Source organism: Pontibacter burrus (assembly GCF_010686685.1).
Classification (GTDB): domain Bacteria; phylum Bacteroidota; class Bacteroidia; order Cytophagales; family Hymenobacteraceae; genus Pontibacter; species Pontibacter burrus.
In genome coordinates this window covers 288,358-346,028 of the sequence record NZ_JAAGWD010000003.1, presented here as the reverse complement: position 1 = coordinate 346,028, position 57,671 = coordinate 288,358, and the positions used below count along the sequence as shown (strand labels likewise).

General features: G+C 44.5%; 48 protein-coding genes and 1 tRNA gene (2 of these 49 only partly in view). 27 read left to right on the top strand and 22 right to left on the bottom strand.

All coding sequences use genetic code 11. The features are described from left to right. From GXP69_RS08875 to GXP69_RS08865, 3 genes are all read left to right on the top strand, one after another. Nucleotides 1–53, top strand: partial view of an aminotransferase class I/II-fold pyridoxal phosphate-dependent enzyme gene (locus GXP69_RS08875; protein WP_163914506.1) — the end only. Its footprint begins 1,075 nt before the window's first position; 53 of the gene's 1,128 nt are visible here — the last part of the coding sequence; its start codon lies beyond the left edge, outside the window; the stop codon is at nucleotides 51–53. A gap of 58 nt (nucleotides 54–111) precedes the next feature. Next, nucleotides 112–1,455 (top strand): MATE family efflux transporter, encoded by a 1,344-nt coding sequence (locus GXP69_RS08870; RefSeq protein ID WP_163914504.1) that lies wholly within the window; start codon nucleotides 112–114, stop codon nucleotides 1,453–1,455. Between the two features lie 68 nt (nucleotides 1,456–1,523). After that, complete coding sequence (locus GXP69_RS08865; protein WP_163914502.1) at nucleotides 1,524–2,084, top strand: DUF922 domain-containing protein; 561 nt, start codon at nucleotides 1,524–1,526, stop codon at nucleotides 2,082–2,084. Between the two features lie 79 nt (nucleotides 2,085–2,163). On the opposite strand, the gene GXP69_RS08860 is transcribed toward GXP69_RS08865, so the two are convergent. Continuing rightward, nucleotides 2,164–3,708 (bottom strand): FAD-dependent oxidoreductase, encoded by a 1,545-nt coding sequence (locus tag GXP69_RS08860; RefSeq protein WP_163914500.1) that lies wholly within the window; start codon nucleotides 3,706–3,708, stop codon nucleotides 2,164–2,166. Between the two features lie 189 nt (nucleotides 3,709–3,897). On the opposite strand from GXP69_RS08860, the gene GXP69_RS08855 reads away from it, so the two are divergent. Further along, nucleotides 3,898–4,254 carry a tRNA-binding protein gene (locus tag GXP69_RS08855; protein WP_163914498.1) on the top strand — a complete coding sequence of 119 codons (357 nt, stop codon included), beginning with the start codon at nucleotides 3,898–3,900 and terminating at the stop codon, nucleotides 4,252–4,254. Nucleotides 4,255–4,259: 5 nt separating this feature from the next. Here GXP69_RS08855 and GXP69_RS08850 read toward each other — a convergent pair whose 3' ends face one another. Further along, nucleotides 4,260–4,727 carry a DUF4296 domain-containing protein gene (locus tag GXP69_RS08850; RefSeq protein ID WP_163914496.1) on the bottom strand — a complete coding sequence of 156 codons (468 nt, stop codon included), beginning with the start codon at nucleotides 4,725–4,727 and terminating at the stop codon, nucleotides 4,260–4,262. A 59-nt stretch (nucleotides 4,728–4,786) separates the two neighbouring features. Here GXP69_RS08850 and GXP69_RS08845 point away from each other — a divergent pair, with 59 nt between their 5' ends. The 7 genes from GXP69_RS08845 (at nucleotide 4,787) to GXP69_RS08815 (ending at nucleotide 9,819) form a co-directional block, all read left to right on the top strand. Then, nucleotides 4,787–5,668: a DUF58 domain-containing protein gene (locus GXP69_RS08845; RefSeq protein ID WP_163914494.1), complete on the top strand. Its 882-nt coding sequence runs from the start codon at nucleotides 4,787–4,789 to the stop codon at nucleotides 5,666–5,668. After that, on the top strand, nucleotides 5,661–6,614 hold the full coding sequence (locus GXP69_RS08840; protein ID WP_163914492.1) for a hypothetical protein: 954 nt from the start codon (nucleotides 5,661–5,663) through the stop codon (nucleotides 6,612–6,614). The genes GXP69_RS08845 and GXP69_RS08840 overlap by 8 nt, the downstream gene beginning before the upstream one ends. Next, nucleotides 6,556–7,608 carry a vWA domain-containing protein gene (locus GXP69_RS08835; protein WP_163914490.1) on the top strand — a complete coding sequence of 351 codons (1,053 nt, stop codon included), beginning with the start codon at nucleotides 6,556–6,558 and terminating at the stop codon, nucleotides 7,606–7,608. Before GXP69_RS08840 ends, GXP69_RS08835 begins: the two co-directional genes overlap by 59 nt. A gap of 214 nt (nucleotides 7,609–7,822) precedes the next feature. Beyond that, the gene (locus GXP69_RS08830) at nucleotides 7,823–8,509 is read left to right on the top strand and encodes a YggS family pyridoxal phosphate-dependent enzyme (protein WP_163914489.1); all 687 of its coding nucleotides are present in this window, start codon (nucleotides 7,823–7,825) and stop codon (nucleotides 8,507–8,509) included. Between the two features lie 20 nt (nucleotides 8,510–8,529). Beyond that, the gene (locus tag GXP69_RS08825; RefSeq protein ID WP_163914487.1) at nucleotides 8,530–8,973 is read left to right on the top strand and encodes a DUF2750 domain-containing protein; all 444 of its coding nucleotides are present in this window, start codon (nucleotides 8,530–8,532) and stop codon (nucleotides 8,971–8,973) included. A gap of 23 nt (nucleotides 8,974–8,996) precedes the next feature. After that, on the top strand, nucleotides 8,997–9,440 hold the full coding sequence (locus GXP69_RS08820) for a hypothetical protein (protein ID WP_163914484.1): 444 nt from the start codon (nucleotides 8,997–8,999) through the stop codon (nucleotides 9,438–9,440). A 1-nt stretch (nucleotide 9,441) separates the two neighbouring features. Next, on the top strand, nucleotides 9,442–9,819 hold the full coding sequence (locus GXP69_RS08815; protein WP_394367360.1) for a DUF423 domain-containing protein: 378 nt from the start codon (nucleotides 9,442–9,444) through the stop codon (nucleotides 9,817–9,819). Nucleotides 9,820–9,902: 83 nt separating this feature from the next. Here GXP69_RS08815 and GXP69_RS08810 read toward each other — a convergent pair whose 3' ends face one another. The 3 genes from GXP69_RS08810 to GXP69_RS08800 form a co-directional block, all read right to left on the bottom strand. Then, complete coding sequence (locus GXP69_RS08810) at nucleotides 9,903–10,340, bottom strand: DUF1573 domain-containing protein (protein WP_163914483.1); 438 nt, start codon at nucleotides 10,338–10,340, stop codon at nucleotides 9,903–9,905. An 82-nt stretch (nucleotides 10,341–10,422) separates the two neighbouring features. Then, a complete protein-coding gene (locus GXP69_RS08805) occupies nucleotides 10,423–11,829 on the bottom strand; it encodes an ATP-dependent DNA helicase (RefSeq protein ID WP_163914481.1) in 1,407 nt (468 codons plus the stop codon). Nucleotides 11,830–12,094: 265 nt separating this feature from the next. Further along, nucleotides 12,095–12,559: a PaaI family thioesterase gene (locus GXP69_RS08800; protein WP_163914479.1), complete on the bottom strand. Its 465-nt coding sequence runs from the start codon at nucleotides 12,557–12,559 to the stop codon at nucleotides 12,095–12,097. Nucleotides 12,560–12,597: 38 nt separating this feature from the next. Between GXP69_RS08800 and GXP69_RS08795 the strand changes: the two genes are divergently transcribed. The 3 genes from GXP69_RS08795 to coaD all read left to right on the top strand — a co-directional run bounded on the left by GXP69_RS08795 (nucleotide 12,598) and on the right by coaD (nucleotide 14,649). After that, a complete protein-coding gene (locus GXP69_RS08795; RefSeq protein ID WP_163914476.1) occupies nucleotides 12,598–13,083 on the top strand; it encodes an NUDIX domain-containing protein in 486 nt (161 codons plus the stop codon). A gap of 64 nt (nucleotides 13,084–13,147) precedes the next feature. After that, the gene (locus GXP69_RS08790) at nucleotides 13,148–14,035 is read left to right on the top strand and encodes a DUF3822 family protein (protein WP_163914474.1); all 888 of its coding nucleotides are present in this window, start codon (nucleotides 13,148–13,150) and stop codon (nucleotides 14,033–14,035) included. A 134-nt stretch (nucleotides 14,036–14,169) separates the two neighbouring features. After that, nucleotides 14,170–14,649: a pantetheine-phosphate adenylyltransferase gene (gene coaD, locus GXP69_RS08785; RefSeq protein ID WP_163914472.1), complete on the top strand. Its 480-nt coding sequence runs from the start codon at nucleotides 14,170–14,172 to the stop codon at nucleotides 14,647–14,649. On the opposite strand, the gene GXP69_RS08780 is transcribed toward coaD, so the two are convergent. After that, nucleotides 14,603–15,283 carry an NUDIX hydrolase gene (locus tag GXP69_RS08780; RefSeq protein WP_163914470.1) on the bottom strand — a complete coding sequence of 227 codons (681 nt, stop codon included), beginning with the start codon at nucleotides 15,281–15,283 and terminating at the stop codon, nucleotides 14,603–14,605. The two genes, coaD and GXP69_RS08780, sit on opposite strands and share 47 nt — an antisense overlap. Nucleotides 15,284–15,388: 105 nt before the next feature. Here GXP69_RS08780 and pyrE point away from each other — a divergent pair, with 105 nt between their 5' ends. Together pyrE and GXP69_RS08770 are read left to right on the top strand one after the other, a co-directional pair. After that, nucleotides 15,389–16,027, top strand: a complete 639-nt coding sequence (gene pyrE, locus GXP69_RS08775; RefSeq protein WP_163914468.1) for an orotate phosphoribosyltransferase — start codon at nucleotides 15,389–15,391, stop codon at nucleotides 16,025–16,027. Between the two features lie 738 nt (nucleotides 16,028–16,765). Continuing rightward, nucleotides 16,766–17,263: a metallophosphoesterase family protein gene (locus GXP69_RS08770; RefSeq protein WP_163914467.1), complete on the top strand. Its 498-nt coding sequence runs from the start codon at nucleotides 16,766–16,768 to the stop codon at nucleotides 17,261–17,263. 107 nt (nucleotides 17,264–17,370) lie between these two features. Here GXP69_RS08770 and GXP69_RS08765 read toward each other — a convergent pair whose 3' ends face one another. Further along, complete coding sequence (locus GXP69_RS08765; protein WP_163914465.1) at nucleotides 17,371–17,553, bottom strand: hypothetical protein; 183 nt, start codon at nucleotides 17,551–17,553, stop codon at nucleotides 17,371–17,373. A gap of 79 nt (nucleotides 17,554–17,632) precedes the next feature. Here GXP69_RS08765 and GXP69_RS08760 point away from each other — a divergent pair, with 79 nt between their 5' ends. The 5 genes from GXP69_RS08760 to GXP69_RS08740 all read left to right on the top strand — a co-directional run bounded on the left by GXP69_RS08760 (nucleotide 17,633) and on the right by GXP69_RS08740 (nucleotide 22,721). Beyond that, nucleotides 17,633–18,652 carry a threonine aldolase family protein gene (locus GXP69_RS08760; RefSeq protein WP_163914463.1) on the top strand — a complete coding sequence of 340 codons (1,020 nt, stop codon included), beginning with the start codon at nucleotides 17,633–17,635 and terminating at the stop codon, nucleotides 18,650–18,652. Between the two features lie 162 nt (nucleotides 18,653–18,814). Continuing rightward, a complete protein-coding gene (locus GXP69_RS08755; RefSeq protein WP_235925632.1) occupies nucleotides 18,815–19,438 on the top strand; it encodes a DNA-3-methyladenine glycosylase family protein in 624 nt (207 codons plus the stop codon). Nucleotides 19,439–19,624: 186 nt separating this feature from the next. After that, the gene (locus GXP69_RS08750; RefSeq protein ID WP_163914461.1) at nucleotides 19,625–20,608 is read left to right on the top strand and encodes a hypothetical protein; all 984 of its coding nucleotides are present in this window, start codon (nucleotides 19,625–19,627) and stop codon (nucleotides 20,606–20,608) included. 69 nt (nucleotides 20,609–20,677) lie between these two features. Further along, the gene (locus tag GXP69_RS08745; protein WP_163914459.1) at nucleotides 20,678–21,061 is read left to right on the top strand and encodes a nuclear transport factor 2 family protein; all 384 of its coding nucleotides are present in this window, start codon (nucleotides 20,678–20,680) and stop codon (nucleotides 21,059–21,061) included. Nucleotides 21,062–21,683: 622 nt separating this feature from the next. Then, nucleotides 21,684–22,721 (top strand): hypothetical protein, encoded by a 1,038-nt coding sequence (locus GXP69_RS08740; protein WP_163914457.1) that lies wholly within the window; start codon nucleotides 21,684–21,686, stop codon nucleotides 22,719–22,721. 63 nt (nucleotides 22,722–22,784) lie between these two features. Here GXP69_RS08740 and GXP69_RS08735 read toward each other — a convergent pair whose 3' ends face one another. Both GXP69_RS08735 and GXP69_RS08730 read right to left on the bottom strand, forming a co-directional pair. Beyond that, nucleotides 22,785–23,696, bottom strand: coding sequence for a DUF58 domain-containing protein (locus tag GXP69_RS08735; protein WP_163914455.1), 912 nt, complete (start codon nucleotides 23,694–23,696; stop codon nucleotides 22,785–22,787). A 9-nt stretch (nucleotides 23,697–23,705) separates the two neighbouring features. After that, the gene (locus GXP69_RS08730; RefSeq protein WP_163914453.1) at nucleotides 23,706–24,122 is read right to left on the bottom strand and encodes a septal ring lytic transglycosylase RlpA family protein; all 417 of its coding nucleotides are present in this window, start codon (nucleotides 24,120–24,122) and stop codon (nucleotides 23,706–23,708) included. A gap of 132 nt (nucleotides 24,123–24,254) precedes the next feature. Here GXP69_RS08730 and GXP69_RS08725 point away from each other — a divergent pair, with 132 nt between their 5' ends. Together GXP69_RS08725 and ychF are read left to right on the top strand one after the other, a co-directional pair. Then, nucleotides 24,255–24,605: a DUF3276 family protein gene (locus GXP69_RS08725; protein ID WP_163914451.1), complete on the top strand. Its 351-nt coding sequence runs from the start codon at nucleotides 24,255–24,257 to the stop codon at nucleotides 24,603–24,605. Nucleotides 24,606–25,601: 996 nt separating this feature from the next. After that, nucleotides 25,602–26,699 carry a redox-regulated ATPase YchF gene (gene ychF, locus GXP69_RS08720; RefSeq protein WP_163914449.1) on the top strand — a complete coding sequence of 366 codons (1,098 nt, stop codon included), beginning with the start codon at nucleotides 25,602–25,604 and terminating at the stop codon, nucleotides 26,697–26,699. A gap of 177 nt (nucleotides 26,700–26,876) precedes the next feature. Here ychF and GXP69_RS08715 read toward each other — a convergent pair whose 3' ends face one another. The 6 genes from GXP69_RS08715 to GXP69_RS08690 all read right to left on the bottom strand — a co-directional run bounded on the left by GXP69_RS08715 (nucleotide 26,877) and on the right by GXP69_RS08690 (nucleotide 33,125). Continuing rightward, complete coding sequence (locus tag GXP69_RS08715) at nucleotides 26,877–27,506, bottom strand: class I SAM-dependent methyltransferase (protein ID WP_163914447.1); 630 nt, start codon at nucleotides 27,504–27,506, stop codon at nucleotides 26,877–26,879. A 102-nt stretch (nucleotides 27,507–27,608) separates the two neighbouring features. Further along, nucleotides 27,609–28,292 carry a hypothetical protein gene (locus GXP69_RS08710; protein ID WP_163914445.1) on the bottom strand — a complete coding sequence of 228 codons (684 nt, stop codon included), beginning with the start codon at nucleotides 28,290–28,292 and terminating at the stop codon, nucleotides 27,609–27,611. 103 nt (nucleotides 28,293–28,395) lie between these two features. Then, nucleotides 28,396–29,703 carry a type IX secretion system plug protein gene (locus GXP69_RS08705; protein WP_163914443.1) on the bottom strand — a complete coding sequence of 436 codons (1,308 nt, stop codon included), beginning with the start codon at nucleotides 29,701–29,703 and terminating at the stop codon, nucleotides 28,396–28,398. A gap of 196 nt (nucleotides 29,704–29,899) precedes the next feature. After that, complete coding sequence (locus GXP69_RS08700) at nucleotides 29,900–30,340, bottom strand: OsmC family protein (RefSeq protein ID WP_163914441.1); 441 nt, start codon at nucleotides 30,338–30,340, stop codon at nucleotides 29,900–29,902. A gap of 54 nt (nucleotides 30,341–30,394) precedes the next feature. After that, nucleotides 30,395–31,750 (bottom strand): sensor histidine kinase, encoded by a 1,356-nt coding sequence (locus tag GXP69_RS08695; RefSeq protein ID WP_163914439.1) that lies wholly within the window; start codon nucleotides 31,748–31,750, stop codon nucleotides 30,395–30,397. After that, nucleotides 31,740–33,125, bottom strand: a complete 1,386-nt coding sequence (locus tag GXP69_RS08690; protein ID WP_163914437.1) for a sigma-54-dependent transcriptional regulator — start codon at nucleotides 33,123–33,125, stop codon at nucleotides 31,740–31,742. The genes GXP69_RS08695 and GXP69_RS08690 overlap by 11 nt, the downstream gene beginning before the upstream one ends. Nucleotides 33,126–33,447: 322 nt before the next feature. On the opposite strand from GXP69_RS08690, the gene GXP69_RS08685 reads away from it, so the two are divergent. After that, a complete protein-coding gene (locus tag GXP69_RS08685; RefSeq protein ID WP_163914435.1) occupies nucleotides 33,448–35,850 on the top strand; it encodes an ABC transporter permease in 2,403 nt (800 codons plus the stop codon). Nucleotides 35,851–36,005: 155 nt separating this feature from the next. Then, nucleotides 36,006–36,077, top strand: a tRNA-Glu gene (locus tag GXP69_RS08680). A gap of 203 nt (nucleotides 36,078–36,280) precedes the next feature. Here GXP69_RS08680 and GXP69_RS08675 read toward each other — a convergent pair. After that, nucleotides 36,281–36,988: a LytR/AlgR family response regulator transcription factor gene (locus GXP69_RS08675; protein WP_163914433.1), complete on the bottom strand. Its 708-nt coding sequence runs from the start codon at nucleotides 36,986–36,988 to the stop codon at nucleotides 36,281–36,283. Nucleotides 36,989–36,994: 6 nt separating this feature from the next. Then, entirely contained in the window at nucleotides 36,995–37,702 is a 708-nt protein-coding gene (locus GXP69_RS08670) for a sensor histidine kinase (protein WP_163914431.1), read from the bottom strand. A gap of 593 nt (nucleotides 37,703–38,295) precedes the next feature. Between GXP69_RS08670 and GXP69_RS08665 the strand changes: the two genes are divergently transcribed. Further along, on the top strand, nucleotides 38,296–39,612 hold the full coding sequence (locus GXP69_RS08665) for a S41 family peptidase (protein ID WP_163914429.1): 1,317 nt from the start codon (nucleotides 38,296–38,298) through the stop codon (nucleotides 39,610–39,612). 399 nt (nucleotides 39,613–40,011) lie between these two features. On the opposite strand, the gene GXP69_RS08660 is transcribed toward GXP69_RS08665, so the two are convergent. Next, nucleotides 40,012–45,480, bottom strand: coding sequence for a beta strand repeat-containing protein (locus tag GXP69_RS08660; protein ID WP_163914427.1), 5,469 nt, complete (start codon nucleotides 45,478–45,480; stop codon nucleotides 40,012–40,014). Beyond that, nucleotides 45,452–46,096 (bottom strand): T9SS type A sorting domain-containing protein, encoded by a 645-nt coding sequence (locus tag GXP69_RS08655; protein ID WP_163914424.1) that lies wholly within the window; start codon nucleotides 46,094–46,096, stop codon nucleotides 45,452–45,454. The genes GXP69_RS08660 and GXP69_RS08655 overlap by 29 nt, the downstream gene beginning before the upstream one ends. 925 nt (nucleotides 46,097–47,021) lie before the next feature. On the opposite strand from GXP69_RS08655, the gene GXP69_RS08650 reads away from it, so the two are divergent. Continuing rightward, nucleotides 47,022–50,297: a S41 family peptidase gene (locus GXP69_RS08650; RefSeq protein WP_163914422.1), complete on the top strand. Its 3,276-nt coding sequence runs from the start codon at nucleotides 47,022–47,024 to the stop codon at nucleotides 50,295–50,297. A 731-nt stretch (nucleotides 50,298–51,028) separates the two neighbouring features. Here GXP69_RS08650 and GXP69_RS08645 read toward each other — a convergent pair. The 3 genes from GXP69_RS08645 to GXP69_RS08635 all read right to left on the bottom strand — a co-directional run. Next, complete coding sequence (locus GXP69_RS08645) at nucleotides 51,029–54,331, bottom strand: N,N-dimethylformamidase beta subunit family domain-containing protein (RefSeq protein ID WP_163914420.1); 3,303 nt, start codon at nucleotides 54,329–54,331, stop codon at nucleotides 51,029–51,031. Nucleotides 54,332–54,510: 179 nt separating this feature from the next. Then, a complete protein-coding gene (locus GXP69_RS08640; RefSeq protein WP_163914418.1) occupies nucleotides 54,511–54,852 on the bottom strand; it encodes a hypothetical protein in 342 nt (113 codons plus the stop codon). Nucleotides 54,853–54,918: 66 nt separating this feature from the next. Then, nucleotides 54,919–57,671: the 3' portion of an Ig-like domain-containing protein gene (locus GXP69_RS08635; protein WP_163914416.1), read on the bottom strand. It continues 2,305 nt past the right edge of the window; the window shows 2,753 of its 5,058 coding nt (coding positions 2,306–5,058); its start codon lies beyond the right edge, outside the window; its stop codon occupies nucleotides 54,919–54,921.

Sequence of the window (57,671 nt, the reverse complement as noted above, 5' to 3'; positions counted from 1 at the left end):
TAAGAAATGCTCTCCAACAGCTCAAACCTGCCCTTAGTACCAACAACAAGTAATTATAAACTATAGCTTCCGGTAAAAAACTGCTATTTTTGCAGCCCATTCCCGATTGCTATGGATACTGCCACTTACAGAGAACACTTTTCAAAAACATTTTTTCTTGCTTACCCGGTGGTACTTAGCCAGTTGGGCCACATTATGGTAAGTGTGTTCGATAGTTTAATGATCGGGCAAATCGGTACCATTCCGCTTGCTGCGGCGTCGTTGGGCAACAGTATCTTTATGATCGTGATGGTTTTTGGCCTTGGGGTGTCCTATAGTCTTACGCCGCTGATTGCCGGTGCCGAGGGCCGCGGAAACTATACCCGCATCTCGTTGCTGTTGTTAAACGGCCTGGTTTCCAACCTGCTATTGGGCATCCTGCTGTTTGTGGCAGGTTATTTTCTGTCGCCTTATATTACGCTGCTAAACCAACCTGAAGATGTAGTGAAGCTGGCTATCCCTTACCTCAACATCCTGTTCCTGTCCATGGTACCGCTTATGCTGTTCCAGGCGTTCAAGCAGTTTGCTGAAGGGCTGTCGTTTACCAAGCAGTCGATGTACATCATCATTTTTGCCAATACGGTCAATATTTTCCTGAACTATGTGCTGATATGGGGTAAACTGGGTTTCCCGGAAATGGGTATGCTGGGTGCAGCCTGGGCAACGCTTATATCCAGGGTACTTATGGCACTTATGATGGGTGGATGGGTACTTTATGCCCGCAGGTTTAAGGTTTTCCGCCATTTCTTACGCTGGCGTCATCTGTCTTTCCTGCACACCTACCGCATCTTTAAGCTCGGCATTCCTATTTCCGGGCAGATGATATTTGAAATGGGCGCCTTCAGTTTTTCTGCCATTATGATTGGATGGCTCGGCGCAAAACAACTGGCTGCACACCAGATTGCTATCAACGTGGCTTCGGTTACTTACATGATGGCCAGCGGAATTGCGGCCGCCGCAACTATACGGGTAGGTAACTTAAAAGGCCTTGGCAAGTATAGTTCCATGCAGAAAGCTGGTAACATCAGCTTCGCTATGGGTGCACTCTTCATGCTGGCAAGCGGACTCCTGATGGTGGCCGGCAACACGCTCATCCCGATCCTGTATATCGATGATGTTGAGGTGATTAAGATAGCTTCTACACTGCTTCTGTTCGCTGCACTTTTCCAGATCTCGGATGGCGTGCAGGTAGTAGGGCTTGGTGCACTGCGTGGCTTAGAAGATGTACGCATTCCGGGCCTGATCTCACTTGTTGCTTATTGGGTGATCGGTTTACCTGTTGGCTACCTGCTCGCTTTTAAACTCGGATTTGGAGTAAGCGGAGTGTGGATGGGTTTAGTGATAGGTTTGAGTATTGCTGCTTTATTGCTATTTTTAAGATTTAAAAAACTTAGCAATCAGTTAGTTACACGTTAAAGTGCAATAGGCCGGCACTTTATAAACAACACTGCTGTTAGGTGGTAAATATAAATCTTTTAGCCAAGATGAATTTTCTTTCCCTCTTTCTGTCGCTGTTGGCGGGCTTGTTTGCGCCTGCGCTAGCACCTGGCATTATCGCCTCTGAAGAATCCAAAAAAGCCACCACGCACATTGCCTGGTCTGCCGACCGCCCGTTAACCTGGGGTGATTTTAAAGCGCAGCCCGACTCCCTGAACCCGCACCATGCCCTTACTGCTGCTAACCTGGCAGTAGATGCGAAATGCAATGCTAATAAACTTGAGTACGATGTAAAATGCGTGTTCCTTGCAAACGAGTCCTGGACCAAAAACATTAAATCGGACAAATTACTGCAACACGAGCAACTGCATTTCGACCTGACGGAAGTACATGCCCGCCAGCTTCGCAAAGAACTTAAGGCGCTTGGCACAGTTTGTCCTGATGCAAGACCAAAACTGGCAGCTACCGTAAATGCTGCCTTTGCCAGATGGAAAGCCGAGCAGGATAAATTTGATGCACAATCAAAACACGGCCTGGATGCCACAGTATCTGCTGAGTGGGAACAAACCATTGCAGCCCGCCTGAAACAGCTCGAAAACTATAAATAACAGCTTGCCATAAACTATAAGCAGGCCTCGGCTATAGTTATCAAACAACTATAGCCGAGGCCTGCTTTGTTAATATCGCTTAAGCTTTAGGTTTATCCAGATCTTTAACGGCTGGTCCTGTAATTACTTTCCCGAACGGGTCGAAGCGGGAACCATGGCACGGGCAATCCCACGATTTTTCTACGCTGTTCCAGTGCACTACACAACCCAAGTGGGTACAAATTGCTGAACACTCATGCTTGGCACCATCTTCATCGCAGTACACGGCAATCTTGCTTTTTCCTCTGCCTATTACACGGCCAGTGCCGGGCTGTACTTCGTTCGCATCCTTTACTTCGCCGCCCTGCACAAGGTCTGTATATTGTGCTGCCACATTCAGGTTCTCTTTCAGAAACTCCCCTGTTGTTTTAATACTCACCCTGGCTGGGTCGTAAATAGTTGCCCACTCGTTGGTGCGTCCCATAATCAGGTCTGTGATCAGGATACCGGCTATAGTTCCGTGGGTCATGCCATGGCCTGAGTCGCCGGTGGCAATGTATACATTCTCGGCATCGCCGGGGTTCCTGCCAATAAATGCCAGCGAATCCACAGGCTCCAGCACCTGGCCCGACCAGCGGTACACCACCTCTCCTGCCATCGGGAAGTGGAGTCGCATCCAATGTTCCAGTTGCTGAAAACGCAGCTCGGGGTAATTATCCTGGCCGGTTTTATGATCTTCCCCACCAACTATCAGGATATCATCCGCCCCCTCACCTGCATCTTTATCTGCCTCCTGTATGCGGATGTAGTGATAAGGGTCCTGCATGTCCCAATAGAGCGCGTCCGGCACAGATCCTTTTGGCACCCGTGCTCCTATTACATAGGTGCGATAAGGGGCCTGTTTGGTATGCATGGTTACCATGTCGTTTACCGGCGAATTGCTGGTAACTACAACGTGGTTGGCCGTTACGGTGTGGCCGCTTTGGGTAGTAACAACAGCCACAGCACCCGATTTAAAATCTACAGCTTTGCTTGAAGTGTATATTCTTACATCTTTGTTTAATAACGCATTAGCAAGACTAGATAAATATTTCAGCACATGAAAACGCCCCTGGTTCGGGAAGTGCAGACAAGGAAGCGAAGTAAGTGATTCCAGCGGACAGGATTTACGTAATACCACATCGCGCCATCCTAATTGATGAACCGCTTCCAGTTCCTTTACAAGCTGCTCTTCCTGCTCGGTGTTGTTGGCAAACATGTAGCCATCCACCCGTTTAAAATCACAGGCAATCTTTTCGTCGTGTATGATCTGCTCTATCTTATCTATGGCTGCCATGTGGCTCTGTATGGCCAGCCGCGCACCATTTGCACCAAACAGTCGGATAAGTTCCGGAAACCCATCATCAAGCGCACTGGCAAGGTGGGCAGTCGTACGGCCGGTTTCGCCTCCGCATATCTCATCTTTGGCTTCCAGTATCATGACCGATTTGCCTTCCTTCATAAGGTTGTAAGCTGTAGTTAAACCGGCTATACCGGCGCCAACTATACAAACATCGCAGGTTACGTTTTGCTGAAGCGAGGGTGTTGCAGGCATAGCAATGCCATCTACCCAAACAGATTTACTTGCTCCGGAATAATTTTTCATAGTTTATGGTGTGTGCGTGTGTAGTTTCGGCAGCTTTTGCAGTGCCGTTTCCTTTATCAGAAAGGCTGAATAGGATTACGGCGTACGGGTGCTTATGTTACCTGTGCAACAGCCGGCAGTTTGTGCTGGCTGCATTGCATTAAGCAGGCAAATAGTATATTTGGGAAATACAGATCTAACAGATAACCGATGTACGCACCTGAGCAACCACAGCCAACTATAGACTGGCAACAATTTGAGCAAACCGATATACGCGTAGGAACTATACTGGAAGTGCAGGAGTTTCCAGAGGCCCGTAAGCCAGCCTATAAACTAACTATAGACCTGGGGCCGCTCGGAATAAAAAGATCAAGCGCGCAAATAACCAAGCATTACACGCCGGATACACTGATCGGGCGCCAGGTGCTGTGCGTGGTAAACCTGGGCAGGAAACAGATAGGCAAGTTTGTTTCTGAAGTACTAGTAACAGGCTTTGAAGACGAGAACCGCGATATTATACTCGCGCAACCAGCAGGCAAAGTTCCCAATGGCAGTAAACTGATTTAATTCCGTTACTCTACAGGTGCAGTCATCAGGATATCAGGCCGCTTTCCGTCGCGTTTTTCGGATTGTACGGGAGGGTCTAGCAGAATCAGCTCGCTGTTCTGCACGGAGTCTGTAGCACTGTCGCCTGTTTTAGCTGCAAGTTTGGCTTCGCGTAACGTCAGGGTATCAAGTACTGCTTCATATAAAAGGTCCATTTCCCGCAGATTATCAGCATAGTACTTATAAGACTCGTGGAATGCTTCTGGCGTAACACCGTGCTTTTCCAATATTTCCTTATGGCGTTTATTATACACCATAACCGCCGAATCAGGATAGCTGATATTGGATTCTATCAGTGCTTCCATTACGTGTACATCTGCCAGAATCTGGATCATTTTCACTTCCGGAACCGGATTATCAGCCGCTGAAGTATTTTTCTGTTGCCCGCAGCCAAACAGCGAAAGGCAAAAAAGTATGGAGAAAAGTCTTTTCACGGATGTAAATTACGGGAATATGTCCTAATTTTAAAATCTTACACCAGTACAACAGCAGTATGAAAGAGCTTGTTCAAAAGCTGCGTAAATACGAGATCAGGATAAGGAAGGCGATTACCACCCAGATGCAGGGCGATTTTCACTCGGTTTTTAAAGGTACCGGGCTGGAATTCGACGATGTGCGCGCCTACCAGTATGGCGATGATGTGCGCACCATTGACTGGAACGTAAGTGCTAAAGGGCACGGCACATTTGTAAAAACATACCGCGAAGAAAAAGAACAGTCGGTATTCCTGATGCTGGATGTAAGTGCTTCGCAAACTATAGGAACAGGCAAGCAACAGAAAATTGATGTCGGTAAAGAGATCTGTGGTGTTTTGGCCATCTCGGCTGCGCGCCAGCAAAGCCAGATCGGCATTATCTGCTTCTCCGACCGAAAAGAAAAGTATATAAAACCAGCCAAAGGGATTGAGCAGGCATACGCCATTATTAAGTCACTGCACGAACTACAGCCTCAGTCGGCAAAAACAAACCTGGGCAGTGGCATTCGCCTGACACTGGATATCATCAAACGCCGCAGTATTGTTCTGCTCATCTCCGATTTTATAGATGTGAACTATGAGAAAGAACTACAGATGCTGGCCCGCAGGCACGACCTGATTGTAATACAGCTCATAGACGTGCGCGAACGGAAAATGCCGGGTATGGGCATAGTTCCAGTGTTGGATAAGGAAACTGGCAAAACTGTTTGGCTGAACACATCGGGAGAAGAATTCCAGAAAAAGTATTTTGTGCAGTACCAGCAAAACCAGGAAAACGTGATCCGCATCTGCCAGAAATACCAGGCCAATTACCTGGCCATTCAGGCAAATGAAGACTATGTACCACAGCTTGTGAACCTGTTCAGGCTCCGCAATAAAACCACCAAAAAAAGTGCATAGGTTACTGCTTTTTATAGTTATCACACTCGTTCCATTGCTGGTATGCGGGCAGCAGGTTACCCGGCCTATAGGTTCCTTCAGTTCCGATTCGGTGAAGATTGGTGTGCCCATTACTTACACGCTGGTGCACCGCCATGCGGATACTCTTGAAATTATACTGCCCGGCTCTAACTATAACTTTGCTCCCTTTGAGCTGGTCCGAAACGATTTTTACCCTACCAATACCCGAAATGGCATCAGCACCGATAGTGCCGTGTATACGCTTCGTACGTTTGACACGGCGCCGCGACAGGCCTTAAGCCTGCCTGTCTTTGTCTTACAGGGGAAAGATACCATCCGTGTAGAGGGCGACAGCAGCCAGGTAATACTGCAACAACTGGTTAATAAAATAGATACTCCTTTAAGACTTAAATCACAGACGGAGCTGATGCCTGTTGCCGAGCGCTTTAACTGGCCGGTGCTGTTACTATGGGTAGTGGTAGGTACGCTGGTGTCGGGCCTCATCTGGCTCCTATTCGGGCAAACCATCAAAACCAAATACAAACTATACAGGCTCCGAAAGGACCATCTCTACTTTACCTCGCGTTACAATGCCCATGTGGATCGTTTTGTGAAGACCGGGGTTTCGCAGAGTATGGAGAAAGCCGTATCGCTCTGGAAAAATTACCTGACCAAGCTGGAGCGCAGCGCCATTAACTCCTTTACTACCAAAGAGATTGTAGAATATTACGATAATAACGAAGAAGTAAACAACGCCCTGCGCCTGTGCGACAAAGCCATTTATGGCAACGTGAATACCGAAGCTGAAGCCGACACCAAAGATGCACTGCAACTGTTGCGCCGCTTTGCTAAAACCCGCTATAAGGCACAACGCGAAATAACCAAAAATGCTAAGAATAACAGACGACATGCTGGATTGGCTGAGCCTGGAGTGGTTCAGTCTTAACACGCTCCGTTCTTTTGACTGGGTATTTCCGCTGGTGTTGTATGCACTGCCGGTAGTGCCGTTGTTGTTTGTATTAAAGTGGCTATTCACGCTGAATTCACGCAACAAGCTGAATGTAGCTATGTTCGATGGAAAGCTGCCATGGCAATGGAGCAGCCTGCTCCGCTTTATCCCGGATACGTTATTCATCCTGTTCATCATGCTGGTACTGGTTGCCCTGGCTCGCCCGCAGCAGATAAATGAGCAGGTAGAGCAAACCGCAGAAGGTATCGACATCATACTGGCCCTTGACGTTTCCGGGTCGATGGAGTTGCAGGACATTAAACCAAACCGGCTGGATGCGGCCAAGGAAGTAGCGCTGGAATTTATTAACGGCCGTGTGCAGGACAGAATTGGCCTGGTGGTATTTGCCGGCGATGCGTACTCGCTGGCCCCGCTCACCACCGATTACCAGATGCTGCGCGAGAGCATCAGCTCTATTGGCTTCAAAATGATCGAGAACGATGGAACGGCCATCGGCAGTGCCCTGGCTGTAGCCACCAACCGTATGCGCGATTCGGAAGCTAAAAGTAAAGTGGTTATCCTGATCAGTGATGGGGAGAATACCGCAGGCAGCTTAGACCCACAGATGGCCGCACAATTGGCGAAAGGTTTCGATATAAAACTTTATAGTATCGGCATCGGAAAAGACGGACAAGTACCTTATGCTTTGGATGAGGAAGGTAAGACACTTTTTGTAGAAACCAAGCTGGATGAAAGCAGCCTACGCGATGTGGCAACTATAGGCAACGGGCAGTTCTTCCGGGCAGATACCAAAGATGCGCTCCAGTCAGTTTTCAAGAGCATAAACCAACTGGAGAAAACCGAAGTTAGCGAGAAGCGCTTCCGGGATACCAAAGATTATTATCAGGTTTATCTGAAATGGGCTCTGCTCCTGCTCCTTAGCTGGATGCTGCTAAAAAACACCTTTGTAACCAACGTGCTGGAAGACTGAGGCCAGTTAGAGAGTCTGTGAGTTAAAAAGTTAGAAAGGTATAAGTTAGAAAGGTGATTTATAGTTTGTAAGTTTTTTCCTGGTTGCATTTTGTCATCCTAGAGAGATCCTGGTTGAGATTGATAAACTTTAGCTATTGAGCAAGATTAAACTATAGTTGATTGAATCAGTTTAAAATCGGACATTCACTCAATTACACATTCAATATTAAACTATGAGCTTGATTGCAGATAATATACGCTACTTTGATGAGCAACTGAAAGATACACCGGCACGCCTGGTGGCAGTTACCAAAACACATCCTGTAGAAACTATAAAGGAGGCCTACGATGCCGGCCACCGCCTGTTCGGTGAAAACAAAGTGCAGGAACTCGTTGAGAAATACGAACTGCTGCCGCACGACATAGAATGGCACCTGATAGGGCATCTGCAGACAAATAAAGTAAAGTACATTGCCGGTTTTATAAACACCATCCAGTCAGTAGACAGCCTGAAGCTGCTAGCTGAAATTAATAAGCGGGCTGAGCAGCGCAACCGCACCATGCCGATTAACTGCCTGCTACAATTCTCTATTGCCGACGAGGAAACCAAACACGGCATGGCCTACGAGGAAGCAGTGGCGCTGCTGCAATCCGAGGAGTACCGCAACATGCATTACATCCGTATTACAGGCGTAATGGGCATTGCTACCAATACCGAAGACCAGGAAAAATTACGACAAGAGTTCAGGCAGCTTCGCTCCTATTTTGAACAACTTAAAGAAACATTCTTTTTCGCTAACCCGGACTTTAAGGAGATTTCGATGGGTATGACTTCGGATTGGCAACTGGCACTAAAAGAGGGCAGCACCATGATTCGTGTTGGAAGCGGCATTTTCGGGTCGCGCAACTATAACAAATAGCAACCAAAACTAACTACAAGATGCAAGAGCAAAACGAAGCCAACTACCGAAAGTTCATACAGCAGGTTGCCGACACCGAAAAGGTTTGGGGACTATCTCAGGGCGATATCTGGGCCACCTCCAGCTCCAACGAGTACGAAGAAACCGAAGTTATCCTTTTCTGGTCGGATGAAGAAGGCGCTAAAGCCTGTGCTACAGATGAATGGATGGATTATAAGCCTGAATCTTTACCGGTTGCAGAGTTTCTGGAAAACTGGTGTGTAGGCATGTACGACGACGGCCTGCTGGTAGGCACCGACTGGACCATCGAACTACAGGGCCGCGAAGTTGATCCACTGGTGGTGGCGCTGGATGTTGTGCAGGAACTGAAACATCGCAAAAAGGAGATCGAACTACAGCAGTACGAAAGCCTGAGCGAGCTGGAAGAGCAGATTATTGATGCCCTGGAAGGCGAAGAGGAATAAAATCCATAGCTTCGGGGTTACTCATGCTAAAGCTTCCTACTAAGATTGATAATAAGATCATTCTGATCGCGCCTTTACTACTTGGCGTGTATCTGGCAGTTATGTACCCATTGCACATAGTTTTATTAGCTTTTATATCTGCAAAATTTGGGGATAGTACAACTAACTACTATCCTATGCTAACTGCATTCATTTTATTTATTGCCTCTATTGTATTGGCTGTTTTTCTAAACAAGTTATTGCTCAAGAGACATCTAACTTACGACGAGAAACTTACCGCTAGTCTAACTTCTAATGTTGCCTTTAATTTTACATTAGCGCTGCTAATCTATCTTATAGGTGAGAGTCTGCTTACTTCTTTTCTATCGCTTATAATTTTATCTTTTTCTGGATTTTTCGTTGCAGCTCTTGCTACAGTAGTAATTGAGTATCTTGAAGCCAAGTACTTACAATTTAAATCAAACTAACGTGACTCAAAAAACCATTCTTCTTATTGCCAGCGCATTTGGCGCATTATCTGTTATGATCGGGGCGTTTGGCGCCCATGCCCTTGCTCCTATCTTACAGGCCAGTAACCGCACTGATACTTTTGAGACTGCCGTGAAATACCAGATGTACCATACCCTGGCGCTTCTGGCTGTTGGTCTATTGTTGTTCAGAGTAGAGCACCCTGCACTACAGGTGGCAGCCTGGGCATTCTTTATTGGCATTCTTATTTTCTCGGGTTCGCTGTATACCCTTTGCTTAACCGGTATTACCTGGCTGGGCGCTATTACGCCAATTGGTGGCACAGCACTTATAGTTGGCTGGGCAGCTTTGTTCTACGCTATAGTTAAAGCATTGTAATATCTGAACGCCAGAAGGCTATAGTATAAAATAACAAAAGCCATCCCGTTCGGATGGCTTTTGTTATTTAGAAAGAAGGTAGCTCAGTTTTTTGCGCTTGCCTGCTTTTCTTTGATATTGGTTTTGATGTACACATGCACCGGCTCACCAGTGTTAGAGTGTACTGTAATAGCTTTGCTCTGCTGGCCCAGTCTTCCGGCGCTGTTGTACTTGGCAGTAACAAAACCAGTTTTACCTGGCATAACCGGCTCTTTTGTCCAGGCTGGCGATGTACAGCCACAGGTTACATCTACACGCTCAATTACAAGCGGCTGCGTACCCGTGTTTTTAAATTTAAAGGTATGCTCTACCACATCGCCCTGTGTAATGTCTCCGAAGTTGTGCTCCGTTTCTTCGAAAGCGATTACAGGACCTGCCTTAGCCTGTGCCTGAGGTGCAGTAGGTTGTTTTGTAGGCTGCTGTGCCACAGCACCACCTGCAGCCAATGCTGCAATAGCGAATGATAGGAGAATTTTTTTCATGATGATGTTATAGATTATACGGTTCGTACGGCGAGCGTATCCGATTTGTTGTTACAACGAAGCAAGATAAGATTTTAGTTCGTTAGTTAGCTAATAATTGCGCATTAAAATTGAGCAGATACAGCTCTTCAGAAGACCTTGTAAGTGCAGTATAAAGCCAGCGGGCAAATTCCTGATTCACCATCTCATCGTTCAGGTAACCCTGCTCAACAAACACCGCCTGCCATTGCCCGCCCTGTGCTTTATGGCATGTTAAGGCATAGGCAAACTTTACCTGCAGCGCATTCAGGTACGGGTTTTTCTTCAGTTCTTTAGCTCGCTCACGCTTATTGGCAATGTCCATGTAGTCCTGCAGCACCTCTTCGTATAGTTTCTTATTCTGGTCGGCAGGTAGAGCCGGCGAGTCGCTGTGCAGTGTGTCGAGCATGATCTTGGTTTCCAGCTCTTCTGCATCGGGGTAATCCACAAAGCGTACGCGCACGTCTGCAAACCTGAAACCGTACATTTCTTCCAGTTTGATGATCTTGGTGATCTCTACAAAATCACCGTTAGCCATAAAGCCTATCTCTGAATCCTTTGGCAGCCAAAAGTAGTTGTTGCGAACGATCATCAGGTAATCGCCAACGCCGATTTCGTCTTCTGAGAAAAAGATGCTGCGCCGGATGTGCTGATTATACATATTGGCTACTTTGTTGGAGCGGCAAATAACGATGGCATTTTCGATCCCGAACTTGTCATAAGCATAGCGCAGGCCATCTTCCAGCTTCTCGCCGCTCATTTTGTAGATGTCACGCCAGCCTTTGGTGTGCAATTTAATTTCGGGTTGCTCGGCACTTAACTGCGAGCGCAGGTTAGTTGCATTCATCAAGATTCCCGATGCTTCTGCCTGACGCATCACCTGTTTCAGTTCAATTTCCTGCACGGCGCACCGGAATGTATGCTTCATGTAAGTAGCATCCAACGACGGGCTGAGCACCTGTCCTACCGGCGGCAACTGGGCAGTATCGCCAATCAAGAGCAGTTTGTTGTTCTTCTTTTCGAACACGTAATTCATCAGGTCCTGCAGCAGACCGTTCTGCCCAAAGCCACTGTCATCCGAGATCATAGAAGCCTCATCCACTATAAAAAATGTGTTCTCCAGCTTGTTTGGCATACGCGTAAAAGCAAGTCCTTCTGAGTAAGGGTTGGCCGTTTGCCGGTAGATCTTTTTATGAATGGTAAAAGCCTTTTTGCCGCTATAAGTACTCATTACCTTTGCCGCCCGACCAGTTGGTGCCAGCAGTACATACTTGTAGCCAAACTTATTTAGGATCTTTACCAGCGAGGTAACCACGGTAGATTTACCTGTACCGGCGTATCCCTTCAGCATAAACACCGAACGCTCATCTGTACTGGAAAGAATAAACTCATCCAGCTTGGCAAACAGCTTCGCCTGGTCCTCGGTGGGCTCAAACGGAAAATTCTGACGCAGTACTTCTACCGGACGCATTTTGGTTAATTATGAATGATGAATTATTAATTATGAATTGGGCTTAAGTGCTCGATTCGAATTTATAGTTCTATAGTTGCTGCTGGTCTCCCCTATTGCTAAAAGTTTAATTCCCTTCCTCGGAGAGGTTAGGGGTGGGCTTACTTCAGCTTGACTTTGCAACCTACAGCCACTTTACAACACCTGAAACTATAGCTATAGTTTAACTTTCAGCATATTAAGACGCAACGTATTGCGTCTCTACAAACCAACAACTTACTAACTTTTAACCTTCTAACTTTCTACCTTTCAGGTCTTCGGGTGTTATAGTGGCCATGCTGGTGGTAGCTTTCGCTATCAGAAGCGGCTCGGATTCTCCCTTTACAACATATACTTCCGCTTCGCAGAAATTCAGCTTGCGGCCCTGCTTTAATACGTATCCTTTGGCCAGCAACTTATCTCCCACTCCTGGGTGAAAATAAGATACCTTTATTTCAGCTGTAACTACGTGGTGGTCTTTAGGCACTAAGCTTACTGCTGCGAAACCAGCAACTATATCGGCGAGTGTGGCAATAACGCCGCCGTGTGTAAACCCTTTATGCTGTTTGTGGCGCTGCTCCAGTTTTAGCTCCCCTTCTATTCTTCCTGCTTCTATTTTTGTAACTTCGAAGCCCATGAGTTTCATAAACTCCTGTCGTTCCAGCTTTTCGCGAATGTCGGCTTCGAAATCGGGATTGTACGTTTGAATCATACTACAAAAATACCACCAATACCACGCGCAACCAAACTATGATAGAGATTAACCCTAACGCTGCCATGTACGCCGATAAGGTCCGGATCAGGGTGTGCGGTATTTGCATCCAGGATAATAAACTACTGTTGGTCAGGCACCAGGCAACTATAAAAAACCAGGTTTTCTGGGCGCCACCCGGCGGTGGGCTGCAATTTGGGGAAACGATTGAAGCTTGCCTGAAACGCGAAATGCTGGAAGAAACTGGCCTGATTGTGGACGTTACGCGTTTCCTGTTTGTAAATGAGTTTCTGCAGGCGCCTTTACATGCGCTTGAGCTTTTTTTTGAAGTTAAGCCCGTTAGTGGAACTATAGCCACAGGCACAGACCCTGAAGCGGCACCCGACATGCAGCTGATTGAAGAAGTAGCCTGGAAAACGAAACAGGAAGTAAATGCCATACCTTTAACAGACAAACACAGCATACTGCATCACCTTTACTCTTTCAACGACCTGCTGAGCCTGCCACATCATTTCCTGAAGTAAAATGCCATCTTTTTAGTATACTTGCATAGCACTATAAACAGGCACTCAATCACGGATTTATACTTTGAACACGATCAGCACCAACTTCCGGCTTTCGCACAAAATTCACGACGAAGGTTTTTCGCTTTCTAATGCAGACAACTGTAATTTATACTTATCGCTGGCACAGAAAAGTATACGACTGGCGGTAGCTGACCTGGAGCGAAACAAGTTTGTAGTGCTGGAAGATTATGAGCTGATTACGGTGTTTACACCTGCGCAGATAGCCGAGCAACTGCGCCTTATAGCCAGCGAGAATCCGCTATTAAAGGAGCAAAACTGGAAAACGATACGGGTGTCGGTAAGCAACCAGCATTTTACGCTGGTGCCTGAAACGCTCTACGACCCGGCTCACCAGCAGGATTACCTGCGCCTGCACAGCAACCTGAATCCGCTCCTTGACGATGTGCTCTCGTACCGCCACAGTAACCTGGAAGCCGTAAACATTTTTGCCATAGAACGTGTACTGCGCGAAACCATTCAGGATCTGTTTCCGGATCGGCAAATACAATTTGTGCACCAGACCAGCTCCCTTATCAAAAGCATATTGCACATGGCTGGACGCAGCATTCCGCGCAGCATGTATGTGTTTGTAGAGCGCGGCCTGGCAACCATATTGGTAGCCGATGAGCATGGCCTGCAGTTCTGTAACATCTTCCAGTACCACAGCCCCGAGGATTTCATCTACTATGTGATTTTTGTGATGCAGGAGCAGAAGATGAACCCGGAACAGGAAACGATAACCGTTTGGGGCGACATTACACACGATGCTTCGCTGTTCACCATTCTGCAGAAGTACATCCGCCAGGTAAAATTTGGTAAGAAGCCTCAGAACATGGGCTACTCTTATAAGTTCGACGACCTGTTCGAGCACCGCTATTTCGAGCTCTATAGTTTACACTTATGCGAATGAGTAATCACGAATGATTAATGAATGATCACTAATATTTTGTCATTTCGACGTAAGGAGAAATCTGAAAGAACTATAGCTGGCAAACTATAAGCCCTGTTATTTCAAACAACAATCAGCAATACAACAATTTAACAATGCGCAGAATAGCTCTCTTCCCCGGCTCTTTTGACCCTTTTACAAATGGACACCTGGATGTGGTAATGCGTGGTACCGGTCTTTTTGATGAGATCATCATAGCCATTGGGAATAACAGCAGCAAGCAGCGCTATATCCCGGTAGAGCGCATGGTGGAAATTATAGAGGAGATTTTTAAAGATGTGCCGAATGTGAAAGTGGCGGCTTATAAAGGCCTGACAGCAGAATATGCACGCGAGGTAGATGCCCGCTTTTTGCTACGCGGCCTCCGTAATACAACAGATTTTGAGTACGAGAACACTATAGCCCAGGCAAACCGTCACGTAAACACAGACCTGGAAACCGTATTCCTGATCACATCGCCACCGCTGGCTGCTATCAGCTCTTCTATTATCCGCGAAATACACCGCTTTGGAGGCGATGTAAGTGACTTTATACCTTTCCCGACTTCAGCGATTGCAGGTAGTGCCGAACTATAAATGCGATGGAGGTATACGCCTTCGGTAGCACTTCCATGGCTTCTTCCGGGGTCATCCAGCGTACTTCTTCAATAAACTCCTCGGCTTGCGGCTTCATCAGGCTATCGTCGGTGCAGTTCATCACATACCACGACGTTTTCTTGAGTATCTTTTTGCCTTTGTAGGCATACGAGTGCCAGGTTTTCGGTAGCTTTTCTACCAGTTCCACCTGTATGTTGCATTCTTCTTCCACTTCGCGCAGGGCACCATCCTTCGCGTTTTCCTTTTTGTTCAGTTTCCCTTTGGGCAGGTCCCAAACACCCAGGCGATAGATCATCAGGATCTTACCATCCTTCACTACCAAGCCACCAGCTGCTTTCACGATCTTAAACTGATCTTTCAGGTGCTCGATCAGGCGCTTCTTTTTATTGGTTACCAGCGTAAGTGAATTAAGCTTTTTCAGCTTTTTTACTTCCATCAGGCGTACCAACCGGTCGATCAGCATCATGTCCACATCTTTGATGAGAACATCTCCCACCAGGTCTTTTGATGTGAAATGGTCGTCTGCATCCAGCACCAGGTCGTAATGGTGACGGTATACCTTTTCGTTGGATCTTTTTAGAATAAGCGGAATATCGTTTATGAAAACGTTCATGTAGTAGTTGCTCTGATTGAGCGTAATTTTATGCAAATAAGAAATAAATCGTTTTATAGAAAATACAGCGCCAAAAAAAGACAAATATTTCTGTAATTTCGGCGCATGGATACTACGACGACAGCACATCAGGTTGCTTCGTTTCTGCTGGAAACCGAAGCCGTAAAGTTAAGCCCGGACAAGCCCTTTAAGTGGAGCTCCGGCTGGAACTCGCCCATTTACTGCGACAACCGTGTTACCCTTTCTTTTCCGCATATACGCAGCTTTATTAAGCAACAGTTGGCAGAACTGGTTAAAAAGCATTACCCGGAGGCAGAAGCCATAGCCGGTGTAGCTACTGCCGGTATTGCGCAGGGTGCCCTTGTTGCAGACCTTTTAGAAATGCCGTTTCTGTATGTTCGTCCTGAGCCAAAGAAGCACGGCATGGGCAACCAGATAGAAGGCAAACTGCTTGAAGGACAGAAAGTAGTGCTGGTAGAAGACCTGATCTCAACAGGTGGAAGCTCCCTGAAAGCAGCCGAAGCTGTACGCGCAGCCGGTGCCGAAGTAGTAGGTATGGCCGCCATCTTTACTTATGGTTTCGCACAGGCTGATAGAAATTTTGAAAATGCGGGCATCACACTGCACTGCCTCAGCAACTATAGCGCCCTTACAGAAGCTGCCGTTGCCAATGGCTATATTCCAGAGTCTGCGATGTCTGCTTTAGCCGAATGGCGTAAGTCTCCGGAAACGTGGGGAGTTTAATTGAATTATGAATTATAAATTCTGAATTATAAATGAAGGAGATGGGGCTTTGGCTCTGTCTCCTTTTTTTGTCTGAATCGGGATTTTCAGGATTAATGGATTTACAGGATCCGGGCTTTGCTATAGTTGTAACTATAGTTCTATAGTTGCTGCGGTCCAACCACCTCTACCCCTCCTTATCCAAGGCAGGGAATATTCTGTTACTGGTATAGTTTGAGCTATAGTTCTATAGTTAGCGTTCTACCCCACCCCTGCCCCTCCCGAGAGGGGAATTGCGGCTATAGTTATAGTTGAGACTATAGTTCTATTGTTATAAACCATAAACAGGGCAGGTTTACCTGTCCCTAAGGAACTACAACCATGAAAAGGCTACAGAACTATAGCTCTTTAATAAACTATAGGTTAGCTATCGAAAGATTTCAGTCTTTGGGTTGAGCGCCTTTGACTTGTTGCGGTGCCGTCAGGCAATCCGAGCGCAGCGAGGGTAGCAAGAAGGCAGCAGCGCGATGCCCGAAGACGAGGCCTCGCGGCCGTGAGCGCACCAATTCAACTATAACACGATAGGCTGGTAAAGCTCCTAGGATCAGAAGAAACTATAGCATAGACTGCTTGTGGCATGTAGTAACTATAGTTAGCTATAGGACATATAAGATGTCTCGACTACGCTCGACATGACAAAAGAACTATAGTACTTTCTAAAATCAATTCGTAAACCTTAATTTCACAAAAAGATCAAATATGAAAATAGGCCTCCTCTCCGATACCCACTCCTACCTCGACGACCAGATCATCAGATTATTAACAGGCTGTGACGAAATATGGCATGCGGGCGACTTTGGAACTATAGAAGTATCAGACAGGCTGAACGAGATCGCGCCGTTGCGGGGCGTGTATGGCAATATTGATGATGCAACTATAAGACAGGTGCACCCTAAGGTGAACCGGTTCATAGTGGAAGGCTTGGATATAATGATGACGCATATCGGAGGCTACCCGGGCAAATATCACCCTGATGTGCGCAATGAAATAAAAGCAAAACCGCCGCAACTATACATCACAGGGCACTCGCACATCCTGAAAGTGATGACGGATAAAAGCCTGAACAACCTGTTGCACCTGAATCCGGGCGCTGCCGGCAAACACGGTTTCCATACCATGCGCACCATGATGCGGTTTGATATCAATAACGGTAAACTGGAAAACCTGCAGGTAATTGAGCTGGGCAAGCGGGCATAAAAAAAGTGTGTCTGCTGGTGCAAACACACTCTGAAGTCTTTCGAAAACCCGCCACCCGAAGCTTTCACAGCGTTGGCAGGCAGATGGTTTTACTTTGCCGTATAAGACTACTCAGCTGAAGTTTCTTCTGCTTTTTTGTTTTTTGGAGCCTCACCGAACTGAGCGCGCAGCTCGTCCATGTCAACATTCTTGATAACTGGTGTTAACAATAATTGCTTAATTCTAGCAACCTTGTTGTTTGCTCTTGCCTTATTTTTACGGTCTTTTCTTTTAAGTCTAGTAACTCCCATCGTTGCAAAGTTTTAATTTGAAGGGCAAAAGTAAAACATTATTTTTGAATTGTAAAGTATTTCCTGAATCAAAATTGATATGTTTATAACAGACCTCCGTTCCGATACCGTTACAAAACCCACTCCCGAGATGCTGCAGGCCATGTTTGCAGCCCAGGTTGGCGACGATGTATACGAAGAAGACCCTACTATTAATGCCTTAGAAGCCAAAGCAGCCGCTATGTTTGGTATGGAAGCCGGCCTTTTCTGCCCATCTGGCACCATGACAAACCAGATCGCTATTAAAGTTCATACAGGCCCGCTAACCGAAGTTATTTGTGATGTAACAGCGCACATTTACCAGTACGAAGGCGGTGGCATTGCCTCAAACTCGTATGCATCGGTAGCCCTGGTGAACGGCCTACGTGGCAAAATGACCCCTGAGCAGATTGAGGGCAACATACGCCCGGACAACCTGCACCACCCAATTACAAAGCTGGTTGCCCTGGAAAATACCTGCAACAAAGGCGGCGGCTCTTATTATACCATTGATGAAATTGCCGCCATTTCTAAGTTGTGTAAACGCGAGAACTTGGCGCTGCACTTAGATGGCGCCCGTGTGTTTAACGCGCTGGTGGCCTCCAGCGAAGACGCAAAGAACTATGGCTTATACTTCGACAGCATTTCGGTTTGCCTGAGCAAAGGGTTGGGTGCACCGGTCGGCTCTGTTCTGTTAGGTAGTAAAGACTTTATTAAGAAGAGCCGCAGAGTACGTAAAGTGTTTGGTGGCGGTATGCGCCAAGCCGGTTACCTGGCAGCAGCCTGTATTTATGCCTTGGATAACCATATCGATCGCCTGGCAGAAGATCAACGCAAAGCTAAACAGATGGAAGAAGTACTCCTGCAGACGGATTATGTAGAAAGCGTACTGCCTGTAGAGACCAACATCGTTATCTTTAAACTAAACAGTAAATACACTGATAACAGCTTCCTGGAAGCACTTGCCAAACATAACATAAGGGCATCCGGCTTCGGACCAGGCATGATACGTTTTGTAACACACCTGGACATAACCGATGAGATGCAGGAGCATACTTTGAAGGTGCTGAAGTCGCTGTAAATTCCACTAAACTATAGGTGAAGGCGCTACCATACTTGTTCATCCTCAGTCGCATTTCTTTTATCATTTAGAACAAAGTGAGAAATCTATTTGGGATTACAAATAACATCTTAAATAGATCTCTCCTTTCGTCGAGATGACAATAATCCAAACTATAAAACTATGAATAACTCCATACCTGCTCCCGAAGTAATGGCTGTACTTGGCAAAGACCCCGTTCTTGCTGCCATCATTGCACAAGGGCGGCCCCTTCAATCGTCCAGATCAGAAGACCTGTACTATAAACTCCTGAGTGCTATCGTTTCGCAGCAACTCTCTACTAAAGTGGCGGCAACTATATTCAGGCGTTTTACAGAGCTGTTTCCGGATGATTACCCGCACCCTGAACTTGTGTTGGCAGCTACCGATGAAATGCTTCGTAGTGTCGGCTTATCCTTTCAGAAAATTGGCTATGTGCGCAATGTGGCAACTTTTGCAGCAGCTGGTAACCTGGACCACGCAACTATAGATGCGATGGAAGACGAGGCACTGATTCTGCACCTGACACAGATTAAAGGCGTTGGCCGTTGGACCGTAGAAATGCTGCTGATGTTTGCCTTAGAGCGTCCAGATGTTTTTCCGGCAGATGACCTGGGCATACAAAATGCCATGAAACGCCACTATAGTTTAGATGAGACTGGCAAGGTACTTCGCCTGCGCATGCAGCAGCTAGCCGAAAGCTGGCGCCCCTACCGAACTATAGCCAGCAAGTACCTCTGGCAGTCGCTGGATAATATGCCGAAGTAAGGGAGTTTTAGTAACATTACGCCACATATAGTACCTCTAAACGTATGTTGAGTTATTCCTTTAGATAAAGCATCTTTTTAAGATATCAGATTTAAGCATATGAGAAAGTTGGTTTTTAAAACACTCTGCTGCATATGCGTTACCTGTGTTAGTTATAGCTGTAAATCTGTTTCCCCGCTTGTTGATATGGGAAAGAAAGATTTATATAATGATGGTTTGGTTCTTAAAATAGATGAGGCTTACTTTCAATTATTTTTACTAGACATAAAGCCAATTCAATTCCACAAGGATAGCCTCTACCGAAAAATAAGCTCAAGAGCATTTGATGGCAAAATGAATGCAGTAGGTTCTATTATAACTGGTGAGTTTGCAATTTACCCGGGCGCTAATTGGGATGCTGAATTAAATGAAGATGGATACATTGTAACCAAAACAACCTTTTCATCTGGCGTTAATGACACTTTGGATTTATATTCCTATAGTTATTCATTCAGCAACGACTTGCTTACAGAGGTGGTAATAAGGACAAAAAGAAAGAACCAGGATGTTGATTTAGCTAGCAATGTTTATCTGATAGAATATTTCCCGAACAGCTTTATAAAACAGATTACTATTAAAAGTAATCTTGACAAGGTACTTATTCAGAGGAGATACCACTACAAAAACAGAGAGCTTACTGTTATTACAACGGATAGTAACAAGGAGGTCATTGAAAAAAGAATTTATCAGTTCAATGCTAGAGGGGAATATATAAGTGACAGTCATTACCAAGCCGCATCGGGGCACACACAAAAAAGTAAAATTAACAAAGAGCCAAATGGAGTTATAGTTAAGTCCTGGCAAGTTCATGATGTACAGAACACGATAATTTCCAATGGGTATCGAAGGTATTTTAACGATTTACTCCTGGAATCCTTTGAAAAGAAAGTAGTTGGAGAGGAGGTACGTCATTCTTTGTATACTTATAACATCAATAATGATTTAGCCATTATAACAGACATGCATAAAGATGTCATGAAAGATGCCACATCTATCACAAAGTATATATATGAATACGACAACATCAGAGGAACTATTAAAACGACAAAAATTTATTACCCTGATGAAGCTATTAATGAAGTTCTGGACAAATCGCCTAATATTAGCATAGTTGTGAAGGAGTATAAATAAAAAAGTACTCCAGAAGCTGTCATAATCCTTGCTTCAATTCTGTCTCATGCAATCCAAACTACTATAAAAATGTCAGCTCTTGCCATCCAGCAAACTATAGAAACCTACATCAACGCCTATAACAACTTTGATGTAGAAGGCATGGTGGCCCAGCTGCACCCTGAGATTGAGTTTGAAAACGTTGCCGACGGAGAAATAACACTAAGCTTAAAAGGGCTGGATGCTTTTAAAGCACAGGCGCAGGACGCAACAAAATACTTCACCAAACGCGAGCAAAAAATAACCCAGCTAACTATAGTTAATAACACCGCAGAAGCGCAGTTAGATTATACAGCTATAGTTGCCATCGACTTGCTAAATGGATTAAAAGCCGGAGATAAGCTGGATCTGAAAGGAAAGTCTGTGTTTACTTTTGAGGACGGAAAGATACTTAAACTGCAGGATTATAGTTAACGTACTTGCAAGGTAGCATTCCACAACTATAGCATAGTTACTATAAGATAACAGATTTAAAAAATACAATCTACCCCATTTAATTTTGCAAACAAAACATTAGACTTTACCGCTTATTATCATCCAATTTTCACACGCAAAAGTCAATCTTTTACCACTCCTTTATAATCCTGCACAAATAATTACGATACATATTATTATTACAACATTTTAACTCGTAGTTTAAAGTAATCGGCATCAGCTGTTTAGCTATTCAAAGATATGATTTATGCAATTGGCTATATAATATAGTTACTGCATTATAAACAAAGCCCTTCCTCGACATCTTACCTATATGTAAGTTGCTGAAACTGCTTCTTTGCTTTTGTACTTTTTATCACAATCCAATGAAGACAGTCTACATGTCTTACAGCTATACCTGTGTCTTTTTGCGGTGGCAGCGGCTAGTAAGGCCGGCACCATAACTCACACTTCTTCCTGATCAGGCATTCTGCTTACAAAGCACGTCCAGCCATTTAACAATATGTCTATACATATTGGCTGGCCACTGCTATGCCTGATTTTGTCTGCTTAAATTTTATAATCTAGTACATCAACAATCAACACTAATTAATTAATGCTTATGAAAACCAGAAAAATTTATTCACTTATAATGTCCCTGGCACTCTTGGCAGCTGGCGCCTTCATTCATGCTTGTACACCGGATAAGGAGATAGATACTATCGCACCACGGGATCTGGCAAAAAATTCTGTTAGCGTATGTGAAACCTGCGATTACCAATACCTATATAAAACTGTTGGAAATAATACTGAAGTCGTAGGGTCTGTCGCAATATGTCAGGACGCTGAAAATATAACCTTAACCTATACTGTATCAGCTGATAGAGAGGAAGCATGGTTTCAACAATCAGGCTGTGGTGTTTTTAAATCGCAACCAACTAAACTGAATCCTTCTCCAGGATATCTTATTGAGAAAGATTCACATCATGGGGATAAAATCAGGAGTGTTACATACACAATTCCACTTGCTGATTTAGGAGAGTACGGTGATCCGGGAGATGTCATTTATCTGGCTTCCTATGCTGTAGTGCCAGGACCAGATGGTGCAGGTGGTATGGTTTGGGCTGGTGATCTATTAGCCTCTAAAGGCAATCCTAATTCTCGCTACTATGCATACACAATAAAAGACTGTGAAACTCCAGAACCACCAACCGAAAACTGTACTTTCACTCAAGGTTACTGGTTTGCTAAACCTAACGGGTCACAATGGCCAGGAAATACCAACATCACCGGAATTACATTTGGTGGAGAAAATTATACCTACGCTGAAGCCAGGGCTATCTTCTTTGGTTCTAATGCTAAAACAGGAAAAACAATAGCGAAGCAAGCATTTTTACAAGGGCTAGCACTTAAACTAAGCATTGCAGGCGGAGCCGATTTAAGTAACGGCACAGGTGCATGTTATGGCATATTAGATGAATTAGCTAAAATTGAGGCTTACTTTGATGCTATCAACATTGAAGCAACCCCAAACAATATTAACACAAACACTTTTAATAGAGCATCTTCCGGAGGTGTAACGATTCAGGAATTGAATACAGCAGCTACCAGAATATCTGATTGCTTAAACCAGAACCACTGCGATAATACTCCTTGCTAATTAATTCAAGGTGCTTCAGTTTCCTAATGTAGGTTTAGAAAACTGAAGCACCTAATTAATATTCTAGCGCACCTTTGCCCGCTTTACAAGATAACTATAGAGCACCTTGTCAAAAGTCTCACTGATATCTACGGGAACAAAATCTATCTTATACTGGCCGCACTTCAGGGCAAGTTCACGTTTATAGTTTTCGACGGCCGTTTTGTAATGCTCACGCACCTGCGAGGGTTGTAGTTTAAGCTCCTGCCCTGTTTCCACATCCACAAAAATGTAAGGGCGTTCGGCAAACTCAAATTCTTCTTCTGTTTTGCGATCCATTACATGGAAGATCAGCACTTCATGTTTCTGGTGTTTCAGGTGCTGCAAGGCAGAGAAAGTAGCGTCCATATCTTCATTCCTGCCCAGCATATCGCTGAAAATTATCACCAGCGACCGCTTCGGAATCTGCTGTGCTATCTGGTGAATAACATCCGGAACTTCGGTACCTGAGCGTGCCGGCACAGCATCTAACTGCTGTTGCAGGAGCAGCAACAGCGTGTGCAAATGCGAAGCGGTAGAACGAACCGGCGTTTGCAGTTGAATGCTATCGGCAAATGTAACCAACCCCACCGCATCGCGTTGTTTGCGCAGTAAAGTAGCTATAGCTGCGGCACAAAGTACACTGAATTTGATCTTGCCATGCGTATCAACCGGGTAATACATAGATGGTGATACATCCAGCAGCAGGTGGCAGCGCAGGTTGGTTTCTTCTTCGTAACGCTTTACAAAAAGCTTATCGGTGCGGGCAAAAACTTTCCAGTCGATGTGCCGGGTGCTCTCGCCGCTGTTGTAGAGACGGTGCTCCGAAAACTCTACCGAGAAACCGTGATAAGGGGATTGGTGCAGTCCGGTTATAAAGCCCTCCACCAATTGCTTTGCCAGAAATTCCATGTTCTCGAACTTCTGAACATCGGCAAGGGTGATGGGCTGTTTCATGGCTACATGCTATTTGGTTTTATCAGACGTTGTTTCTGAAACGACAAACGGCACGTCTTGTTGCTTTTCCTGCTCCGGATCTATTTCTTTTATAGTTACTTTGGCAATACCAGCCCGAATCAGGTCAATTTCTTTGGCTGCGGCCCGGGATAAATCAATAATGGTGTGGCGGTTTTTAGGCATGCGGTCGTTGATCTTTACTACCACAGATTTGCCGTTGGCTACATTAGTGACTTCTACCAGCGTGTTAAACGGAAGTGTAGAGTGCGCTGCTGTTAACTGCGTTTTATCGTAGCGTTCGCCGCTGGCGGTTCGTTGGCCGTGCATGCGGTCGGCGTAGTAAGTTGCCTTTCCGTTGGCCGAGTACAGGGTGTTACCCGAAGAGAATGAGAGAAGGAATACTAGTAAAAGTGAACATAAATTCATGATTTACTATTTTGGTCCGGGGTCAAATATAAGACAAAAATTTAACTTCAATTTTAAATTCAAAAATTTTTATATATCAGAACTATATGTTACTTTTAGGTTCATTAAGTTGAATTTAACGTCTAATAAACGGTGGAAGAGAACAACGAAAAAGCAGAAATTTATTCCCAAAGAGTAAGAGCCGGGAAGAGAACGTATTTCTTTGATGTGAAATCAACTCGCTCAAATGACTTTTATGTGACCATCACAGAAAGCAAAAGAAAGTTCAAGGACGAGACCTTCTCTTACGAAAAACACAAGATCTTCCTTTATAAAGAGGACTTCGTGAAATTTATGGAAGCGCTGCAGGGCACGATCGATCACGTTAAATCCGAATTGCTTACAGAAGAAGCACTTGCCGCCCTAGAAGCCGCCGAAAACACAGAACCAACTGCCGAATTAACCGCCGACGCAACTTTTGATGAAGAACTGAAGTGGGAGTAGCCTCCTGCCCTGTTTTATAAACCATAGAAAAGCCTGCAGCTAACCCTGCAGGCTTTTCTATTTTTATATGATTCAGGATTGGGCTCTTGTTTTACCTCACCCCAGCCCTCTCCTTTTATCGAGGGCCCCTACCCCCAAAACAGAAGAGGGAGCTTTTATGCTGTTGCTATAGTTGGAGCTATTGTTAGTAGCCACTGCTTTAACACCCCTGTGAGCTACGCTCGCAAGCTTTGAACTCCCGTTCTGACTTGTCCTCATGGGGACACTTCCTGCAATAGCTATAGTTTGCGCTATCGTGTTATAGTGGACGTTAGTCATCCCCCTACCCCCCTTCAAAGGGGGACTTTGAGCTATTGCTCTAGTTTGTTTAAACTTCTATAGTTGGCAATTAACCCACCCATACTCCTCCGAGAGGGAATTTTAGCCATTGCTATAGTTTAGGTTTATTGTTCTATAGTTACAGATGATGAGCAGGCAGGCGCAGCCTGCCCTAAGGAAATATTACAACGAAAAAGCCAAGCAACTATAGTTTCTCCAACTATATGAACTTCAACTATCGAAGGCTAACAGACTTCGGATTGAGCGCCTTTGGCTTGTTGCGGTGGCGTAGCCAATCCGAGGAACGAGGAGAGCAAGAAGGCAGCAGCGCGATGCCCGAAGACGGGGCCTCGCGGCCGTGAGCGCACCAAAGCTGGATTGAAACAATAGGTCAGTAAAGCTCCCAGGATAAGAGGTAACTATAGCACAAACTGCTTGTAGCAAGTGCTAACCTTAGTTAACTATAGAATGATGACTTCAACTATAGGCTGCGATAGATTTCTCACTTTGTTCGAAATGACAGAAATGAATCTATAAAATTTATAAGACATCTCGATTAACGCTCTACATGATGTATTGGAATGGCAGATCCCCCTTACTCCAACACTTTATCCCTAACTATAAACCAATCAACAAAAAACCTTATCTTTGCAGCCTGAAATTAACTACTAAAGATACATGGGATTAAGATGCGGCATCGTGGGCTTGCCAAACGTAGGTAAGTCAACTTTATTCAACGCTATTTCTAACGCCAAGGCAGAATCTGCCAACTACCCTTTCTGTACCATTGAGCCAAACGTGGGCATCATTACTGTTCCGGATGAGCGTCTTCAGATACTGGAAGAACTGGTGCACCCTGAGCGCGTGCTACCAACGGTTATTGAGTTTGTGGACATCGCTGGCCTGGTAAAAGGTGCCAGCAAAGGTGAAGGCCTGGGCAACAAGTTCCTGGCAAACATCCGTGAAGTAGATGCCATCATTCACGTAGTGCGCTGCTTCGACGACCCGAACATCGTGCACGTTGCCGGTAAAGTAGATCCTGTTTCTGATAAAGAGATCATTGATACAGAACTGCAGCTGAAAGACCTGGAGTCGATTGAGAAGATGATGCTGAAAGTGCAGCGTTCCGCGAAAGCCGGCGATGCCAAAGCGAAGAAAGAACTGGCAACCCTTGAAAAGTATAAGTCACATCTGGAGCAAGGCTTTAACGCCCGTAGTTTGGATGCAACCGACGAGGAGAAGGAAACTGTAAAAGACCTGAATCTGCTGACAGAGAAGCCGGTAGTGTATGCTGCCAACGTAGACGAAGAGTCAATTAATACAGGTAACCAGTTCTCGCAGGCGCTGGAAGAGCACGTGAAGAACGAGAACGCGCAAGTGGTGTTGATCTCAGCATCCATAGAAGCGCAGATTGCAGAGCTGACCGACGAAGAAGAAAAAGAAATGTTCCTGGCTGAGTATGGTCTGAAAGAATCTGGCCTGAGCAAGCTGATAAAAGCATCTTATAGTTTACTGAACCTGATCACGTATTTTACAGCTGGTGTAAAAGAAGTGCGTGCCTGGACGATCGGGAAAGGCTGGAAGGCCCCACAGGCAGCCGGCGTTATTCACACGGATTTTGAGAAAGGCTTTATTCGTGCTGAGGTGATCAAACTGAAAGATTACCAGGAATATAAAACAGAAGCCAAGATAAAAGAAGCCGGTAAAATGGCCGTGGAAGGTAAAGACTACGTAGTTCAGGATGGTGATATTATGCACTTCCGTTTCAACGTATAGTTTATAGTTTAAGGATATAGAAAAGGGCAGCTTTATAGTTGCCCTTTTTGTTTGTCAGTATCAGGATTTACAGGATTAACGGATTTGCAGAATTTGGCTATAACATACACCTCTAGCTAGTTATGTGAAGCTATAGTTTCTTGTTACTACGCTTGCTCTAATGGGCTTGCCATGTTTCTATACCTTTTGCAGTAATAGCGACAGAATTCTGGGGATTTGGGTTCGGTCGTCGTTATCGAAATATTCATTGATGTCGACAACTATAAAACCGTGTTGCTTGGCAGCTTGTGTGAAGTCTGAGATGTTGTGGGTGTAACATTCCAGTACCTGTCGGCCTTCAGCTGTATCGAAGCGCGCTTTAGTGCCTGCGTATTGCTTAAATGGATGCAGCTCTCCGATGTAAACAAAACCTCCTGAAACAAGGGCAGCTGCAGCCTGTTTAAAGATATGACCCAGATGCTCGATGTGCTCCAGCACCAGACTGAAAGTTACCAGATCGTAAGTTCCTTCTGTAAAGATCCAGCCTTTATTGATGTCAGCTTGTTTAAACTGCACCTTTTCTGAGGTTACTTTCTGCTTCGCCTTTGCCAGCATTTCATCCGAAAAATCTACTGCTGTAACATGCGCCGCTTTTTCCTGAAGCCAGACAGTATTCTTGCCGGTTCCACAACCAATCTCCAGCACACGGTTAAATTCTATAGTTGACAGTGTCGAGCGCAGCACCTCTCCTTCCAGGTCGCGCGTTCGGTTATGGTTGGTATCGTATTGTTCTGCCCAACTGTCGTAGGCTTTCTGTATGTTGGACATATAGTTTGTTATTTGAAGGGAGTATTTTATAACTATTTATTATTTAGTCTGCCCTTCAGTTATCTCTGCAAAGTCATAAGAATAAATGGGTACAATACAAATCTAATTCATGGTCATTTCGCGAGTCTTAAAGTGGTTAAATTCCCATATAATAGTTGAACCATTTTTTAGTTCTCCATTTGAGACTTTATCAATTATGGGCTTTCGATGCTCTGCACCAACAAAGAATAATGCATTTTTAAAACTGTGAACAGAAGCATAACTATAAATATTAGCTATCATAGTATCTACGCGCATATCATTAAAGTCTAACCATATTTTATAAACTTCAAGAGCAATATCATCTTTTAATTGTGTTAGAACTGCTAATTCAAGTGCTTTCATACGTTCAGATAAATCAATACCTTGAGCGCTGTTCAAAAAAGGAAAACCTATTTGATCGGCCATATAAGCGAATTTGGATAATAATTTGCAATACTCTTCACTGTGCTCTCGAATTAGGTTATAAATAACACCATAATCATTTCTCAAGCCAATCTCACTTATACTATCAATGTCCATGTCAACCGGTATATGCAAAATAGGCTTGCTTTTCAATACTCTCTTGATCGTAAAAGTCTCTAGCGAATCGCGGGTTTCACCCTGATAAATAAAATTAAATTTTCTTTGAGGGATTTCCTCAAAAATTACATCAGGGTTGATTTGCAGTATAATATTGTACAATTCATTAGAGTTGCACATGCCATTGGGTTGATGGCAAGTACCAATTAAGGTGACCAAAGACATATGAGGTATTATTTTCTTCGTTTAAGCTCAACTTTAATTATACGTAACTTAAGGTATCATCGTAAGTAAACTTATATTTTCACAATAATATAAATTACATTACCTATCTCCTCCTATTAAACAAAATCTCTTCGTAGCCGATCAGCAGATCAGCGCGGGAGCCGGGCGGGCGGTAGTAGATCAGGATGTCGTAGGTGTTTTCGGTCTGGAAATGACTGCCTTCGTAGTAACTATAGTCTATGGCACTGCCTCTTTGCAGCACGTACTGGTAATTGTAGTAGCCCTGTTTTAAAAGCAACTTTCCGTTGTAAGCCTGTTGTTCTGGGTTATAGTGCATGAGGGCTTCAGGAGTAATTTTCCAGTCGGTGAGGGCACCTAAAATATAAACCTGTCCTGTTGGTTCTTCCAGGGCTTTCAGCTCAAAATCTACCCAGGTATAGTCTGCATTTACTGCCCCGTTACCATACTCGCGGTTATTAAAAAGCATTTTGCCGTTCAGGTCCGGGTCCTGGCTATACACTTCGGTAGAGCGGTTTTTATCTATCTGCAGAAACACTTCTACCGGGTTGGCTTCCTGGTTCACGCTGCTTACACCAATGCCGTTATAGCGCACGCTACGGGTATCAAAAGGGCGGTACTCTGCCAGGCCCAGAAAATTGTCTTTCGGCTCGAAGAACACATACTCCAGCCGTTTGAGGTGGTCGCGCACAAAGGTTGGCGAAGGTATGAATTTGGCGTTGTCCCAGCGGTGGTTCTGGCGCAGCACGGCCTTTACTTCCATGGCCGGATTTACCAGCTCGTAGTCTTTATAAAACACGTTAAACTCAACAGGCTGGCGCGTTTCGCGGCCCGATGGCCCTGCTGGTAAGCCCAGCTTTGCCGTGACAGTGGTCAGGTTCTGGTACACCAGAATGCGGCGTGTAAGCAACAGGTTTCCACCTTCTTCGCGCACTTCCAGCAGGTAGTTTCCGCTCATTTTTACCTGTGGCAACCTGAAGCGGTAGTGCACATACGGCACGCGCGTGTTCACCGAATTCTGCACATCGGTTATAAAAAACTCGTTGAAATCGTTCAGGTATTGTGTCTCATTCAGGTTGGAAGGTGTCCAGTTATAGTTGCAGTGGGTGAGTTTGGCCACCAGGCGTTGCGGACCTGCATTTATCCTGTCGAACTCGAGTACAATGGGCCTTCCCTGTTGTAAAGATGTTACAGCCGGTTCTAGCACTTCGTCGGGCACACCGGTGGCTACATAGCACTGTACCGATTTTATGCTTTCGTTGTAAATGTAGTCTTCGTAACGGAGCTGATTTTGCTGACCGGAGCTGCTACCCTGTGCCTGCTCTTCCAGTGGCACGCAGCCAGAAAGCAAAGTAAGGCCAAGTATAAAAGTGGTGATCGATCGTCTAAACATAAATCGGTTTAAATGAGATAAGCGTGGGTAAAGTGTTGAAGCCATGCTTGCCCAAAATTCTTTTCTGAACTACTGCTTCCACCTCTCTCCGACGGTAGCAACAGTCATCTTCCTATCTAACAAGATTCCTATAAAAATGATAAAAGAGAGAAAGGTTATAGTTTACGAATATACCTAAATCAGTAGGAGATGCAAACTATAGGCTTTCGGATTCCAGTTCGGTCTGAATCACTATACCGGCTTGCAGCGTTTTCTGGACCGGACATTTAGAGGAAATAATCTCGAGGCGCAGGCGCTGCTCATGTGTCAGGTTGCCTATCAGTTTCAGCTTTTTTGTGATCTGGGATATTTTGGCAGCTTTATCGTCGCAATGTTCGCAGTCGGCACTGTAAACACGTTCGTGCACCAGGGTAACTTCGGCGCGTTGCAAAGGCCACTGCTTGCGCTTGGCATACATGTGCAGGGTAATGACGGTGCAGGCACCAAGCGCACTCAGAATATAGTCGTAGGGCGTAGGGCCGGTATCAATCCCCTGTCCTATTCCGCTTTCATCAATTACAAAATCCTGCTCACCCATCCGGATATTGGCTACAAAGCCATTGGGTTCTTCGGCGCTAACGGTTACGGTTCTGCTCATGGTTGTGCTGGTTTATAACCAACTATACGCAGATGCGCAGAACTATAGCCAACCCTAAAAGCTAAGCGTAAAAACTGTGCCTTCGCCGAGGGTAGAGTTAACAGAAATATTACCCTGATGCAGGCGCATGATCTGCCGTGATAAACTCAGGCCGATGCCGGATCCTGTTTTTTTGGTGGAGTAAAACGGGATGAAAATCTTCTGCATGGCTTCTTCGGTCATGCCGTGGCCGTTGTCGCAAACTATAAGGCGGGCACGGCTGCGGTCATCCAGGTAAGCCTGTAGTTTTATAGTTGCGTTCTCTCTCTCGTGCAAAGCTTCCGTGGCGTTTTTCACCAGGTTTATCAGCACCTGCTCCACCATGCCCCGGTCCGCCGAAAGCAGGATGTCGTCAGATGGAATTTCGATTTTAAGCTGCACGTGTTTAACTGCGAGTTGCTCGCGCATCAGCATCTGAATTTCGCGGAACAGCTCCCCTACTTTAAACACCGTTTTCTGCGGTACCGAGATGGTAGTCAGGTTGCGGAAGTCGTTCACAAATTTAATAAGGCTGTCAGAACGGCGGCTAATGGTTTGCAGGCAGCGGCCCACATCATCCAGCTCTTCGCGCAGTATAGTTACTTCTTCGGCTTCTGTATCAGTGTAGCTGCTGATCTCTTCGGATGCGCTGGCAGAGAGCGATGAGATCGGCGTTACAGAATTCATGATCTCATGTGTAAGCACTTTGATCAGGTTGTGCCACGCTTCCATTTCCTTCTCTTCCAGTTCGCGCTGAATGTTCTGGATAGAGGCCAGCCGTACCCGATCACCAAGCAAGGATAGCTCAATGACATGAACCGTTAAATTGGCCTGTTCGCCACCACGCCTTACCGGCACCAGTACCTTATCGCCATGCTCCAGTTGCTGCAACCCAAGCGCCAGTTCCGGACTTACTTTCTGCAGGTCGCTGATGTTGCTGGCCTGGCCCAGGTGCACCAGTTTTTTGGCGGCATTATTCAGCATCAGAATCTCGCCGTTGGCTTTGTACGTGATTATACCAATGCCAATGTGCTGCACAATTACTTCGAAATAATGCAGATGTGCTTCCTTTTCGGCGCGCACTTCCCTGAACTTCTCCATTACTTCGTTCAGCTGTCCGGCCAATTGCTGCTGGGTTTTGCCTTCGCCGTTTACATTAAATTGCTCAGTAAAATCGTCGTACTTAATAGAGTTGAGAAACCTGAGAAACTGCTTGTTAGTCCGCTCGTGATAATGCACCAGCAGAATAATCTGTAACAGCACCAGAGCCAGCAAACCAATAAAAGTGCTTCGGTAGGCTTCGGAAAAGCCAACTATAGCCAGCGCATAAATTGTAGCTGCCAGCACCAGCAGGCGCACCAGCACCTGCAATCTATAGTTCCTAAAGCTCATATTTCTCAAGTCTTCGGTACAAAGCCCCGCGCGATAAGCCCAGTTCCTTAGCCGCTTTCGAAATGTTACCGTCGTGTTTATCCAGTGCCCTTTGCACGGCATCGCGCTCCAGGTCATCCAGCTTCACAGCATCGTTTGCAGGGGTAGCTATAGTTTGTGGTATTTCAGATTCTGTCAGGAAAAAGAAATCATCAGCCTGCAGTTCGCGGTTGTCGCTCATAATGGATGCCCGCTCCAGCACGTGCTGGAGTTCTCGCACATTGCCCGGCCAACTATAGCGGCGCAGTTTGGCCAAACCGGGATCGGATAATCTTTTTAAAGGCTGCTTGTACTTACGTGCGTAGATGCTTAAGAAATGCTCAGCAAATAGCGGAATATCATCTAATCTGTTTCGCAAAGGTGGCAGGTTCAACTCCACGGTATTAATGCGGTACAGCAAATCCTGGCGGAACTCGTTGCGCTGCACCATTTCTTTTAGAGGCATATTAGTGGCACAGATCAAGCGCACGTTTACAGGTATTGGTTTGTTGGTTCCCACGCGTATCACTTCGCGGCGCTGTAATACGGTCAGTAATTTTGCCTGCATCGCCAGCGACAAGTTGCCGATTTCATCCAGGAATAATGTGCCGCCGTTTGCAGCTTCTATCCTACCAATTCTGTCTTCCTTTGCATCGGTAAAAGCGCCTTTTTTGTGACCAAACAACTCGCTCTCGAACAACGATTCTGTAATGGCACCCATATCCACGGTTACAAACACTTTATCGGCCCGCGACGAACGCTGGTGTATGGTGCGGGCAATTACTTCTTTACCGGTTCCGTTCTCGCCCAGCAGCAGTACATCGGCATCGGTTTTAGCGACCTTATCTATGATCGAAAACAGCTGCTGCATCGGCTGGCTCGTGCCCGTAATGATATCTGGCGACGAATTGAGCTCTGCCGAAAGGGTGCGGTTAACTTCTTTCAGCTGGCTTACTTCCTTGTAAGAGTTACGCAGCTTTGCAGCCGCCGAAAGTGTCGCGATCAGTTTCTCATTCTGCCATGGTTTCAGCACAAAGTCGGTGGCGCCTTCTTTTACGGCACGCACGGCCATTTCCACATCACCGAAGGCTGTGATCATAATTACCACCGCCGACGGATCATATTTCAGAATTTCCTGCAGCCAATAAAAACCTTCCTGTCCGCTGGTAATGTCCTGGCTATAGTTCATATCAAGCAAAATGATATCGAACTCTTCATTGTTCATCAGAAACGGGATCTTCTTTGGGTTCTTCTCCATCACTACTTCTTTGGCATATTTGCGCAGCAGCATTTTTGCAGAGAAAAGCACATCTTCGTTATCGTCGATTACCAGGATGCGGCCCAGGTTATTTTCCATAGTTGGCGGGATTATAGTTTACAGGTCACAGTAAAATATTGTGCCAGGCTTATACTTATGTAATTTATGGGAAATTTACCGGAAAAAGTAGTACCTGCTGTCCATGCATGGACAAAAAGTGTCCACGGGTGGACAGTGTTCTGAACTATAGTTTAGGAAATTACTGTATAAAGCGGCTTTTGTAGTTTTGGCACACAGCTTGGCATTGTCAGCTACAGGGTCTATGGATTTTCAGGATTTTATTTCATCACTGAAAGCACAATTTCAAACAATTAACAATTCAACAATTTAGCCATTAACCTCGCTCTCAAACTATAAAACTATGTTTAAGATCTACTTTCTCACCGCCTTTCGCTCGCTGCTCCGCAACAAGAGCTACAGCATCCTGAACATTGCCGGGCTGGCACTGGGAATTACCTGCAGCATCCTGCTTTTTCTGGTTATACAATATCAGCTCAGCTACGATAACTTTCACAGCAAAGCTGATAAAATTTACAGACTGGTCGTTACTTTTCCGGTTAATGATTTTAATACACCAGCTTCCCATTTCCCGATGGCAGCCAACCTGCGAAGCAACGGAAACTTAGGCTTTGAAGCCATTACGCAGATAAAAGGAGATATGGGTGCACAGATCAATATCCCATCAAACGCTGTGGGTACAGGCCGTAAATTTCTGGTTGATGAGAATATCGGGTTTGTAGAGCCGAGCTTTTTTGATGTTTTTGATTTCAATACAGGGCCTATAGATGTAAGATCTCAATTCTCGGATCCCAATGTGGCGATACTGACACAGTCGCTTGCAGATAAATATTTCCCAGGTCAGAATGCAGTTGGCAAAGTAATCAGGTACAACAATCAGTATAATCTAAAGGTAGTTTCTGTGATGCCGGATATGCCGGGCAATACCGAGTTCCCGTTTGTTATGCTGATCTCATATGAGACAATCCGTAAAACACTGCCAACAGATTGGGGCAACCTATCAAGCGACCACCAGACATTTGTGGTGCTACCCGATAAAATGCCTGTAACTACAGCTGAAGCATCGGTTAACCAATTTGTGAAGCAGCACATAGCACGTGAAAGCCCGGGCCACACCATGAAATACCTATTGCAGCCTTTAAAAGACATACACTATAACACCAGCTTTTTTGGCGCTTTTGCCCAGACCACTATAGCTAAAGAACTGATTTTAGCTATGGCTATAGTTGGCATTGTGCTGTTGCTTACGGCTTGTATAAACTTTATAAACCTTGCTACAGCACAGGCCATCAGGCGTGCAAAAGAAGTTGGTGTACGAAAAGTAATGGGCAGTAGCCGCTCTCAATTGGTACTTCAGTTTCTGTGCGAAACCCTGTTAATTGTACTGTGCGCTACTTTCCTTTCTGTTATTTTCACGGAGTTGGCATTACCTTACTTAAATGAACTGCTCGACCTGAAGATTACATTCAGCTTGCTTGATGATCAGGTACTGTTGCTGTTTTTGGTAGTTCAAACGCTGTTGGTTACTCTTTTCGCCGGATTTTACCCTGCCTTTGTGCTGTCTAATTTTCAACCCATCACAGCGTTGCGCAGCCGTATGAGTTTGCAGAAATTTGGCGGCGTATCGTTACGTCAGGTATTGGTAGTGATGCAGTTTACCATTTGCCAGGTGCTCATTATTTGTACACTGCTTGTAAACGAGCAAATGAATTTCTTTCGGAACAAATCGCTGGGCTATGATAAGGAAGCTGTAGTTACTATTACTTTACCCCGAAACTCAGGATATAAAATACAGCCCCTACGCCAGGAATTGTTAAATAACCCGGCTATCAAAGGAGTAAGTTTTGGCTCTGATGCCCCATCTTCCGGCAACATCAGCTACGGTAACTTTTACTTCAATCATGCCGCAAAAGATGCCGATTTCCAGACACACAAAAAGTTTGTAGACCCATACTACTTTGGTTTATATGATATGCAGTTTCTGGCTGGCAAACCTTACCCTGACAGCGACTCGATCTACCATATGGTCATTAATGACACTATGCGTCGCAAGCTTGGGCTTAAAACACCCGAAGATGCGATAGGCAAGTACTTGTCGCTGGGCGAAAGAAAATACGCAGGTGCTATAGTTGGTGTAGTAGCAGATTTTCACCAGGCATCACTGGCATCTCCCATCGAGCCGCTGATTATGACCAAAAACCCGGATGCCTATAGTGTCTTATCAGCTAAAATTGACATGACCCAGCAGAAAGAAGCCTTGCAGCATTTAGAAAAAGTATGGGAAATAGCTTACCCGGATGATGTTTTTAACTATGAATACCTGGATGATACGATAGCGGAATTTTACCAGGATGAAGCCAGGCAAAATACGTTGTTCAAAGTATTCTCTCTGATCGCCATCTTTATTGGTTGCATTGGTTTGTATGGATTAGTGGCCTTTATGGTTGCACAGCGTACCAAAGAAGTAGGTATCCGCAAAGTATTAGGTGCTTCAAACTTCAGCATTACGGTATTGTTCTCTAAAGAATTTGTAAAACTTGTATTGGTCGCTTTTGTAATTGCCATACCAATTGCCTACTACTTAATGAACCTGTGGCTACAGGATTTTACATACCGCATTACGCTTAGCTACACACCATTCATTCTGGCTGGGATTGCGACGTTATTAATTGCACTACTTACCATGAGTTTCCAAGCCATAAAAGCCGCAATGGCTAATCCGGTAGTATCTTTAAAAAGCGAATAACTATTGTTTCTGATTTAAATTACCTACTTATCGTAAAGTAGGTAATTTTTTATACCTGATTTGCAGCTGCTTATAGTTTAGTACGCAAAAATTTAGATTAGCCTATTTGCAGTTTAAAATCCCACTCCTATCTTTGCACCACAATACGACAGAATGGTCCGTTCGTCTAGGGGTTAGGACTCCAGATTTTCATTCTGGCAACAGGGGTTCGATTCCCCTACGGACTACTACTATAAAAAAGCCGCTTCTCCTCAAATGGAGCGGCTTTTTTGGTTCGATAAATTTCCCCTTCGGTTATGTTTATCGAACTTTTTAAAATACTCCGTCAAATCTTCCAAAATACTGCTAAACTCTCCCTGTATTTCTTCTATATGGGGATCAAAATAATTTGAGTCTTTACTACAGTTGATTTATACTTTACACCAGTCTGTTAATTATTCTTTAAGACTTTTGAAAACTGCTCCCGATATGTAATGCCAATTGGTATAAGGGTCCTATTTATCACAACCCTGGCTCGTTCTATGACGCCGATATGTTTTAAGGAAATAATATATGATTTGTGGATCCTTACAAAAGTTTTAGGAGAAAGCATCTTTAGTATATCGTTCATTGGCAGCAGGGTCATGATCTTGCCGGTTTTGGTATAAAAGGTGATGTAGTTACCTGCACCTTCGATATAAAAAATGTCATTGGTTTCTATCCGATACATTTGGGAGCCGCTTTTAACCAGGATGGATTCGCTGTGCTGCTCTACGGTATGATTGATAACAGTGCTTTCTCTTAATATGGAAGAGTTTGAATTTACTTTGTTAACTGCTCTAAGAAACCGGTCATATTTTACAGGCTTTAAGAGAAAATCAACAGCATTAAACTCATAGCTCTCAGCCCCAAATTCAGCATAAGCAGTAGTAAATATTACTTTAGGCATAACTGGCAGTGACCTCAATAACTCCATGCCTGATATTTCAGGCATATTTATATCCAAAAAAACAAGGTCTACCGGGGTATTGACCAAAAAGGACATGGCCTCGAATGGATTGGTAAATCCGTTAATATACTGTAATGATGGAGTTTTCTGAATATAACCGGCAATAAGTTCAAGCGCAAATGGCTCATCATCAACAGCGATACATCTCATGGTTTTTTAGTTGATTTCTATTTGAAGCTTTACATAAAAAGATGAACCCAAGTCATCAATTTCCAGTTTATGTTTGCCTGGATAAATAAGCAGCAACCGTTCTCTGGCATTTTTCAAGCCTATGCCTGAGATAGTATTTCTTTTGGCAAGATGATCGGATTTAGCGTTGCTCGTTTCCAGTGTCAAAATATTTTCTCTTAAAAATATCGAGATGGATATGTCTGCTCTTTGACTCAGGATGATCCCATGTTTAAAAACGTTTTCAATAAACGGAATAAGAATCATAGGAGCAATTTTATGGCTTTGCCAGTCCCCTTCCACCTGGTAATTTACCTGATCTGCCAATTGAGGTGACAAGCGCTGTAATTGAAGGTTTATCGTGTTATCAATATACTGAATCTCTTTTTCAAGGAAGACTTTGTCCTCGTTGCTTTCATATAACACATAGCGCATGAGACCTGAGAGCTTTTCAATAATATCGGCAGTTACTACATCCTTGCTTTTAGTTGCCGAAGCAAAGGCCATGTTTAAGGTATTAAAAAGAAAATGCGGATTGATCTGCGCTTTCAGATACTTTAACTGAGTCTTAAGATCGTCTTGAATTAATTTTTGTTGTCGTTCCTGATTCTTAAACCACTGCCTTGTCAGCCCATAGCCGATGGAAAGAGAAAGTATAATTGTCTTACTCTGCGTGTTTAGTAAGAGGTCTGACAAAAAAGATTCTTTCTCTGTTGAAAAAAGGGAGAGGCTATAAATCTGGTCAAAAACTGAGTTAAGAAGGACGATGATAACAAGTAAAAGAATTACCCAAAAGGTGTATTTTTTAAATCTATGTGTGTTTATAAATAAGGGAATCAAGTACAAACCATTCAAATAAAACAACAGCATACTAAGGCTGGTACTCCAGATCAATGGAAAGTATATACTTCCGTCCTGTTTCCTGAAAGGGCCTATCGTATTGACGGTATTCCATATAAATAAGATCAAAGCGCTCCATACAAGTACGTGTAGGAAGGGTTCTAAACTAATCCTGAACTTAAGCTTCTTAATATCCTGAATCATAGAGTTGCTGCTTGATACGCAAAGCCAAAGATATTTAAAAAAAGTAGGTAGCATTACTCTATTATATCAATTGCCTGTCTCGCTATTTATATTTCATTCGTCCATTCGATTTACTACTTCACATAGTATTTCTAGTCGCCAAAATAATTGAATTGCTCGAGTTAACTGAGGTCTTCACTTTTGGATAACGAAAAGCAAAAAAATAGTAAAAACAGGGAAGCTGCTCTTCACATAATTTATATAAAATGAAAAATCCTACATCCTATTTTCTGTGTCTATTGCTGTTGTTTGGTAAGACTTACTTATGCAATGGACAGGCCACTACTAATCAAGCCATCAAAGTTGACAGGCTCATTGAATCAATAAACTTAAGCCTAGAAAAGCATTATGTCTTTCCTGAGAAGGCGCAAGCGATCACAAAGTTTCTGCAAACACAGACAAAAAAGAAAGCTTATACTTCCGTTTCTAAAGATCCTCAAAAGCTAGCTAAACAAATACAGGCCGACATTTACAAAATACACCGTGATCCTCACATGGTTGTTGAATATAATCCGAATTTATCGGGACGAATCCAGGGGAAAGTAGAGCCTTCAGAGGAAGAGATTTTGCAGACAAAGATCTTCGGGAAAGAGAATAACTATTTGTTTAAGAAAGTAGAAGTGTTGCCCGGCAACATAGGCTATATTTCCATCAACGGTTTTTTAGAACATATAAATGAAGCAAAACCGATCATAGAATCAGCACTTGGTTTTTTAGCAAATACCAGTACCATCATTATTGATTTGAGAGAAAACAATTGGGGTGGTGAGCCGGATATGGTAAGCCAGGTGGAAAGCTACTTCTTTAAAGAAAAGACTCGTATGAACGATTTGGTAAACCGCACGAACAAAGACACTACCTTTTATTATGCTGACCCGGCTAAAACGGATGGTTTAACTCTATCAATGCCTATCTATATTTTAACCAGCAAAAAGACTTTTTCGGCTGCAGAGGACTTTAGCTATGCGATGCAACAGGCGAAACGGGCAACCATTGTAGGAGAAGTAACCGGTGGTGGTGCGCATCCAACGATGCCCTTCACTGTAGGTCAGGGCTTTGTTGTATCGATCCCATTTGCCCGGTCACTCAATCCTGTTACTAAAACCGATTGGGAAGGAACAGGTGTAATTCCTGATTTTAAAATTGAAGCTTCAAAAGCACTTTTAAAAGCACAGGAACTTATATTCAGAGAGCGCCAAAAAATGGCCAAAAATGAGAAAGAGAAACAAAAACTGGAATACCTGATCAATGCACTTTATGTAAACAATGATCTTCTTACTCTTCCCTTAGATCAGTTTGATCAATTTACCGGCACCTATGGACCGCTAGTTATCTATAGGGATGGCAATAAACTTTTCTGTAAATTCGCTGATAACATAACTGAACTGGCACATATATCTAAAAACCGCTTCGTGCTAGATGGCAATGCGCATATTGAATTTGTAAAGGACAGTAAAGGCAACTATTCTAAGGCCACACTTTTTGTAAGTGATGGCGGTATCTTTGAGGAGCTTAGAAAGTAAAAGGTTAAACAGGCAAATAGTCCGGAACTGAATCGTTGCACTCCTTTCATTTAATACTCAAGAAAGACAAAACCACAACGAAAGGCTCCAAAGCTACCTTTTATTAGCGTAAATATTCCTGTAGGACCACCAAATCCCTGTGTAAATGGTTCGATAATTCCATCCTTTGAGCTACAAGTTATCATATCAAAACAGTATAAAGCCTGCAAATCAAAATATTTGCAGGCTTTATGCATTTAGGACTCTACTGGATCATTCACCTTTTCCCGATAAAAAGGAGCGCGATTCGGTCGAAGCCTTGTAACTTGCTTTTCGCTCCTTTTTACTAAATTATTAACTTTGAAGGGTAACTACGTCAAATTTGGGTTACCCTTCTAAATTAATAAGCAACAACTTAATTTACCAGCTGATGCGCTTAAGCTCTTTATAGGGCGCTTTATCAGCTCCGTTCACATCATTATTTTTCCGTTCTATCGCTTTATTTAAAGCATCTGTGTAAGAGGTGCCGTATCCAATAGTAACAAGAGTGCTGTAGCAATCCCACCCTGGTATTTTTTTGGTGTATTCTATGATCACAGCAAAACGGGCGTTAGGGTTGTAGTTATAAGAGGACTCTACAATGTACTCATGCTTCTCCCCCGGGAATTGAGCACGAAGGTGCGCGTCCATTTCCTTTTTGGCCTGGGCGTAAGTAGTACTGTTATAAGCTTCGTACCGAATCTGTGTAGAGTATCCCTTATAATCATTGAACGCCCAGCTTCCATCCCGGCAATTAATAGTTGCAGGTCCAATGACTCTGCCAAATACTAAATAAGCCGGGCCGTTATAGACAGGTGCCGTACCGCCAGTGCCTCCCCCTGTACTTGGTGGCTGGGTGATAGGTGGTGTAGTGGGTGGGTTAGGATCTGTACGGGTGGTGTAATCGAGTACATTACCGTACACAACCATTCCGCTACTTGTCTTGGCGTAGGCCCGAATGAAATAGCGGGTTCCATAGCTAGGCAGTGTAATCCTGCTGCTGAAGTCGCCGAAACCAGACCCGTCGAAAGAATACCCTCCTGTACCAAGGGTTGGAAGGTAATCGGATGCAACAGCGTACACTAATCCGCGCTGCACCACTGTTTCATTGCCAAAATTAGTCACCCTACTGGTGGCAGTATAATCCAGGCCTCCAGGTGAACCCCCGGACAAAGTTTCTACCTTAACCGAAGCGACTTTTAGAACTACCTCATTACTATAAATATATTCACCATCAATCTGCCTCGCATAAGCACGAACATAATAAGTGGAACCAGCAGCAAGATTATTAATCGTGCCAATGTAAGTACTGGCATTTTTATAAATGCGAAGCTCCACTGTATTAGACATAGTCGAATTATTAACAGTTGGATTAGGTAAAGTACTATAACAAAAACCAGCAACCCCACTGTAGAGTGTTTCTCCATACACATTCATCGTAAAATTGGCCGAAGACATGGTTACGTCACTTGGCGGATCTACAAGTTTAACTGAAGTTAAAATTGTTGGGCGTGTGGAGAAGGTGATCTGATTTCCGTAGTGAGTCTGCTTCGTTACCGGATCATAGGCATATGCCCGGGCATAATAAACCGTGTTTGGCACCAGGTTATCCACTACCCACGTGTTAATTGTAAAAGTTGTAGGCTCCGCTACCCAAAAATCAGCTTTTGTGGGGTTTGGTTTTAAACTATAACACACGCCCCTTTCGTAGTCTTTGGCCAATATGCCTGTAGCAAACACGTTCCAGCCTAACCGGGCTGAATAAGCTTTAATTTCTGTAGCTTCAGGAGTGCTTATTGAAAATACTTTGGATGATGCGGGTGTGGTAAAGCTTCGCACCTCGCTATATACCAATGCTCCGGCCTCGTCAGTGGCGAAGGCTCGGAAATAATACTGAGTATTAGGTTCTAGTTCAGAGAATGATCCGGAAAAGTTAGGATACTGTACTCCATTAATGAATGAAACCTGATTGTTATGAACACCCACCGATAGTTTGTCCAGAACTGTTGGATTTGGATTCGTGCTTAAGCAAAAGCCTATTTTTTTCATCCCACCCGTAGATGAGTAGCTACTTGAAACACTGACACTGGTAGCCGTCAGGTTGTTGCTGTAAGGAGATGTTACTTTTAAAGTAGAGGCAGGTGCGTCCGGAGTCCTGAAAACGATTTCGTTTCCATATATATAATGCCCCCCTGGTACTGTAGTGTAGCTCCTTGCATAATAGGTAGTACCAGGGAACAGCACCTCATGTATGGCAGACCAACTGCCACCAGTATTGACTATAGATCCTTTTCTCCAGGCAATGAATTCAGAAGTAATATGATTGTCTTTAGAGGCATTCGGTGTTGTACTTATGTATAGGGCCGAGAAAGTGGGCTCAAGATCTGGATTGCTAACACTATAACCCAGGCGAGCACTGCCAGCTGTTAGCTCTTGCGGGCTGGAAGTAACAATACTGATATTATATGCTTGAGTACGGAATGAAATGGTATTCCCGTATTGCAGCCCCGAAGAGGTAACAGCGTAACCTCGCACATAATACGTAGTATTAGGAGAGAGATTGGTGTAATTATAAGAAAAAGAATTTCCTCCATATGTCTCGATTCCGATAGCGTCAGGTCCATAGGCAGGATCCGGTTTAGTACTCAGAATAAGACCAATATACCCATTCCCAACTCCTGAAAAGCTAAATGAGCCTGTAACAGAAGCTGCAGTTTTGGTAATAGCAGTAGCCGGGTTAACCTTCACAGTTGCTATAAAAGGAGCTGGAGTTTTAAAAGAAAGCTCGTTCCCATATACTGTTTTACCAGTAGTAGTAGTAGTGTATGCCCGAACATAATAGGTAGTATTCCCACTCAGGCCTGTGAGCGTACCAGCAAACCTGGATTGGCTATAGCTACCTGAAGTAGCACTTTCTGTTGTTTTGCTCTGATAAATAGTGGGATTTGGGCTGGTACTCCAACAAAAACCCCGTGTCTCCAGGGTCGTATTTTTAATGACCAAAGATGTTTCACCTTCCAAATTAGCTGCAAGTGCTGATACTTCACCAACATTCAGTGTAAGTACTTTTACCGGGTCCTGAGTAGAAAAAGTAATTTCATTACCATAAGCGGTAATTCCGGAATTTGAAGTCGCATAGGCTCTCACATAATAGGTTTCTCCAGCGATTAAACCTGTCAGACTACTGCTGAATGAACCAGTACCCTCCCCTGCCGGGATCTTAATATTTTGTATGGTAGGTGCCGGCTCTGTACTTAAGCAGATACCTCTTGCTATCACTGCACCTGGTCCGCTTGTCGTGACGCTCCCCCCGCCTATGGCCGAGTTTAAGGTAATGTTAGTTGGTGCAGTTGTTGTTATAGACATCACCAGTGGTGCCTGAGTAGTAAAGGCAATCTGATTCCCATAATAAATCTTGTCTGCTCCTGAGATTGCGTAGGCACGAGCGTAATACGTAGTGCTAGGCTCCAGACCAGTTAAATCAGTTGCAAAGGAACCGGCTCCGCTACCTCCTGCTATTTCATCTTTACCAACTACCGGTTCTGGTTGCTTACTGATGCAGATCCCCCGTGCCTTCACCGTTGATCCTGCTGCGGTAATAGTGATCGCACCACCCGATTTAGCTGCCGCCGCGGTAACCCCTGAAGCAGGTGTGGTGGTAATTGTAAAGGGTACCTGGGTAGTAAATGTTTTTTGCTGCCCATATGTGGTTTTCCCTGTAGCAGACGTAGCGTATGTGCGGTAATAGTAGACAGTGGACGGCTCCAGGCCCGTTAATGAGCTTGTAAAGCTTCCCACACCAGCTCCATCAACAGTCTTTGAGTCCTCAAGGGTAGGATTTAGGTTTGTGCTCCAGCAAGTACCTCTGGCGGCTACAGTGCCATCAGTACCAGTCATACTTACAGATCCTCCGGTTGTAGCTGTAATACCTGTAATAGCAGAAGCATCGTTGGTACTTAAGTGAAAAGTATAGGTAGGCTGTGTTTCAAAAACAATTTCTTCTCCGTAGATGGTACCAGCCGGAGTGGTGGCATATGCTCGTAAATAGTACCTTGTCTCAGGCGTCAGACCTGTCAGGGTACTTGTAAAGCTGCCAGGTCCAGCACCATTTGTTGTTTTACTGTTTGCTATAGTTGGAGCAATTGTTTTGCTCCAGCATACACCTCGTGCTGTCACCGTGGCACTGCCATTTACCACCACTGTTCCGCCGGAGGTGACACTTGAAGTTGTAATTCCCGTGATAGCTGCCGTACTGACATCCACCGATTTGAGTGTGGTCAGGCTTACCTGGTTTCCATAAACTGTTACACCGCTGCTTGTGGTTGCGTAAGAACGAATATAATAGGTCGTGTTTTCAGTCAATCCTGTCATATTACTATTATAACCTGCAGGTCCGCTACCGTCTGAGGTTTTATTAGCTGTGATAGTCGGATTTGGGTTAGTGCTCCAGCAAATTCCTTTAACGGCGACATTGCCCAGTCCTGAGATAGTACCGCCGGAGGTGGCCGACTGTGCAGTAACAGCAGTAGCCGATTTTGTGACCAAAGCCAAAGTAATTAGCTCGGGAGTAGTAAATGTAACCTGGTTACCGTAATAAGTTGCGCCTGCATCATTGGTTGCGTATGCCCTTACAAAATACTTCGTTTCACCACTCAACCCTTCTAAATTGCTAAGGAAGGCACTTGCACCTGAACCGTTTTCAGTTTTGGCATTTTCAATGGTCGGGTTCTGAGTTGTGCTCCAGCATACACCTTTAGCCACGACCGTACCAGAGCCCGATGTGGTAAGGGAACCGCCTGAAGTAGCGCTACTACCGGTTATTTTGGAAATGCTGGCTGTAGTTACATTAATAACCAGGCCTGGCAGGGTAGTAAAAGAAACTTCCGGGCTATAAAAGGTCATCCCGGAATTATTAACAGCATAGGCGCGGAGGTAATATTTGGTATTTGCTTTCAGACCTTTTAGATCGGTAACAAAAAGTCCAACACCTGTTCCGATTGCCGTGTGATCATCAATTTTACTATCACTCATTGTAGGGTTGGGACTGGTGCTCCAGCAAATCCCACGCAAAACCACATTGCCATAACCGGTTGCATTAATGTTGGTTCCTACTTTAGTCCCGGTAGCGGCAGTATAAAAAGAATAAACCTCTGTTGTCAGGCTAAGGGTATAAGGGGTACGGGTCGTAAAAGACACTTCGTTTCCCGTGATGGTTATACCTGTACTAGTAACAGCAAAAGCTCTGATGTAATAAGTCGTATTGTTGGTTAAACCCGTTATGTTACTGGTAAAATCACCAATACCGGATCCACTTAATATCCCTCCACTGCTACTGGTTGGATTTGGCGAGGCACTTAAATAAAAGCCCCGCCGTACAACCTGGGCATTTCCCCCGAGGCGTGTGATGGTACCACCAGCTGTAGCCGAGGTAGCCATAAGGCCGGTAATCGCGGTTGTTTCCACTTTCAACCCGGACTCTGAGCTAACATTTACCTGCTTAACCGGTGAGTAACCAGTACCACATTCACCATCTGTTATCTTGGCCCGGTATTTAGTCGTCTGCGTCGGTTTTACCCACTTATTATTAGCACGCCCGTTCGCAACGTCCACCCAGTTTACATTATCTCCTGATTGCTGCCAAACCAACTGGCCTCTGTAGCTATTGCTTACGGTTAATTTAACAGAATCTCCAGGGTATATGGTCTGGGCAGAAAGGCGAGGCAAGCCCCCTACAAAAAATACAATAAATATAAATACTGTAAACCCTCTTAGTTTAGCAGGCTGGAAGTTAAATATCATATCGGTTGGGATGAAGAGCTTTTTATTGAATGGCAATTTTCTGGATGACATGCAATTTTTCACCTGTTAGGCGCAGAAGATAGATGCCTCTGACGTTGGTATTGATTCGGATCTCTTTATGTAATTTTTCGCCATGACCTATGAAAGCCTCACTATGGATCAGTTTACCAACCGGGTTATAGATTTCCACCAATACACGTCCCTTTAGGAGATGCTTATCTGTGGTCAGGAAAAAACTTCCATTACTTGGGTTCGGGTAGACAGCTATGCCTAATTCTTCAGACATATCTTTTATACCCGTTATCCCATCCACAATAACCTGAACTGTAGAGCTTACACTACATTTCGTACCATCGGAAACGGTCAGAGTATAGGTAGTAGTGCTAGTTGGCCTGGCAGTTGGGTTCGCTATAGAAGGGTTGCTCAAACCTGTAACTGGCACCCAAGCGTAGGTAAATGTTCCCGATCCACCGGCAGCTGTGGGTTCCCCACCCAAAATAATCTGTTCGCCAGATTTTATGCTTTTATTGATACCTGCATCGACAATCAGGGCCGGAGGCTGAGACACAGTGAAGGTCAAGGTAGTCTGTGCCTGTAATGTAAGTGTCACTGTTGAACACAGTATGGCAATCAGGAAAGTCCTTGCCCTGGATAGAATATTGCGCATAGATGCTAAGGGTGTAAAATTTAAAGCGATAATTTGAAATTTAGGATGGTAAGGATTCGGGGGCAGGATATTGCCCTGCCCTGATTAAAAAATATCACAAATTTAATTTAAAGTTCATTAATTATAACATACCTACTTCTGGGTATTTACAAACTTGAGTAGAACCTAATTACAGCTAAATGAACCAGTTATAAATCCTAAATCATAGACTACTATTGCAGGTAGCCAAGCGATCTTCCTAAGAATCCTAACATTAAATTTGTATAAAGCGGGATTGTAAGTAATTGAAGGCATTAATGTAAGAAGGAGGTAAAATCCTTAGCAATTGAAAGAGTAAAAAAGAAGGTTCTGATTTAGTAGCCTTGCTTAGTTAATTTATATTTATTCTTGTACAAATAATCACTCAAGGTCACCAGATCACTGTGAAAATGGGTCAATAATTCCATCTTTCGGTCTACTTCAATAAAAAAGCCGCTCCATATCAATTAGAGCGGCTTTTTAGTTCGAAACGTCAAACTCAAGGGGAACTTATCAAACTTTTGAAGAAACAGATAAACTCCCTCAACCATCGCTGACTTGTTTCCGGGTCTTCTTCTCCTAAAGAGTAATACTCCTCTCCTTTACAATTCCAACAGTTTCACTACAATTCAGCTACACTGAAGCTTTCGCCCCCTGTGCCCTCATATCTCAGGTTCACTTCTAAACCATAGAGCTCTTAGGGTACAGATGACGTGCCAGTAGTAGCCAGGCATATAATCTAGAATTTAGCCCCATCAATATGAAAGTATCCTACCCTTATTTTTGCTTCTTTACCAGTTACCGCACCCGCTCACAATAGAACCCCTCCAGTAAACTTAAACACTTTTCCCATAGTGCTAAGAAATCCCCGCATCTTCCTTAAATTAGAGCTCACAAGCAGAAACCTATGATCAAAAATTTAGCACTTTCAGCACTACTGGCAGCCGGCTCAGCCTTGTCTGTTGCTGCGCAGGACGCGCCCTCCTGGATGCGTTACCCGGCTATTTCTCCGGATGGCAAAACCATTGTGTTCACCTACAAGGGCGATCTCTACAGCGTGCCTGCAGCAGGTGGTACGGCTACCCCGCTTACTTTGCACGAAGCACACGACTTCATGCCGGTGTGGAGCCATGATGGCAAATCGATTGCCTTTGCCAGCGACCGCTACGGCAATTTCGACATCTTCGTAATGCCGGCCACAGGTGGAGTGGCGCAGCGCATTACTCACCACTCCGCCAACGAATTCCCTTACGAGTTCAGCCACGACAACAAGACTGTATACTTCGGCTCCAACCGCCTCGACGCGGCCAGTAACCGCCAGTTCCCGACAGCCTACCAGCCGGAATTGTACCAGGTGGCTGCCACGGGCGGTCGCGTAACACAGGTGCTCACAACACCGGCCGAGGAAGTGAAACTGAGCCGCGATAGCAGCAAAATGCTTTATCAGGATAAAAAAGGCGGTGAGAACCAGTGGCGCAAGCACCATGTGTCGTCTGTTACGCGCGACATTTGGGTATACGACACCAAAAGCGGCAAACACACCAAACTCACAACACATGAAGGCGAAGACCGCAACCCGGTTTTTGCTGACAATGATAAAACTATCTATTTCCTGAGCGAGGCCAGCGGCACATTTAACGTGCACAAAATGTCCGCACAGGGACCTAGCAAACCCGAGCAGATTACTTCTTTCGAGAAGCACCCGGTGCGTTTTCTGACGGCTGCAAACGATGGCACGCTGAGCTTTAGCCAGAACGGTGACTTGTACATCAAAAAAACCAGCGGACAGGCACAGAAAGTGAACGTCCGCATTGCAACAGATGCCAGGAACAATAACGAGAGCATCCTAAAAGTAAGCAGTGGCATCAGTGACCTGGCAGTTTCTCCTAACGGAAAAGAAGTAGCCTTCATCTACCGCGGCGAAGTGTTCGTGAGCGCCGTGGAAGGATCCGTGACCAAGCGCATTACCAATACACCGGAGCAGGAGCGCAGCGTGAGTTTCTCGCCAGACGGCAAATCGTTGCTCTACGCCAGCGAGCGCGGCAAGAGTTGGAAGATCTACAAGACCGATATCGTGCGACAGGAGGAGCCTTACTTCTATGCTTCTACGCTTCTTAAGGAAACAGCTTTGGTCGAGAATGACAAAGAAAACTATGATCCGCAGTACTCGCCTGATGGTAAGGAGATTGCCTTTTTGGAAAACCGCATGACCCTTAAAGTGCTTAATCTTGCCAGCAGGCAGGTACGCACCATCCTTAACACCAACGAGCTGTTCTCCATGCGCGATAACGACCAGTACTATACCTGGAGTCCGGATGGCAAGTGGCTGCTGTTTGAGTACTCGGAGCCGGGCTTTGCCAATGGCGAGGTAGGAATTATCGCGGCTGATGGTAAAGGCAAGAAGATCAACCTGACCGAAAGCGGCTATAACGATTATGCTCCGAAATGGATGATGAACGGTAAGGTAATGATCTGGCACAGCAACCGCGACGGCTTGCGCAGCCAGGCCAACAGCGGAGGCGCCCAGGCAGACGTATATGCTCTGTTCTTCACCCAGGATGCTTTTGATAAGTACCGGTTAAGCAAGGAAGATTATGCACTTGTAAAAGAGCAGGAAGAAAAAGTAGCCAAGGATAAGGAGAAAGAAAAAGAGCAGGACAAGAATAAGAAAAAAGCAAAAAAAGACGAAGCTCCTAATAAAGAAGAGCTGCAGATTGACTGGGATGGTATCACCAACCGCAAGGCGAAACTAACGCTGCACTCTTCCAGCTTGTCCGACGCCCTGATGTCAAAAGACGGCGAAACGCTATACTACCTTGCTAGATTCGAGAAAGGCTTTAACCTGTGGTCGACGAGCCTGCGCTCTAAGGAAACCAAAATGCTGGTGACCCTGAACGCCAACCGTGCCCGCATGGTATGGGACAAAGAGCAGAAGAACCTCTTCCTGGAGACTGATGGCAGGATTATCAAACTGGACCCAGCCACAAGCAAGCAGGAAACAGTAAAGATAGATGGTGAGATGAATCTGGACGTAGCCGCTGAGCGTGCCTTTATGTTTGAGCACGTATGGCGCCGCACCAAACAGACTTTCTACACCGCCGGGTACCACGGCGCCAAGTGGGACGAACTGAAGACCGACTACGAAGCTTACCTGCCGCACATCAGCAACGAGTATGAGTTCTCTGAAATGCTGAGCGAGTTGCTGGGCGAGCTGAACGTATCGCACTCCGGCTCCAGCTACAGCAAAAACGACCCGAACGGCGACGCCACTGCTTCGCTGGGCATTTTCTACGACCAAACCTACACTGGCAACGGCATCAAGTTGGACGAGGTAATTGTAGGTGGTCCACTAAACAAAGCCGGTCTGGATCTGAGAGCTGGTATGATTATCGAGAAGATCGATGGCGAAACCATCACACCGGACAAAGACCTGGCGCAGTTCCTGAACCGCAAAGCCGGCAAGAATACGCTCCTGTCTGTAACGGACACCAGTGGGAAGAACAGGAAAGATATCACCGTGAAGCCAATCACGCAAGGAGAGGAAAACGCGTTACTTTACAAGCGCTGGGTGCGCCGCAATGCAGATGAAGTGGATCGTTTGAGCAACGGGCAGCTGGGTTATGTGCACATACCGGGCATGAACGACCCAAGCTACCGCACCGTGTACGAAGAGGTAATGGGTAAATATGCCAACCGCAAAGGCATGGTCGTAGACACCCGTAACAACGGTGGCGGCGACCTGGTTGCCGATCTGGCCATGTTCCTGAGCGGTAAGAAGTTCCTGGATTATACCACAGACACCCGTTCTGCCGGTTTCGAGCCGTCGTTCCGCTGGACCAAGCCGAGCATCGCGCTGGCAAACGAAGCCAACTATAGCGATGGCCACTGCTTCGCCTTCAGCTACACGGACCTGAAACTGGGGAAGTTGGTCGGTATGCCGGTGCCGGGCACCTGCACTTTTGCCGGCTGGGAAATGCTGCAGAACGGCAATGTGCGTTGGGGTGTGCCGCCACTAGGTGTAAAGTATATTCAAGGCCAGTACCTGGAAAACCTGCAGACAGAGCCAGATGTAAAAGTGGCCAACGAGTATGAACTGGTAAGCAAAGGCAAAGACCAGCAATTGGAAGCTGCCGTGAAAGAACTACTCAAAGACATAGAGGCACAGGGAAGCGCTCAAAAATGAGCCATCCCTAAAGAAGTATAAAAAAGGATTAATCCTTAAAATTGAAACGGTGCCAGAGCCTCCCGGTACCGCTTCAATTTTATATGACAGACCTGCATGAGGAGATACTAAAACCACCGTAACTGACTGCTACGAATGTACCAGTACCGAACACTAGTCTTTCGGGTCTTGTTAACCCTGAGCAGGGTCATAAAGTTTCGCGAACCGGAGGCGCAAGTAAGCAGAAAAGTGACGTAGAAGTCACGTGAATGCTTTGAGTAAAGGCAAAAGCAATACGCTTCTATTCTAGTATACATGCTCCAGGATCGTACACCATATCACCAAATCCTTGTGGGAAGGTTCTATAATTCGGTGCTTTAAGCTATTAAAAAGCCTATTAGGTTCCTCTAATAGGCTTTTCATTTACTTAAGACATTATTCGGGTACTAAAATTAGCTATCATCATATTTTACCCTTTAAGTATACATCCATTGCTAAACCGCTTCGAAAGCTATTTCAAGCCACTTTGGTTTAATACGATGTTTCGTCGCACCAATTAGATTTGTATACTTTACTTTTAACTGAAAGAGAAAATTACTTAGAACGCTAGGCCAGTAGCTTTACACTATTTAAAAACACTAAATGTGAGAACATTACATACATTTAATGCAACTACTAAGGCAATCAATTTTGTAACAATAAGATCTTGCAATAAAAGCAATCGCTTTTGCCTTAGATGGAAGTTCATAAACTTATCGCTGTAACAGTAGTCGTAGGGAGGTACTGCCTCGGTTAGTTTCTAGCTTTAACAAGTATAGCCCAGGGGGTAACTTTTCCCCATTAATTTCGATTGGTTTGCCTATCTCTGTTTGGCCTTGCGCAAGTAAAGCTATTCTTTTGCCTTTAACATCGTAAAGTGTAAGCGAATATGCTACTTTCAACATTGAATTTATATATACAGTAGTCCTGCCAGCAAAGGGGTTAGGATAGACCATTAAATTAGGACCAAGCTCTGTAAAGGCCATTAATTGCTGCCGTGTAGCTTGTCCAGTTGTAACTGTAAACTTGCTGCTTGCTGTTATCGAACCTGCTGCTGTCACTACAGATATGTTAACACTCTTAGGAAGCTTGCCTTTGGTCTCAGGAACTATAGCTTTTATTTCAGTTGCAGTATTAGATACAATCTGGGCTGTTGAAGGCCCAAATGTAACCTTGCTGGCTCCGCTCAGGTTACTGCCCTGTAAAGTTACCAAGGTACCTACAGGACCAGAAAGTGGTGTAAAAGAGTTGATTGCTGGCGTCGTAGTTGGCGCGCTATTCACTGTGATAGTAACTGGTGCAGACGCTGTAGTTGCTCCACTATTATCTGTAGCACGAGCCGTGAATTGATATGTACCTGCTGCTACATTACTCCAACTATAACTATAAGGTGTGCTCGTATCTTCACCTAGCTTAGTAGTTCCATTATAGAATTCAACTTTGGCAATGGAACCATCAGAATCAGAAGCATTAGCTGACAGCTGTATATTAGCCGGTGCAGTATAGATTGTGTTATTTGTTGGAGATGTGAGGGCAACAGTTGGTGGCTGATTGCTGCTTCCCCCGCCATCAGTCACAAATACAACATCCACCCAATAGTTACTGGCTTGGTACGTATTATTTGGAAAGGCAGGTGTATTTGTGTAAAGATAAACACCATTGCCTCCATCTGTGCCATTTTGCAGTCCGGTAAGCGGGCCATTGGTAACAGGTTGGTTAAAGCCTGTGCTACTGGCTGAGTAGTAACCGATGCTACTGTGGTAACTGATTATGTAAGTAGTGTTCGCTGAAATAGCAACCGGTGTTTGAAAAGCCACTTGTTGCCAGCCTGATGTAGTTTCATTGACAAAAGTTGCCTGAGCTAATAGTACTCCACTGCTTGAATAAAGTTGGCCAATATGAGTGCCTGTGTTGCCGCCCTGCTTATAGAAGCGTACACCTGTTATCTGCCCTGGCACAGAAGACCGAAATTTCATACCCAATTGTAAAGCCTGACCATCGTTTTCCAGTGCTTCAGAGGGCGCCTGACCGGACAGAAAAACACTGCAAGGACAGGTAAAACTAGTATTGTTCGTTACATTAACATTGATTGATACTGGCGCTCCTATGTTTCCAGAATCATCAAAAGCACGGGTCCTTATTGTATTTGTACCCTGAGTAGCTGGTGTCCATGAAAAGCTCCAGTTTGTAGTTCCATTGGCCAATCGCCAAGTAGCACCACCATCTGTAGATACTTCTACGCCTGCTACTACATTTGCATCAGAGGCGGTACCGCTAATAGTAGTTACAGTACCAATAGCTAAATTAGCTCCGTTTGTTGGAGATGATATTGCTGTGGTTGGTCCTGTAACATCAGTAGAAGCGGATGCAGGTACCAGCCCACTACGTAAACTTCCTGGCTGTACCCCCATGTCTGCAAACAGATTAACCGTTGCTTGCTGAAGCGCTAAACTTGGAGCAGAACTACCTCTGTCGTGATTACTATCTAAACCCCAGGAATATTGTACTGAACCAGCGCCAAACACCAAGGCGCCGCTACCATGTTTGTATAACGACAACTGATGAAGTTTACCATCTATAACGGTTCTGGAAAGCAATACTCTACCAGCGGGGTAAGTAGAACTATAGTTATCCTGTTGGGGATTCCATTCATAACCTATAGTTGCTGGCGTAAAAGTAGCTGTTTGTCCGCTGCTAAGAGATGTAACACTTGTGTTACGCCAAAACCTAAGATTTTTAAGAGTACTGGGCACTTGTATGGCACCATCAGAGTCTTCCCAACTGATTTGCCCTGATAATTCATTTTCAGGACGACACCCATCCCCAATTACATTCCCGGTTACGTATTCACACCCACTACGCCATAATCCAGTCCATTCAGCACTTGGGTCACATTTTCCACTGCAAGTATTTTCGCCACTTGTTCCTTCTTTATAACAAACTAAAGTACGGTATGCAGCTCCATTCGCAGCAATACTATTTTCCCATCGTGTTTTCCAGTACACTTCATTGCCACTAAAGAACGCTAAATGAATACCTGCGTTTCGTGCAGCAGTCACATAATTCCTTTGCCTACCAGACCAATATTCGTCGTGCCCTACTGAGAGAAACACTTTATGGTTTGAAATCAGGTTGCCCCGGCGATCGCTATCTACATTGGTAGTATAAGTCACATTATAACCGTTTGCCTCAAGCCACCGGATCATCGGATACTCTGCGTTAAACAACCAGTCTTCTTCGGCCCCACCGCCACCGCCACCATTACGTGTTATAAATGGACGGTTATAACTTACTTTCGAAGCTTTACCACCCGCACCTGTATAAAGGCTTTTGCCATTACTGTTGTCTCCATACACATTATAAGCCTGCCAGGTAGCGTCAGAAGTCTGAAGAAATAAGTCAGATGTACTGCTATCGTTCCTGACAATAAACACAATATGACTTGCTCCACCGGTATCGGTCCGGGTAAGCTTTGCAATGTAAACTCCTGAAACAGCGTTTGCCGGTATAACCCATTGTGCGGATTCGGCCCAGTTACCGCAATCTAATAAGCCGGTAGTAGAATTAGTAAGGCAAAGTGGCTGACTTTGTGGTAAGGTTGCTGAAATTGTAGCTGTGCCCTGGAACCTGGCTCCATTCCCCTGGTAATATCCAAGTCTGTAAATGCGAATGGTATAAGCTCTTGCATTTGTTTTGATTTTGAAACGGGCAGTTTCGCCAATATTATAACTTATATCAGTTGCGAATCCTTGAATAGTAAGATCTCCTGCTCCAGTAATCTGCCATTCTGAAGCAGGATTGCCTGGAAGTGAGTTTTCAGAAACTATATTATTCTGCCCAAAAGATGCAGTGATACCTGTAAAGAATAGAACATAAAAGACAACTATAAATTTATACTTGCCAACTTGTGTGTAGAATGGATTTCTAAAAAATATAGTTAGAAATGATTTGTGTGATAATTGTAAAGCTTGGGCTAACTTGTGAAATAAGCGCACAGGTGTAAGTAAAATTTTCATTAGCCTACTTTGTAAAAATGCTAAAAAATATCGCTCATATCTTCATTTCAAAAACATCTTAAATTTGATGTTAACTCTAGTTACCGACCATAGCCAGGTCAGAATAATTAAATTTGAATTGCTAATAGTGTTTTAAAAAGCATTTAGAAATTGTGAACATCGGCAATACCGTATAGTAATTATCTCGCTTTATTCAACACAAATGGTCTTCCCTGAATGTCTCGTTTTTCACTTAGAATATATACAACTAGCTCTCTCACATCATGTGAGAATTCAACTTCCTGATAGGTTCCATCAGTCTTAAAACTATGCTCCTCTTCGCCAATCTGAACTATAAATGTTTTTGGCACAGCATCTGGGATTCCTTTCTTGATTGAAAGTTTGGTTACACGTTGGGGGAAGGTTACATGGTCTGGTATCTTGTCGGTAGGAAACTCTGTACCGTTAACCTTAATCCTAAATTCCTGTGCAAAGGCAGCACACGGCATAAAAACTATCAGTAGTATCAATAGAAATCTCATTGTCTAATTTTTATTAAGTATGTTAGATTGAATCAATTACTCATTTGATTCCTTGGGTTAGCAGCATCACTTAGCCAGTACCAGTTTAGTTGTTTTAAAACCAGTTTTAGTTTGTAATCGCACCAGGTATAACCCCTTGGCTAACTGACTGCCATTCACTTCAATGTCATACTGCTCTCCGGCTTTTGCGTCGCCTTGCTTCAATATAGAAACTAACGCACCTCTATAGTCATATAACCTTAATTCATAATCGCTATCCCGTTGTAATTTTATGCTGATAGTTGCTTTCTCTGAAAATGGATTTGGGTAAACGGCAAGTTCATTATCCTGTTCTAGGGCAGGTTGTTGTAAGGTGCTAACCATGCTTGCCGTTGCTCCAGGTGTAATAATAAATTTATTGGTTGTTGTACTGTTGCCACCTGGGGTAGACACTGTGATTTTAACACTTGTTGGTAGCTTGCCATTAACAGTCGGAACTATTGCTTCTAAACTGCCATTACTATTAACAGTAAATAAAGCATTAGACGGACCGAAAGTAACCTTATTTGCAGTTGCTAAATTGTTCCCAATAATGATCACACGCTCACCTACAGGTCCGCTGGTTGGGCTAAAGCTTGTAATGGACGGTGGTCCGGAACTGGCGTTAACAACTGATATATTAACTACGCCAGAAGTAGCAGTTAGTCCGTCATTATCCGTTGCTCTGCATGTTAAAGCATAGTTGCCTGCTGATACAGAATTCCAGGCCAAGCTCCAACCATCTGTACCATCCCTGTCTTCTCCTATTTTCGTACTTCCCTGAAAAAATTCAACTATAGTAACCGCTCCATCATTATCTGATGCATTAGCTATGATAGAAATAGTGGCAGGGGAATTGAATGATGAGCCATTAGATGGGGAAATAATACTTACACTAGGTGCAGCACCTGTTCCTCCTGATACAGTAAATACTGCGTCGCTTATTGCAGTGCCGCCTGGTGATGTAATGCTGATCTTGCCTGTTGTAGCGCCTGCAGGCACAAACGCAGTAATTGAAGTTGCTCCGTTTATGTTGAAAGCTGCTGATACTCCATTAAATAAGACAGCACTCACTTCATTAAAATTAGTACCACTTATTATAACCTGGTCACCTGCTTTTCCGCTGGAGGGACTAAAACCTGAAATAACAGGAGCAGTTGTCACAGGTGTAGATTTTACTGTTATAACTATACTTTCACTACTCTGTGAAACTCCATCTGAAACCCGGAAAATGATTTTATGGCTACCTACCTGCTTTGATGTTGGTGCCCAAGAGAATTGACCAGTGCCGGAATTTAGGGTTGCACCTGCAGGTAATTTATTCGCTGAATATGTAAGTGTCTGTTTCGGCAAATCTGCATCTGACCCCTGTAAACTGAATGAAAGAATCTGCCCAACTCCTATTTCCTTGTTTCCAACAAAGGCCAGTACTGGCACCTGATTAGCTTCTGTAACTTGTACTACAATAGTTTCTTCATCTGTTAATTCTCCATCTGTAACTTTTATAGTAAAGTTATAGCTTCCAGGACCTTGAGCTTCTGTTGGTGTCCATGAGAAAACACCTGTTACAGGGTTTATAGTTGCTTCTGTAACTGAACTAGTCACCGAATAGCTTAGGCTATTTCCAGCCAAGCCGTCATCTGTGGCACTTGCTGTAAAAGTTAACAAGCTTAATTCCGTTACGTTTTTATTTCCGATAGATGCTAGCACAGGAGCTTGGTTACCAGCTTGGCCTATAGTTAAAAGGAAATTATCATTGGCTGTTCCCCCTCTTCCATCGCTAGCCAGTAGGTTGATACTAATTTGCCCCTGACTACCAGCAGGTGGAGTGCCGCTAAAGGTGCGTGTTGAACTGTTAAATGTAAGCCATGAAGGAAGCGTAGCACCATTTGCCAGACTAACAGTATAAGTCAAGGGATCTCCATCGGGATCAGAGAATGTATTTTGATTAAAAGTATAACTATAGGCAACTCCTATAGTTGCGAACTGATCTGAAATTGGAGTTACTAAAACCGGGGGCCGGTTATCGGTTGCATTTACTGCAATATTGACAGCTGAGGATGTCGTCGTTGCACCCTTGTCATCAGTAGCTCTTGCTGTAAGTGTGTAGTTCCCAGCCGTTACATTGGTCCATGTAAAATTCCAGCCATTACTACCTTCGGTATCTTCCCCAAGTTTAGTATTACCATTATAGAATTCTACTTTACTCACTAAACCATCGGTATCGGTGGCACTAGCTGAAATTGCAATAGAAGCTGGAGCTGTAAAAGAGGTATTATTGGCTGGAGCTGTTATTGAAATTACCGGCGCTTTATTCCCCTGCTCTCCATCCGGAGTAAAAACTACATCTACCCAGTAGTTAGCAGAAAGGTAATTATCATTCGGGAAGGCCGGGGTCGAAGAATACTTATATACACCATTAGGGCCATCTTCTCCATTTACAAGGGCTCTCAAAGGTCCATTTGATATTGCCTGTGTAAAGTAGGGATTTGTAGCTGCATACTGTCCATTGCTGCTGTGGTAAGAGATGATGTAAGTAGTGTTGGCCGTTATAGCAACAGGTGTAGAGAATTCAGCTTGTTGCCAGCCAGAGGCAGTTTCATTATTAAACGCAACAGACCCTACTAGCATGCCTGTACTAGTATATAACTGACCGGTATGGGTACTAGTGTTTCCACTCTGTTTATAAAATCGCACGCCCGTAATAAAGCCATTAACAGATGACCTAAACTTCATACCTAACTGAAGGCCCTGCCCATCATTAAACATGATACCAGTAGGTGCATCAGAAGAGCGGAAAA

Bases quoted from the DNA above. Each gene is read 5' to 3' on its own strand.
- coaD (WP_163914472.1), top strand. From the start codon at position 14,170: ATGCGCAGAATAGCTCTCTTCCCCGGCTCTTTTGACCCTTTTACAAAT.
- GXP69_RS08835 (WP_163914490.1), top strand. From the start codon at position 6,556: ATGCTAAGAATAACAGACGACATGCTGGATTGGCTGAGCCTGGAGTGG.
- GXP69_RS08735 (WP_163914455.1), bottom strand. From the start codon at position 23,696: ATGAAACAGCCCATCACCCTTGCCGATGTTCAGAAGTTCGAGAACATG.
- GXP69_RS08660 (WP_163914427.1), bottom strand. From the start codon at position 45,480: ATGTCATCCAGAAAATTGCCATTCAATAAAAAGCTCTTCATCCCAACC.
- GXP69_RS08845 (WP_163914494.1), top strand. From the start codon at position 4,787: ATGAAAGAGCTTGTTCAAAAGCTGCGTAAATACGAGATCAGGATAAGG.
- GXP69_RS08730 (WP_163914453.1), bottom strand. From the start codon at position 24,122: ATGAATTTATGTTCACTTTTACTAGTATTCCTTCTCTCATTCTCTTCG.
- GXP69_RS08800 (WP_163914479.1), bottom strand. From the start codon at position 12,559: ATGATTCAAACGTACAATCCCGATTTCGAAGCCGACATTCGCGAAAAG.
- GXP69_RS08770 (WP_163914467.1), top strand. From the start codon at position 16,766: ATGAAAATAGGCCTCCTCTCCGATACCCACTCCTACCTCGACGACCAG.
- GXP69_RS08665 (WP_163914429.1), top strand. From the start codon at position 38,296: ATGAAAAATCCTACATCCTATTTTCTGTGTCTATTGCTGTTGTTTGGT.
- GXP69_RS08825 (WP_163914487.1), top strand. From the start codon at position 8,530: ATGCAAGAGCAAAACGAAGCCAACTACCGAAAGTTCATACAGCAGGTT.
- pyrE (WP_163914468.1), top strand. From the start codon at position 15,389: ATGGATACTACGACGACAGCACATCAGGTTGCTTCGTTTCTGCTGGAA.
- GXP69_RS08760 (WP_163914463.1), top strand. From the start codon at position 17,633: ATGTTTATAACAGACCTCCGTTCCGATACCGTTACAAAACCCACTCCC.
- GXP69_RS08870 (WP_163914504.1), top strand. From the start codon at position 112: ATGGATACTGCCACTTACAGAGAACACTTTTCAAAAACATTTTTTCTT.
- GXP69_RS08655 (WP_163914424.1), bottom strand. From the start codon at position 46,096: ATGCGCAATATTCTATCCAGGGCAAGGACTTTCCTGATTGCCATACTG.
- GXP69_RS08685 (WP_163914435.1), top strand. From the start codon at position 33,448: ATGTTTAAGATCTACTTTCTCACCGCCTTTCGCTCGCTGCTCCGCAAC.
- GXP69_RS08750 (WP_163914461.1), top strand. From the start codon at position 19,625: ATGGGAAAGAAAGATTTATATAATGATGGTTTGGTTCTTAAAATAGAT.
- GXP69_RS08865 (WP_163914502.1), top strand. From the start codon at position 1,524: ATGAATTTTCTTTCCCTCTTTCTGTCGCTGTTGGCGGGCTTGTTTGCG.
- GXP69_RS08810 (WP_163914483.1), bottom strand. From the start codon at position 10,340: ATGAAAAAAATTCTCCTATCATTCGCTATTGCAGCATTGGCTGCAGGT.
- GXP69_RS08705 (WP_163914443.1), bottom strand. From the start codon at position 29,703: ATGTTTAGACGATCGATCACCACTTTTATACTTGGCCTTACTTTGCTT.
- GXP69_RS08745 (WP_163914459.1), top strand. From the start codon at position 20,678: ATGTCAGCTCTTGCCATCCAGCAAACTATAGAAACCTACATCAACGCC.
- GXP69_RS08695 (WP_163914439.1), bottom strand. From the start codon at position 31,750: ATGAGCTTTAGGAACTATAGATTGCAGGTGCTGGTGCGCCTGCTGGTG.
- GXP69_RS08710 (WP_163914445.1), bottom strand. From the start codon at position 28,292: ATGTCTTTGGTCACCTTAATTGGTACTTGCCATCAACCCAATGGCATG.
- GXP69_RS08780 (WP_163914470.1), bottom strand. From the start codon at position 15,283: ATGAACGTTTTCATAAACGATATTCCGCTTATTCTAAAAAGATCCAAC.
- GXP69_RS08640 (WP_163914418.1), bottom strand. From the start codon at position 54,852: ATGAGATTTCTATTGATACTACTGATAGTTTTTATGCCGTGTGCTGCC.
- GXP69_RS08855 (WP_163914498.1), top strand. From the start codon at position 3,898: ATGTACGCACCTGAGCAACCACAGCCAACTATAGACTGGCAACAATTT.
- GXP69_RS08860 (WP_163914500.1), bottom strand. From the start codon at position 3,708: ATGAAAAATTATTCCGGAGCAAGTAAATCTGTTTGGGTAGATGGCATT.
- GXP69_RS08765 (WP_163914465.1), bottom strand. From the start codon at position 17,553: ATGGGAGTTACTAGACTTAAAAGAAAAGACCGTAAAAATAAGGCAAGA.
- GXP69_RS08645 (WP_163914420.1), bottom strand. From the start codon at position 54,331: ATGAAAATTTTACTTACACCTGTGCGCTTATTTCACAAGTTAGCCCAA.
- GXP69_RS08740 (WP_163914457.1), top strand. From the start codon at position 21,684: ATGAAAACCAGAAAAATTTATTCACTTATAATGTCCCTGGCACTCTTG.
- GXP69_RS08650 (WP_163914422.1), top strand. From the start codon at position 47,022: ATGATCAAAAATTTAGCACTTTCAGCACTACTGGCAGCCGGCTCAGCC.
- ychF (WP_163914449.1), top strand. From the start codon at position 25,602: ATGGGATTAAGATGCGGCATCGTGGGCTTGCCAAACGTAGGTAAGTCA.
- GXP69_RS08700 (WP_163914441.1), bottom strand. From the start codon at position 30,340: ATGAGCAGAACCGTAACCGTTAGCGCCGAAGAACCCAATGGCTTTGTA.
- GXP69_RS08830 (WP_163914489.1), top strand. From the start codon at position 7,823: ATGAGCTTGATTGCAGATAATATACGCTACTTTGATGAGCAACTGAAA.
- GXP69_RS08755 (WP_235925632.1), top strand. From the start codon at position 18,815: ATGAATAACTCCATACCTGCTCCCGAAGTAATGGCTGTACTTGGCAAA.
- GXP69_RS08690 (WP_163914437.1), bottom strand. From the start codon at position 33,125: ATGGAAAATAACCTGGGCCGCATCCTGGTAATCGACGATAACGAAGAT.
- GXP69_RS08795 (WP_163914476.1), top strand. From the start codon at position 12,598: ATGATAGAGATTAACCCTAACGCTGCCATGTACGCCGATAAGGTCCGG.
- GXP69_RS08715 (WP_163914447.1), bottom strand. From the start codon at position 27,506: ATGTCCAACATACAGAAAGCCTACGACAGTTGGGCAGAACAATACGAT.
- GXP69_RS08820 (WP_163914484.1), top strand. From the start codon at position 8,997: ATGCTAAAGCTTCCTACTAAGATTGATAATAAGATCATTCTGATCGCG.
- GXP69_RS08805 (WP_163914481.1), bottom strand. From the start codon at position 11,829: ATGCGTCCGGTAGAAGTACTGCGTCAGAATTTTCCGTTTGAGCCCACC.
- GXP69_RS08675 (WP_163914433.1), bottom strand. From the start codon at position 36,988: ATGAGATGTATCGCTGTTGATGATGAGCCATTTGCGCTTGAACTTATT.